The 42,376-nt window shown below is 74.1% G+C and carries 38 protein-coding genes, 2 pseudogenes and 1 riboswitch; of the genes and pseudogenes, 21 read left to right on the forward strand and 19 right to left on the reverse strand.

The genetic code is table 11. The features are described 5' to 3' along the window. Positions 1 to 346, reverse strand: a pseudogene (locus tag ACFWH7_RS01125) (hypothetical protein); the annotation flags it as partial. A 72-nt stretch (positions 347 to 418) separates the two neighbouring features. After that, positions 419 to 3,172, reverse strand: coding sequence for a hypothetical protein (locus ACFWH7_RS01130; RefSeq protein WP_378214634.1), 2,754 nt, complete (start codon positions 3,170 to 3,172; stop codon positions 419 to 421). 197 nt (positions 3,173 to 3,369) lie between these two features. Here ACFWH7_RS01130 and ACFWH7_RS01135 point away from each other — a divergent pair, with 197 nt between their 5' ends. Genes ACFWH7_RS01135 through ACFWH7_RS01150 form a run of 4 tightly spaced genes read left to right on the forward strand, consistent with a single transcriptional unit; the run spans position 3,370 to position 7,045 of the window. After that, entirely contained in the window at positions 3,370 to 5,667 is a 2,298-nt protein-coding gene (locus tag ACFWH7_RS01135) for a carbon starvation CstA family protein (protein ID WP_378214635.1), read from the forward strand. Further along, on the forward strand, positions 5,664 to 5,897 hold the full coding sequence (locus tag ACFWH7_RS01140) for a YbdD/YjiX family protein (RefSeq protein WP_378214636.1): 234 nt from the start codon (positions 5,664 to 5,666) through the stop codon (positions 5,895 to 5,897). Before ACFWH7_RS01135 ends, ACFWH7_RS01140 begins: the two co-directional genes overlap by 4 nt. A gap of 18 nt (positions 5,898 to 5,915) precedes the next feature. After that, the gene (locus ACFWH7_RS01145) at positions 5,916 to 6,377 is read left to right on the forward strand and encodes a hypothetical protein (protein ID WP_378214637.1); all 462 of its coding nucleotides are present in this window, start codon (positions 5,916 to 5,918) and stop codon (positions 6,375 to 6,377) included. Between the two features lie 5 nt (positions 6,378 to 6,382). After that, positions 6,383 to 7,045, forward strand: a complete 663-nt coding sequence (locus tag ACFWH7_RS01150; protein ID WP_378214638.1) for a hypothetical protein — start codon at positions 6,383 to 6,385, stop codon at positions 7,043 to 7,045. 39 nt (positions 7,046 to 7,084) lie between these two features. Here ACFWH7_RS01150 and ACFWH7_RS01155 read toward each other — a convergent pair whose 3' ends face one another. Together ACFWH7_RS01155 and ACFWH7_RS01160 are read right to left on the reverse strand one after the other, a co-directional pair. After that, positions 7,085 to 7,903, reverse strand: a complete 819-nt coding sequence (locus ACFWH7_RS01155; protein WP_378214639.1) for a siderophore-interacting protein — start codon at positions 7,901 to 7,903, stop codon at positions 7,085 to 7,087. A gap of 94 nt (positions 7,904 to 7,997) precedes the next feature. Further along, on the reverse strand, positions 7,998 to 8,963 hold the full coding sequence (locus ACFWH7_RS01160; protein ID WP_378214640.1) for an ABC transporter substrate-binding protein: 966 nt from the start codon (positions 8,961 to 8,963) through the stop codon (positions 7,998 to 8,000). An 86-nt stretch (positions 8,964 to 9,049) separates the two neighbouring features. On the opposite strand from ACFWH7_RS01160, the gene ACFWH7_RS01165 reads away from it, so the two are divergent. The 4 genes from ACFWH7_RS01165 (at position 9,050) to ACFWH7_RS01180 (ending at position 13,198) form a co-directional block, all read left to right on the forward strand. Further along, on the forward strand, positions 9,050 to 10,243 hold the full coding sequence (locus ACFWH7_RS01165) for a sensor histidine kinase (RefSeq protein WP_378214641.1): 1,194 nt from the start codon (positions 9,050 to 9,052) through the stop codon (positions 10,241 to 10,243). Beyond that, positions 10,240 to 11,106 (forward strand): LytR/AlgR family response regulator transcription factor, encoded by an 867-nt coding sequence (locus tag ACFWH7_RS01170; RefSeq protein ID WP_378214642.1) that lies wholly within the window; start codon positions 10,240 to 10,242, stop codon positions 11,104 to 11,106. Before ACFWH7_RS01165 ends, ACFWH7_RS01170 begins: the two co-directional genes overlap by 4 nt. Positions 11,107 to 11,354: 248 nt before the next feature. Beyond that, complete coding sequence (locus ACFWH7_RS01175) at positions 11,355 to 11,678, forward strand: heavy metal transporter (protein WP_378214643.1); 324 nt, start codon at positions 11,355 to 11,357, stop codon at positions 11,676 to 11,678. Further along, positions 11,675 to 13,198: a sodium/solute symporter gene (locus ACFWH7_RS01180; RefSeq protein WP_378214644.1), complete on the forward strand. Its 1,524-nt coding sequence runs from the start codon at positions 11,675 to 11,677 to the stop codon at positions 13,196 to 13,198. Before ACFWH7_RS01175 ends, ACFWH7_RS01180 begins: the two co-directional genes overlap by 4 nt. 9 nt (positions 13,199 to 13,207) lie before the next feature. Here ACFWH7_RS01180 and ACFWH7_RS01185 read toward each other — a convergent pair whose 3' ends face one another. Beyond that, on the reverse strand, positions 13,208 to 13,471 hold the full coding sequence (locus tag ACFWH7_RS01185; protein WP_378214645.1) for a hypothetical protein: 264 nt from the start codon (positions 13,469 to 13,471) through the stop codon (positions 13,208 to 13,210). A gap of 135 nt (positions 13,472 to 13,606) precedes the next feature. Further along, a riboswitch (SAM riboswitch) is annotated at positions 13,607 to 13,709 on the forward strand. A 163-nt stretch (positions 13,710 to 13,872) separates the two neighbouring features. Between ACFWH7_RS01185 and ACFWH7_RS01190 the strand changes: the two genes are divergently transcribed. After that, entirely contained in the window at positions 13,873 to 14,868 is a 996-nt protein-coding gene (locus ACFWH7_RS01190) for a methylenetetrahydrofolate reductase (protein ID WP_378214680.1), read from the forward strand. 32 nt (positions 14,869 to 14,900) lie between these two features. After that, entirely contained in the window at positions 14,901 to 17,399 is a 2,499-nt protein-coding gene (metE, locus tag ACFWH7_RS01195) for a 5-methyltetrahydropteroyltriglutamate--homocysteine S-methyltransferase (protein WP_378214646.1), read from the forward strand. A gap of 57 nt (positions 17,400 to 17,456) precedes the next feature. On the opposite strand, the gene ACFWH7_RS01200 is transcribed toward metE, so the two are convergent. Both ACFWH7_RS01200 and ACFWH7_RS01205 read right to left on the reverse strand, forming a co-directional pair. Beyond that, positions 17,457 to 17,708 carry a hypothetical protein gene (locus ACFWH7_RS01200; RefSeq protein WP_378214647.1) on the reverse strand — a complete coding sequence of 84 codons (252 nt, stop codon included), beginning with the start codon at positions 17,706 to 17,708 and terminating at the stop codon, positions 17,457 to 17,459. A 54-nt stretch (positions 17,709 to 17,762) separates the two neighbouring features. Further along, positions 17,763 to 18,011, reverse strand: coding sequence for a DUF2630 family protein (locus ACFWH7_RS01205; protein ID WP_378214648.1), 249 nt, complete (start codon positions 18,009 to 18,011; stop codon positions 17,763 to 17,765). Between the two features lie 103 nt (positions 18,012 to 18,114). Between ACFWH7_RS01205 and ACFWH7_RS01210 the strand changes: the two genes are divergently transcribed. Further along, positions 18,115 to 18,513: a VOC family protein gene (locus ACFWH7_RS01210; RefSeq protein WP_378214649.1), complete on the forward strand. Its 399-nt coding sequence runs from the start codon at positions 18,115 to 18,117 to the stop codon at positions 18,511 to 18,513. A gap of 3 nt (positions 18,514 to 18,516) precedes the next feature. On the opposite strand, the gene atpC is transcribed toward ACFWH7_RS01210, so the two are convergent. After that, entirely contained in the window at positions 18,517 to 18,831 is a 315-nt protein-coding gene (gene atpC, locus ACFWH7_RS01215) for an ATP synthase F1 subunit epsilon (RefSeq protein WP_378214650.1), read from the reverse strand. A gap of 686 nt (positions 18,832 to 19,517) precedes the next feature. Between atpC and ACFWH7_RS01220 the strand changes: the two genes are divergently transcribed. Then, the gene (locus ACFWH7_RS01220) at positions 19,518 to 20,024 is read left to right on the forward strand and encodes an FBP domain-containing protein (protein ID WP_378214651.1); all 507 of its coding nucleotides are present in this window, start codon (positions 19,518 to 19,520) and stop codon (positions 20,022 to 20,024) included. 54 nt (positions 20,025 to 20,078) lie between these two features. Here ACFWH7_RS01220 and ACFWH7_RS01225 read toward each other — a convergent pair whose 3' ends face one another. Both ACFWH7_RS01225 and ACFWH7_RS01230 read right to left on the reverse strand, forming a co-directional pair. Next, positions 20,079 to 22,367, reverse strand: a complete 2,289-nt coding sequence (locus ACFWH7_RS01225) for an MMPL family transporter (protein WP_378214652.1) — start codon at positions 22,365 to 22,367, stop codon at positions 20,079 to 20,081. Positions 22,368 to 22,632: 265 nt separating this feature from the next. Beyond that, entirely contained in the window at positions 22,633 to 25,956 is a 3,324-nt protein-coding gene (locus tag ACFWH7_RS01230; protein ID WP_378214653.1) for a 3-keto-alpha-glucoside-1,2-lyase-like domain-containing protein, read from the reverse strand. A 169-nt stretch (positions 25,957 to 26,125) separates the two neighbouring features. On the opposite strand from ACFWH7_RS01230, the gene ACFWH7_RS01235 reads away from it, so the two are divergent. Together ACFWH7_RS01235 and ACFWH7_RS01240 are read left to right on the forward strand one after the other, a co-directional pair. Next, the gene (locus ACFWH7_RS01235) at positions 26,126 to 27,076 is read left to right on the forward strand and encodes a PhzF family phenazine biosynthesis protein (protein WP_378214654.1); all 951 of its coding nucleotides are present in this window, start codon (positions 26,126 to 26,128) and stop codon (positions 27,074 to 27,076) included. A gap of 120 nt (positions 27,077 to 27,196) precedes the next feature. Further along, positions 27,197 to 28,564, forward strand: coding sequence for an MFS transporter (locus tag ACFWH7_RS01240; protein WP_378214655.1), 1,368 nt, complete (start codon positions 27,197 to 27,199; stop codon positions 28,562 to 28,564). Positions 28,565 to 28,699: 135 nt separating this feature from the next. On the opposite strand, the gene ACFWH7_RS01245 is transcribed toward ACFWH7_RS01240, so the two are convergent. From ACFWH7_RS01245 to ACFWH7_RS01265, 5 genes are all read right to left on the reverse strand, one after another. After that, positions 28,700 to 29,686, reverse strand: coding sequence for a sugar phosphate isomerase/epimerase family protein (locus ACFWH7_RS01245; protein WP_378214656.1), 987 nt, complete (start codon positions 29,684 to 29,686; stop codon positions 28,700 to 28,702). Positions 29,687 to 30,066: 380 nt separating this feature from the next. Then, a complete protein-coding gene (locus ACFWH7_RS01250; protein ID WP_378214657.1) occupies positions 30,067 to 30,459 on the reverse strand; it encodes a nuclear transport factor 2 family protein in 393 nt (130 codons plus the stop codon). Positions 30,460 to 30,489: 30 nt separating this feature from the next. Then, on the reverse strand, positions 30,490 to 31,185 hold the full coding sequence (locus ACFWH7_RS01255; protein ID WP_378214658.1) for a DNA alkylation repair protein: 696 nt from the start codon (positions 31,183 to 31,185) through the stop codon (positions 30,490 to 30,492). A gap of 75 nt (positions 31,186 to 31,260) precedes the next feature. Then, positions 31,261 to 32,055, reverse strand: a complete 795-nt coding sequence (locus ACFWH7_RS01260; RefSeq protein ID WP_378214659.1) for an SDR family NAD(P)-dependent oxidoreductase — start codon at positions 32,053 to 32,055, stop codon at positions 31,261 to 31,263. 139 nt (positions 32,056 to 32,194) lie between these two features. Next, the gene (locus ACFWH7_RS01265) at positions 32,195 to 32,761 is read right to left on the reverse strand and encodes a DUF6993 domain-containing protein (RefSeq protein ID WP_378214660.1); all 567 of its coding nucleotides are present in this window, start codon (positions 32,759 to 32,761) and stop codon (positions 32,195 to 32,197) included. Between the two features lie 135 nt (positions 32,762 to 32,896). Here ACFWH7_RS01265 and ACFWH7_RS01270 point away from each other — a divergent pair, with 135 nt between their 5' ends. After that, complete coding sequence (locus ACFWH7_RS01270) at positions 32,897 to 33,379, forward strand: glutathione peroxidase (protein ID WP_053370425.1); 483 nt, start codon at positions 32,897 to 32,899, stop codon at positions 33,377 to 33,379. A 51-nt stretch (positions 33,380 to 33,430) separates the two neighbouring features. On the opposite strand, the gene ACFWH7_RS01275 is transcribed toward ACFWH7_RS01270, so the two are convergent. Together ACFWH7_RS01275 and ACFWH7_RS01280 are read right to left on the reverse strand one after the other, a co-directional pair. After that, positions 33,431 to 34,078 carry a nucleoside/nucleotide kinase family protein gene (locus tag ACFWH7_RS01275; RefSeq protein ID WP_378214661.1) on the reverse strand — a complete coding sequence of 216 codons (648 nt, stop codon included), beginning with the start codon at positions 34,076 to 34,078 and terminating at the stop codon, positions 33,431 to 33,433. 5 nt (positions 34,079 to 34,083) lie between these two features. Beyond that, entirely contained in the window at positions 34,084 to 34,689 is a 606-nt protein-coding gene (locus ACFWH7_RS01280; protein ID WP_378214662.1) for a TetR/AcrR family transcriptional regulator, read from the reverse strand. 114 nt (positions 34,690 to 34,803) lie between these two features. On the opposite strand from ACFWH7_RS01280, the gene ACFWH7_RS01285 reads away from it, so the two are divergent. The 5 genes and pseudogenes from ACFWH7_RS01285 (at position 34,804) to ACFWH7_RS01305 (ending at position 38,430) form a co-directional block, all read left to right on the forward strand. Further along, complete coding sequence (locus tag ACFWH7_RS01285) at positions 34,804 to 35,661, forward strand: SDR family NAD(P)-dependent oxidoreductase (protein ID WP_378214663.1); 858 nt, start codon at positions 34,804 to 34,806, stop codon at positions 35,659 to 35,661. Between the two features lie 101 nt (positions 35,662 to 35,762). Further along, entirely contained in the window at positions 35,763 to 36,599 is an 837-nt protein-coding gene (locus tag ACFWH7_RS01290; protein ID WP_378214664.1) for an alpha/beta fold hydrolase, read from the forward strand. Positions 36,600 to 36,737: 138 nt separating this feature from the next. Continuing rightward, positions 36,738 to 37,490, forward strand: a pseudogene (locus ACFWH7_RS01295) (MFS transporter); the annotation flags it as partial. Between the two features lie 70 nt (positions 37,491 to 37,560). Next, the gene (locus tag ACFWH7_RS01300; RefSeq protein ID WP_378214665.1) at positions 37,561 to 37,983 is read left to right on the forward strand and encodes an MFS transporter; all 423 of its coding nucleotides are present in this window, start codon (positions 37,561 to 37,563) and stop codon (positions 37,981 to 37,983) included. A gap of 9 nt (positions 37,984 to 37,992) precedes the next feature. Further along, entirely contained in the window at positions 37,993 to 38,430 is a 438-nt protein-coding gene (locus ACFWH7_RS01305) for a VOC family protein (RefSeq protein ID WP_378214666.1), read from the forward strand. Positions 38,431 to 38,457: 27 nt separating this feature from the next. On the opposite strand, the gene ACFWH7_RS01310 is transcribed toward ACFWH7_RS01305, so the two are convergent. After that, entirely contained in the window at positions 38,458 to 39,138 is a 681-nt protein-coding gene (locus ACFWH7_RS01310) for a FadR/GntR family transcriptional regulator (RefSeq protein WP_378214667.1), read from the reverse strand. 42 nt (positions 39,139 to 39,180) lie between these two features. Here ACFWH7_RS01310 and ACFWH7_RS01315 point away from each other — a divergent pair, with 42 nt between their 5' ends. Continuing rightward, positions 39,181 to 40,431 (forward strand): MFS transporter, encoded by a 1,251-nt coding sequence (locus ACFWH7_RS01315; protein ID WP_170227157.1) that lies wholly within the window; start codon positions 39,181 to 39,183, stop codon positions 40,429 to 40,431. A 52-nt stretch (positions 40,432 to 40,483) separates the two neighbouring features. Here the strand turns inward: ACFWH7_RS01315 and ACFWH7_RS01320 are convergent, their stop codons facing one another. Further along, a complete protein-coding gene (locus ACFWH7_RS01320; RefSeq protein ID WP_378214668.1) occupies positions 40,484 to 42,193 on the reverse strand; it encodes an alpha/beta hydrolase in 1,710 nt (569 codons plus the stop codon). Positions 42,194 to 42,376: the final 183 nt, after the last annotated feature.

A 42,376-nucleotide genomic window follows, 5' to 3' on the forward strand; every position in this document is an offset into this window, starting at 1 on the left:
GCCACCGCGCGTCCCGCCCGCGCGCGCCCCCCCCCCCACTCTTCCCCCCCGCGCGCCGGCGGCGGGGGCCGGCGCGGGGGCGCCCCCCCCCCCCCCCCCAGGCCTCGATCCGCTGCGTCGAGGCGCGCGAGAAGGCGATCGACATCTCGCCGCCCCACTTGCTCGACTCGAACCCGCTCCACGCCGTGAGCACCGCGGTCACGGCGAGCAGGACCACGGTGACGGTCTCGCGCCACGACCGTCCCGCGTGCTCGTCGCGCTCGGCCGTCTCACCCGGCTCGGTCCTCTCGACCGGCCCGGTCTCGGTCTGCTCCGTCTGCTCGACCCGCTCGCCCTCGTCGGCCACGGCAGGACAGTAGCCCGGAGGCACGCGCACCGCGCGGCGAGCCTCGGCCGCGCCGGCGCCGCGCCGACCCGTTCACCCGCGTCGGCGCCGGACGCCGAGCAGCGTCCCGCCGACGGCGAGCGCCACCGCGGCCAGGGCGAGCAGCACGACGACGTCGGTCCCGGTCGCGGCGAGGTCGTCGCCGGGCGTCGCTCCTGGTGTCGCCGTGCCGTCCGGCTCCGGGACGTCCGACGTCGGCCCGTCGGTGGGCGGTGCCGTCGGCTCGGTCGGGGTCGGGCTCGGGCCCGGGGTGGGCGGGTCGAGCACCGCGTTCACGACCGTGCACTCGACGTCGGCGCCGTCCTGCACCCGCACGGTGTCCGCGTCGACCAGCTCGCCGCCGTCGCACGTCCACTCCTCCTGGGTGTAGTCCCAGTCGCTGCCCGACTCGGTGAGGTCGTACGTCCCGGCGGCCACCGGGACGTCCGTGACGTCCCCGCTCCCGTCGAAGCCCGACAGCGGCGTGGGCCCCGCGGCGGTGAGCTGCCAGTCGTCGGCGGGCGCGACGTCGTCGACGACCTCCTTGTGGAGCGTCAGCGTGCCCGCGAGCCAGTGGTTGGTCACCGTGCACGTCACGTCGTCGCCCGTCTCGACGACGACCGTCGACACGAGCGCGTCACCGAGCCCGCGCGTCTGCACGACGCGCGCGCCGTCGCAGACCCAGCGCAAGGCGGTCCAGCCGTCGGGACCGCCGGTCTCGCCGAGCGCGTACCGCCCCGGCCCGACGGCGACGTGCGAGACGTCGGCGGAGCCCGTGACGCCCGCGATCTCCTGCCCCTCGCCCGTGGCGGTCAGGGTCCAGTCGGTCGCGACGGCGTCGCCCGTGTAGCCGCGGTCGTCGAGCTCCTTGACGAGCGTGAGGTGGGGCAGCCGCGCACGGTTCGTCACCACGCACGTGGCCTCGTCGCCGGGACCGAGCGTGACCGTCGAGCCCGCGAGCGTCCCGGCGTCGCACGTCCAGCCCTCGGAGTCGTAACCGCCGTACCCCCCGGACTCCGCCAGCTCGTAGGCTCCGGGCGGGAGCGGCACCGCGGTGACCTCCTCGCTCCCCACCGGCCCGCTCGCGACGTTCTGGCCGCCCACGTCGGTCGCCGTGAGGGTCCAGGCCTCCGGGTCGCCCGACCCGCCGACGACGACCTTCACGAGGGTCAGCATCGACCCGACGTACGTGTTCGTCACGGTGCAGACGACGTCGTCGTCCGGACCGACGAGCACGCTCGACGAGCCGAGCTGGACCCCACCGACGCAGACCCACGCCCCCGGCTCGTACCCCGCGGGCCCGCCGGACTCGGACAGCTCGTGGATCCCCTCGCCCACGTCGACGTGGCTCACGGCCGCGCCGCCCGAGGGCCCGGAGATCGTCCCGGTCGTCCCGTCGGCCTGTGGACCCGACGCGGACAGCGTCCAGTCCTCCGGGGCCGCCGGGCCGCCGTCGACCACCTTGACGAGCGTGAGCCGCGAGGGCAGCGGCGTGTTGACGATCGTGCACGTGACGTCCGCGCCCGGGTCGACCGTCACGACGGCCCCGGTCACCGTGCCGCCGTCGCACGCCCAGTCCCCCGCGGTGAACCCGGACCAGCCGTCCTCCGCGAGCGTGTAGTCGCCCGCGGGCACCGGGACGTCCGTGACCTCCGCGGTCCCGGACCGGCCCACGACCTCGGCGTCGGACCCCGTCGCGCTCAGCGTCCAGTCGACGGGGCGGGCGAGGGTCTCGCCCGCGAGCTCCTTGACGAGCGTGAGGGTGCCGCCGGCCCACGTGTTCGTGGCCGTGCAGACGACGTCGTCGCCCTCCGCGACCGTCACGGCGCCGTCCGAGCCGTCGCCCGACGTGGCGCCCGTGCACGACCACGCGCCGTCGTACCCGGCCGGGCCGTCCTCGCTGAGGGTGTACCTCCCGGGACTCACCTCGGCCGCGGTGATCGCCGCGTCCCCCGTGGTCCCGGTGAGCGTCGTCGCGCCGTTCTCCGCCGTGAGCGTCCAGTCCCCGGCCGCGGCCGGACCGCCGACGACCTCCTTGACGAGCGTCAGGGTCGGCACGGTCGGCACCACCGGCGCGACGTTGGTGACGACGCACGTCACCGAGTCGGCGAGGTCGATCGTCACGGTGCTGCCGACGACCTCCGCGCCCTCGCACACCCACCCCTCGGCGCGGTAGCCGTCGGGGCCGCCCTCCTCGGAGAGGGTGTACTGCCCGATGCGGACCGTCTGGTTCGTCACCGCGTCGGACCCGGACGGCCCGCCGATCGACGACGGTCCCTGCGCGCGCAGCGTCCAGTCCTCGGGCGACGCCGTGCCCCCGACCACCGCCTTGACGAGCGTGAGCGTCGGGGAGATCGCCTCGTTGTCCACCGTGCACGTGAGCGTCCCGCCGGGCGGGACGACGACGTCGGGCGTGGGGTCGAGGATGTCCTCCCCGCCGCAGTTCCAGTTCTGGAACCGGAAGCCCGCGACGCCGCCCGTCTCCCAGATCCGGTACGTACCCGCGGGGACCTCGAGGGACTGGACGCCGTTGAGCCCGTCGCCCTCGATGACCGCGCCGGTCTCGACGTTGCGCGCGTGCATCGTCCACAGCTCGCGCCGCCCTTCCGACGAGCCCGTGTCCAGGTTCTCGATGCGCTTGAAGAGCGAGAGCCGCCCGGTCTCGACCTGCGCGGAGGCGGGCAGGGCACCGGCGGCACCGAGCGCGAGCACGGTGCCGAGGGCGAGCACGAGCGCGACGACCGCCGCGAGCGCCGCGGCGGGCCTGGAGATACGCAGCGACGTGCGGGGTGACGAGGGGGACGGCATCGGCACAGGCACCTCCGGTAGGGACGGATCGAACGTAACGCCCGGCTCCCGGGGGCGCGCGGGGACCGCCGTTCGTCGCACGCGGGCCACCGTTCGTCGCACACCACGACCGCCCGTCGACGTGACCTGGATCACCCCCTCGCGGCCTCCCTAGCCTTCCGTGGTCGGACGCAACGACGCGACCCTGGAGAGGCTCGATGACGACAGACACCCGCGCGGCGCGGAACGCCGCCCCCGACGAGCCGGAGATCGTGCCGGACCCGTCGCTGCCCCCCACCGCAGTGCCCGACTCCGTCCCCGGAGCGCAGACGCGGACCCGCTGGACGCCGCAGAAGATCGCCCTCTGGGTCGCGATCTCGCTGCTCGGTGGCGTCGCGTGGGTCGTGCTCGCGGTGGTCCGCGGCGAGACGGTCAACGCGATCTGGTTCGTGTTCGCAGCCGTCTGCACCTACCTCATCGGGTACCGCTTCTACTCCAAGGTCATCGAGCGCTTCATCACGCGCCCCGACGACCGGCGGGCGACCCCCGCCGAGGTGCGCGAGGACGGCAAGGACTACGTCCCGACCGACCGCCACGTGCTGTTCGGCCACCACTTCGCCGCGATCGCCGGCGCGGGCCCGCTCGTCGGCCCGGTGCTCGCCGCGCAGATGGGCTACCTGCCCGGCACCATCTGGATCATCGTCGGCGTCGTGCTCGCCGGCGCGGTGCAGGACTACCTCGTCCTGTTCTTCTCGATGCGCCGCGGCGGGCGGACCATCGGCCAGATGGCGCGCCAGGAGCTGGGCCGCGTGGGGGGCACCGCCGCGATCGTCGCGTCGCTGCTCATCATGATCATCATCGTCGCGATCCTCGCCCTGGTGGTCGTCAACGCGCTCGGCGAGAGCCCGTGGGGCGTCTTCTCCGTCTCGATGACGATCCCCATCGCGCTCTTCATGGGCGTGTACCTGCGCTACCTCCGCCCGGGCAAGATCACCGAGGTCTCGGTCATCGGCTTCGTCCTGCTGCTCGCCGCGATCATCGGCGGCGGCTGGATCGCCGACACCGCCTGGGGCGCCGACCTCTTCACCCTCGACCGCACGACCATCGCCGTGGGCGTGATCGTCTACGGCTTCGTCGCCGCCGTCCTGCCCGTGTGGCTCCTGCTCGCCCCGCGCGACTACCTGTCGACGTTCATGAAGGTCGGCGTCATCGTCGTCCTCGCCGTCGCGGTGATCGTCGTGCGGCCGGAGATCACCGTCCCCGCGATCAGCGAGTTCGCGAGCGGCGAGACCGGCCCGGTCGTGTCCGGAGCCCTCTGGCCCTTCCTGTTCGTGACGATCGCGTGCGGTGCCTTGTCCGGGTTCCACGCCCTCATCGCGTCGGGCACGACGCCCAAGCTCGTCGAGAAGGAGCGCCAGACGCGATTCATCGGCTACGGCGGCATGCTCATGGAGTCGTTCGTGGCGATCATGGCGCTCGTCGCCGCGATCTCGATCGACCGCGGGATCTACTTCGCGATGAACTCCTCGGCGGCCGCCACGGGCGGCACCGTCGAGGGCGCGGTCGCGTTCGTCAACGGGCTCGGCCTCATGGGCGTGAACCTCACGCCGGACATGCTCACCTGGACGGCGGAGGCGGTGGGTGAGCCGTCGATCGTGTCCCGCACGGGTGGCGCCCCGACGCTCGCCCTGGGCCTCGCGCACATCATGCAGCAGCTCGTGGGCGGCACCGCGATGATGGGCTTCTGGTACCACTTCGCGATCATGTTCGAGGCGCTGTTCATCCTCACCGCCGTGGACGCCGGCACGCGCGTCGCGCGGTTCATGCTCCAGGACACGATCGGCAACGTGGCGCCGAAGTTCCGGGACGTGACGTGGCGGCCGGGCGTGTGGTTGTGCACCGCGATCATGGTCGCCGGGTGGGGCAGCATCCTCTACCTCGGCGTCACCGACCCGCTCGGTGGCATCAACACGTTCTTCCCGCTGTTCGGCATCGCGAACCAGCTCCTCGCGGCCATCGCGCTCGCCGTCGTGCTGGCGATCGTCGCCAAGCGCGGACGCAGCTACCAGCGCTGGCTGTGGATCGTCGCGGTGCCGCTCGCGTTCACCGCGGTCATCACCATCTGGGCGTCGATCGAGAAGATCTTCTCCCCGGTCCCCGCGGTCGGGTACTGGGCCAACCACAACGCCTTCAAGGACGCGCTCGCCGCCGGCGAGACGTCGTTCGGCACGGCCGGCTCGGTCGAGGCCATGGAGGCGGTCGTCCGCAACACGTTCGTCCAGGGCACGCTCTCGATCGTGTTCGTCGTGCTCGCGATCGTCGTCATCGTCGCCTCGGTCCTCGTGACCGCGAAGGCGCTGCGCGTCGGCGGCGGCACGAACCACGAGGACCCGCCCGTGGCGTCGCGCCGCTTCGCGCCGGCCGACCTGTTCGCGACGAAGGCCGAGAAGGAGATCCAGAAGAAGTGGGCGGCGCTGCCGCCCGAGAAGCGTCCTGCCGCGACGGGGCACCGGTGACGGTGCGGCAGGGCTCGCAGGGTCCCGCCACGACGGTCCGCGCGACCGTCGTGGCGGGGCTCCGCGCCGTCCGCTGGTACGTGCGGCAGGTCATGGGCGACGACGCGTACGCGACCTACGCCGCGCACCAGCGCGCGGTGCACCCGGGCGGTGTCGTGATGACCGAGCGCGAGTTCTGGCGCATGCGCCACGCCGAGCAGGACGCCAACCCGGGCTCGCGCTGCTGCTGACGGCCTAGGCTCGGCGCCGTGCTGCGCGTCCCCCTCGACCTGCTCCTGCCGCGCGTCTCGACCGCTGACGTCCGGCGCCGCGTCGCGGAGCTGCCCCGCCGCGGGCAGGAGGTCCGGGTCCGCGTGCGCGGCGACGTGCTGGTCGCGCGCCGCTGGGCCAGCGGTGCGCACGCGAGCGGTCACAGCGTGCTGCGGGCCCGTCTCACGGAGGAGCGCGACGGCGTCCGGGTGCGCGGGGCGGTCGCGCCGAGCGGGCTGGACCTCCTCCTGGTCGCGATCTGGCTCGCCGCGGCGGTCGGGCTCGGGACGCTCGGCGCCGTCTTCCAGAGCGGGGTCGCGTGGTGCGTCGCGCTCCTCCCGCTCGCGTTCGGGGCCGTCTTCGCCGCCTGGCTCCCCGGAGCCGCGCGGGCCGGTCACGACGTCCTCCTCCCGACGCTCGCCGGCCTCGGCGAGAGACCCGTCCCGGAAGGGCTACGGTGACGGGCGTGGCTGACGCGACGACGACCGGACGTGGGACGTTCCCGCCCATGATCGAGCTGGCCATGAGCGACGCCGCGAAGCGTCAGGTGCTGCGCTCCAACATGACGCTGATCTCGATCCTCGCGCCGCTCGTGGGCCTCGCTCAGCTCCCCGCGGCGATCACGGGCGGGAACCTGGCGCTCGCCGTCGGGTTCCTCGTCTTCGCGCTGTCCATGATCCCGCTGACGTACGCGATCGGACGACGCATGGTCGACCGCGCGCGGATCGTCCTGGGTGACGGGACGTACACCGTGCACGGGTGGGGCAGAGCCAAGCGCTTCACGGTCGCGGACGTCGACCGCGTCGTCACCGTGGACCGCATGGCGTTCGGGATGACCGGGGCGACGCACCACCTCATCGTCCTCGGCCCGACGAAGCGGCTGCTCCTGCTCGTCGGGCAGATGTGGGACCGCGACCAGCTCTCGGCCGTCGCGCTCGACCTCGCGCGCCGCGGCGTCCCGCTCACGCCCTGGCACCAGCCGGTCACTCCAGCCCAGCTCCGCGCGTTCGACCGGCGGCTCGTGCCCTGGCCGCAGGCGCACCCGGTCGCCCTCGGCCTGCTCGTCGGGCTCGGCACGCTCCTCGTCCTCATGGTGCTGTTCGTCGTCCTGGTCGCGATCCTCGTCTGAGCGTCGCGAGGGCGCGCCCCCGGAGGAGACGAGCGGTCCTCAGGCTCGCGCCGCGCCGCCGTCCGGCTCCGGCCGACGCCGGGCCCGGTCGTGCCAGTAGCCCTGCGCGTGCACGCGCGACCTCTCGATCCCCGCCGCGACGAGCTCGGCGCGCACCCGCGCGACGGTGGCGCTCTCCGTCGCGCACCACGCGTAGAAGCCGTGGCCCGCCTCGGCCGCGGACCGGCCGTGCTCCGCGGCCCAGGCCCGGACCGCGCCCATCACGGCCCGCTCGCCCCCACGGCGACGCCGGGGCACGTGCTCGACACGCACGGTCCCGCGCACGTCCCCCACCGGGGCGTCCGCGGGGTCGTCCGCCTCGACGAGCGCGTGCACCCGCACGCCCGGGCGCAGGCTCGCGAGGATGCCGCGCACCGCGGGCGCCGAGGTCTCGTCACCGACGAGCAGCACGTGCACGACGTCGGGCCCCGGGTCCCACTGGGTGCCGTGGTCGGTCACGCCGAACCGCGCGTGCGGGGCCGACAGCAGCACGCGGTCGCCGGGAGCCGCGCGGCGAGCCCACGCGCTCGCCGGTCCCGCGGGCTCGTGCAGGTACAGGTCGAGGTCCACCTCGGCGTCCTGCGGCCGCACGGCCACGGGCGTGTACGAGCGCATCACCGGTCGCACGTCGTCGTCGAGCGCGGACCACTCGCGCCGCCACGCGCTCTCGTCCGCGAGCCCCGCACGCCGGGCGAGCTCGTCCGCCCCCGGCCCGGGGAGCAGGATCTTCACGCGCTGGTCGAGGCCGACGTCGGCGCACCCGGCCAGGTCGGGCCCGGCGAGGGTCACGCGCACGAGGCGCGGACCGACGTCGTGCACGCACGCGACCGTCGCCCGGAAGAGCACGTTCGGCGACCGGTGGAACCGGCACCCCGTCGTGCCCACGGCCGGGGACGCGGGCCCGGCCGGCCGGTCAGGACCCGGCACGGTCCTGCAGGAACTGCTCGACGTCGTCGAGGACGGCCTGGCCACCGAGCGGGCCGACGCCGCTGATCCAGTACGACTGGTCGACGACGCGCACGTCAGGGAACGACCCCGCGTTGAGCGGGATCTCGGCCGGGACCGCGGCCGGGTCGGCCGGGTCGGCGGCCGAGACGAGGACGAGGTCGGCGGCGGCCTCGGTCACGCGCTCGGGCGACAGGTCGACGGAGATGTCCTCGCCCCAGTCCTGCTCCGGCGTCGTGAACCCGACGCACTCGAGCGTGCTCCCCGCGAACGACCGCGGGCCGTAGGCGGACACGATGCCGTCGCGCGGGCGCAGGAGCTGCGCGGTCCCGGAGACGTCGTAGTCCTCCTGGAGCTGCGCGCACCGCTCGTCGTAGGCGGTCAGCAGGGCCTGGGCGTCGGTCTCGCGGCCCAGCGCGCGGCCCACGAGCAGCACGTTCTCCTGCCACGGGTCGGTCTGCGTCGCCATGAACACCGTCGGCGCGATGCCCGCGAGCTGGTCGTAGAGGTCTGCGTGGCGCGACTCCGTGCCGAGGATGAGGTCCGGCTCGAGCGCGGCGATGGCCTCGAGGCTCGGCTCGGGCACCGTGCCCACGACCTCGATCGCCTGCGCGTCCTCTCCGAGGTAGCCCGGCACGCCGGCCTCGACGCTCAGCACGGCGGCGCCGACCGGCACGACGCCGAGCGCGACCGCGGTGTCCGTCTCCACGGGCTCGAGCGTCACGACGCGCTGCGGCGCCGCCGCGAGCTCGGCGGTCCCGCGCGCGTGCTCGACGGCGTACCCGGCAGCGGGAGCGTCCTCCGTCACGGTCGGCGCGGGCTCCGCCGGGCCGGACGAGCAGGCGGCGAGCAGGGCGGAGGCGAGCACGAGCGCACCGGCGAGGGCGCCGCGGCGCACGCGGAGGCTGGACGATGCGGTCCGGAAGATCGGCACAGGGGTTCCTTCAACGTGAGTAGGTTTGCCTCACCTTACCCGTCGGTGGAGGCGGGAGACGACGTGACGCTGGTTACGATCGCTGCATGTCCGGGCCCGTGTTCGCCGGCGCCGTCGCCGGTCTCGTCGTCGGCGCCCTGCTCACCCTCGGGCTCGTGCTCGCGTGGCGGCTCGCGCGGGGGTCGCGCGAGCTCGGGAGCGACTCGGACCGCGCCACGTTCCGCACCCTGCACCTCGCGTCGCGCGCCGCGACGCACCTGCGCGGCGGGCTCGACGGCGACGACGTCGGCCGCGCGGCCCGCTCGCTGCGCCAGCTCCTCGGCGCGGACGCGCTCGCCGTGGTCACCGCCGAGGGCGCGGTCGCGCTCGACGGCAGCACGACCCTTGAGCCCGACGCGCGGCGTGTCGCCGAGCGCGTGCTCGCCACCGGTCGGCGGCACGTCGAGAGCGGGGCCGCCGGGCACGAGGGCGGCGACGTCGCGGACGCCGTCGGGGCCCCGGTCGTCGCGGGCGGGCGCGTCGCGGGCGTCGTCGTCGCGTTCGCGGGCACGGTCCGCCCGCCGCTCGTGCGCGCGACGGGCGAGGTCGCGCAGTGGTGCTCGGCCCAGCTCGAGCTCGGTGAGCTGGAGGCGTCGCGCACCGCGCTCGCGCAGGCCGAGCTGCGCGCGCTGCGCGCCCAGATCAGCCCGCACTTCGTCTACAACGCGCTCGGCGCCATCGCGTCGTTCATCAGCACGGACCCGGAGCGGGCGCGCGACCTCGTGCTCGACTTCGCCGACTTCACGCGCTACTCGTTCCGCGGCCGCGGCGACTTCACGACCCTCGCGGACGAGCTGCGCTCCATCCACTCCTACGTCGAGCTCGAGCGCGCCCGGTTCGGCGAGCGCCTCGCCGTGACCCTGCAGATCGCGCCCGAGTCGCTGACGACCGTCATCCCCTTCCTGTCGGTGCAGCCGCTCGTCGAGAACGCGGTCCGGCACGGGCTGGAGCCCAGGGAGCGCGGCGGCACGATCGTCATCACCGCGCGCGACGAGGGCACCCAGACGGAGATCACGGTCGAGGACGACGGCGTCGGCATGGACCCCGCCGTCGTGCGCGAGCTCCTCACGTCCCGCGGGAGCGAGCACGTGGGCCTGCGCAACGTCGACCGACGTGTGCGCCAGCTCTACGGCGACGACCACGCGCTCGACATCGAGACCGCGCCCGGCTCCGGCACGCTCGTGCGCCTGCGCGTGCCGCGGTCCCAGCCCTTGCACGAGACGGAGGTGAGCGTGCCGTGACCGGCACCGACCCGGCCCCCGGCCCGGCGCCCGAGGACCCGGCCGCCGTCGGGCTCGACGTGCTCGTCGCCGACGACGAGCGGCCCGTGCTCGACGAGCTCGTCGCCCTGCTGCGGCGCGACCCGCGCGTACGGACCGTGCTCGGCGTCGCGACGGGATCGGAGGCGCTGCGCGAGCTCTCCTCGCGCACGGTCGACGCGGCGTTCCTCGACATCCACATGCCCGGGCTGACCGGCCTCGACCTCGCCCGCGCGCTGTCGCGGTTCACCGACCGCCCCGCGGTCGTGTTCGTCACCGCCGACGAGGCCCGCGCGCTCGAGGCGTTCGACGTCGAGGCGGTCGACTACGTGCTCAAGCCCGTGCGCCGCGAGCGCCTGACGCGCGCCGTCGACCGGGTCGTGGAGCGTGTCGCGGACCGCGCGGGCCGCGTCGGCGGGCTGGGCGTCGTGCCCGACGCCGGATCGCCGCCCGCGAGCGCCGCTCCCCCTGCCGCAGGGTCCGGCGCGCCGCGCGAGGCGCCGGAGGACGAGACGCTCGTCGTGACGGTCGGGACGACGACGCGCCTCGTCCGCCGCGGCGCGGTGCGGTGGGTCCAGGCGCAGGGCGACTACTCGCGGCTCGTGACGGACACCGAGCAGTTCCTCGTGCGCGAGCCCTTGTCCGACCTGGAGGAGCGGTGGGCCCCGGCCGGGTTCCTGCGCGTCCACCGGTCGTACCTCGTGGACCGCGCGGCCGTGACCGCGGCGCGGTTCGGGGGCGCACAGCCCGCGCTCGTCGTCGCGGGCCACGAGGTCCCGGTGAGCCGCCGGATGGTCCCGGCGGTGCGGGAGGCGCTGCTCGGCCCGCACCGGGGGCCGTCGTGAGCGGCCCCGACCCGTCGTCGGACCCGTTCTCGACCGCCGACGGGCGCGCTCCCGGTCGAGAGCCGCACCCCGAGGTGCGCTCCCCGGCCCGGGGTGCAGCACCCGGCGGACGCAGACCCGAGCGCGTGCGCGTCCGGTCGACCGATCACCCGCCTGTCGCCGGACCCGCGCCCGGCGTCCCGGCGGGCGGACCGCCGTCGGGCACGTCCGCGGCCACCCCGCGTCGTCCCGAGGATCCGGACGACGACGTGGCCCACTACACGCGCGGTCTCGTCCGGGCGCAGCTCCGGCTCGGGCTCGCCTGCGTGGTCTCGTTCCTCGCGGTCGTCGCGCTGCTCACGGTGACGATGAGCGCGGTGCCCGCGCTGGACGCCGTGGTGATCCTCGGCGTCCCGCTCCCCTGGCTCGTGCACGCGTACGGCTTCTACCCCGTGATCGTCGCGTTCGCGGTCGTGTTCGCCGTCGCGGCGGCGCGCAACGAGCGCCGGTACCGCGCCCTCGCCGAGGGATCGGCCGGGCCCGCCGAGGCCAGCCCGGACGAGGCGGTCCCCGACGAGGCGGGCGCCCCGTGAGCGCGCTGCCCCTCGTCGCGATCGGGCTGCTCCTGCTCGCGACCGGCCTCATCGGGTTCTACGGCCTGCGCATCTCCCGCACCACGAGCGACTTCTTCGTCGCGTCGCGCACGGTGCGGCCCGTGTGGAACGCGTCGGCGATCAGCGGCGAGTACCTCTCCGCGGGCACGTTCCTCGGCCTCTCGGGGCTCGTGCTGCTCTCCGGCGCCGAGGCGTTCTGGTTCCCCGTCGGGTACGCCGCGGGCTACCTGCTCGTCCTGCTGTTCGTCGCCGGCCCGCTGCGCCGCAGCGGCGCCTACACGATCCCCGACTTCGTCCACGCCCGGCTCGACTCCGTCGTCGCGCGCCGCGTCACGAGCGTCCTCGTGCTCGTCATCGGGTGGCTCTACGTGGTGCCGCAGCTCCACGGCGCGGCGCTCGTCATCACGAGCGTCGCGCCCGTCCCGCCGTGGGTCGGGTCGGTGGGGATCGCGGTCGTCGTGAGCGCGGTCGTCGCGGCGGGCGGCATGCGCTCCATCACGTTCGTCCAGGCGTTCCAGTTCTGGGTCAAGCTCACGGCCCTCGCGCTGCCCCTCGTGTTCGTGCTCATGGCGCTCGGCGGGGCGTTCGAGCCCGGCGGCGCGATCGTCACGTTCGACCCCGCCTCCGTGTTCCCCCACGACGCCGGGCCTGGCGGGCTCGACGCGTACGCGACCGTCTCGCTCCTGCTCGCGCTCCTGCTCGGCACGACCGGCCTGCCGCACGTCCTCGTGCGCTTCTACACCTCGCCCGACGGCGGCTCGGCCCGTCGCACGACCGTCGTCGTGCTCGTGATGATCAGCGTGTTCTACATGGTGTCGAGCACGCTCGGGCTCGTCGCGCGGGTCGTCGCGCCCGACCTCGCGGCGCCCGGCGTCGCGGACACCGTGGTCCTCACCCTGCCGACCCGCCTCGTGCCCGGGCTCGGGGGCGAGCTGCTCGCGGCCCTCGTCGTCGCCGGGGCGTTCGCCGCGTTCCTCGGCACGTCGTCGGGGCTCGTCGTGGCGCTCGCGGGCGTCGTGAGCCAGGACCTGTTCGGCGGGACCGTGCGGTCGTTCCGGTGGTCTGCGGTCGCGTGCACGCTCATCCCGCTCGCCTTCGCGCTCGTCACGATCCCCCAGGGCCTCGTGACGAGCGTCGGGACGGTGTTCGTGTTCGCCGCCTCCGCGCTGTCCCCCGTGATCCTGCTCGGCGTGTGGTGGCGCCGCCTCACCGCGCGCGGCGCGGTGGCGGGGATGGTCGTGGGGTCCGTCCTGTGCGCGACGGCGCTGCTCGCCTCGGCCGCGCTCGCCGCCGCGGGGTACGGGAGCGGTCCGTCCGAGGAGACGGCCGACGGCGTCCCCGGCGTGGTGCGTGCCCTGCTCGCCCAGCCCGCGGCCTGGACCATCCCGCTCGCGACCGCGACCGTCGTCGTCGTGTCGCTGCGCGACCGCCACGGCCCGCCGCTGCGCACCGACCGGTTCCTGCGGCGCCTGCACGTCCCGGAGCTCCGGCGCCGGTGAGGACCCCGGTCAGATCCAGCGCGCGCCGATCTCGTCGTGGAGCTGCTGCGTCTTCTGGACGCGCAGGATGCCGTCCTCGACCCCGGCCACCAGGCCGACCTCCCGCGCGATCGCGACGATCGCGTCGCGCTCCTCGGGGTGGTCGTCGGCGTCGCCGCCGTCCCAGAGCTCGAGCCACTGGTCGGTGGGGTCGTCGCTGCCGCAGTCGGCCCACACCCGGCAGATCCGGTCGAGCTCGTCCTGCGTCATCGGGCGGGTCGGGGTCGCGTACACGGTGGGCTCCTGTGCTCGGGTCGGTCGACGGGTCGCGACTCACCCTAGAGGGGGTCACGCGAGATCACCCCCGGTCGGGACGTCTCACCTGGCGGGCGCCCTCGACCGCATGCCGGATGGGCCGTAGGATCGTGTCAACCATCCAGAGCGGTCGAGAGTCCTGGCTCGACGACACCGCAGCAACCCGCCGACGGAAGCCTCCCGAGGACAAAGGTGCTAACGCCAGGGTCGATGGAGCGACTAATGGTCTCAGAGGCATCCTTCGCGCACCGTCCGGGCAGCACGTGCCCGACGGCGGTCGCGCCCGCACGCACCGCCGGTGAGGCGACGTCGTGAGCGTCGCGGACGCCGTCGGGCAGGCCCACGGCGGGGCGGCACGGCCGACGGTCTCGTTCGAGCTCATGCCCCCGCGGCGGCCGGACGCGGCGCCCAAGTTCTGGGAGACGGCGCGCCGTCTCGTCGCGACGCACCCCGACTTCGTCTCCGTGACGTACGGCGCGGCGGGCACCGACCGCGCGACCGCGCGCCAGGTCGTCGGCCGCCTGCTCCAGGGCACGCCCGTCCTGCCGATCGCCCACCTCACGTGCGTCGGGGCGTCGCGCGAGGACGTCGAGGAGGTCATCTCCGACTTCCTCGACGAGGGCGTGCGGAGCTTCCTCGCGCTGCGGGGCGACCCGCCGCGCGACCAGCCGGACTGGCAGCCCGCGCCCGACGGCGTCCGGTCGTCGACCGAGCTCGTCGCGCTCCTGCGCGAGGTCGAGGCGTCGCGCTGCGCGTCCGACCCCGCCGCGGCGCTGCGCGGCGCGGCCCGCCCGCTGACCATCGCCGTCGCGACGTTCTGCGACGGCAACCCCGCGGCGGGCACGACGCGCACCCAGGAGGTGCGTCGCCTGTGGCAGAAGCAGCAGGCCGGCGCGAGCTTCGCCATCACGCAGCTCTTCTACGACGCGTCGTCGTACACCGACTTCGTCGCCGAGGCCCGCGCGGCCGGCGTGACGATCCCCATCCTCGCCGGGCTGCTGCCCACGACGGAGCCCGCGCGGCTCCGCCGCGTCGAGGAGCTCACGGGCGTGCGCGCGCCCCAGCACCTGCTGGACGCGCTCGACGCCCTGCCCGACCCGGAGGCGCAGCACGCCTACGGGATCGCGTACACGGTGGACGTCGCGCAGCGCGTCCTCGACGCGGGTGCGCCCGGTCTGCACGTGTACACGTTCAACAAGCACCGCGCCGCTCTTGACCTGCTCGAGGGTGTCCACCTCGGCGGCGGGTCGGCCGGGACGGGAGGCAGCACCAGCGCTGCCGCCGCCCCGCTCGTCCCGGACCTGGCCAGCGGGCCGTGGGTCACCGGCACCTCCCTGCCCACGACGAGCGCCGCCACGTACGGCACGCCCGTCTGACCGGTCCTCCGGACCAGCAAGAGGTTTCGATCATGGCCACTTCCGTACCCTCCCCTACCCAGAACCCGGTCGCTCCTCCCGTCGACACCGCATTTCCCGCGGGGACCGTGCTCGGCTACCCGCGCATCGGGCGCCGCCGCGAGCTCAAGAAGGCCGTCGAGGCGTTCTGGGCCGGCACGACGTCGGCCGACGAGCTCGAGGCCACGGCCCGCGAGCTGCGCCTCGCGACCGTGCGCCGCCTCGTCGACCTCGGGCTCGGCGCCGACGACGCGTCCGTCCCCGGCTCGTTCTCCTACTACGACCAGGTGCTCGACGTCGCCGCCTCGCTCGGGGCTGTCCCGTCGCGGTTCGCGTCGCTCACCGACGACGCCGGCCGCCTCGACCTCGCGGGCTACTTCACCGTGGCGCGCGGCAAGGGCGACGACGCCCCGCTCGAGATGACCAAGTGGTTCGACACGAACTACCACTACCTCGTGCCCGAGATCGGCCCGGACACCCCGATCCGGTTCGTCGACGACCGCGTCGTGCGCGAGTTCGTCGAGGCCAAGGAGGCGGGCGTCGTGACGCGGCCCGTCGTCGTCGGGCCGGTGACGTTCCTCGCGCTGTCCAAGGCCGCGGACGACGCCCCTGCCGGGTACTCGCCGCTCGACCGCCTCGACGACGTCGTCGCCGCCTACGCCGACCTGCTGCGCGCGCTCGCCGCCGCAGGGGCACCGTGGGTCCAGCTCGACGAGCCGATCCTCGTCACCGACCCTGCGAACTCCGAGGAGCTCACCGAAGCGGTCGAGAGGGCGTACCGCGCGCTCGCGACGGACCTCGACACCGTGCCGAACCCGGGTCTGGACGTCAGCCAGACCTCGGGATCGCGTGAAACCCGGGTTTCAGCATCGGACGTGCGGCCCGCGATCCTCGTCGCCGCGCCGTACGGTCGGCTCGAGACCTCGCCCGGACCCGACGGCCGGTACCACGACTTCCTGGCCGTTCTCTCGCACACCGACGTCGAAGCGATCGCGCTCGACGGCGTCGCGGCCGACCTCCCCGACGGGTTGCCCCTGGGGCTCGAGACCAAGACGCTCGTCCTCGGCGTCATCGACGGGCACAACGTGTGGCGGGCCGACCTGGCCGCGAAGCTCGACCTGGTCGAGGCGTACCGGCCCGGGACGGATCTCGGCGCGGTCGCCGTCGGCACGTCGACGTCGCTGCTGCACGTGCCGCACGACGTGGAGGACGAGACGTTCGCCGAGCCCGGCACGGCATCGGGCACGACGCTCGACCCGCGCCTGCGCGACTGGCTCGCGTTCGCGGACCAGAAGGTCGGCGAGGTCGCGACGCTCGCCCGCGCGCTCACCGAGGGGCGTGAGGCCGTCGCGGCGGAGGTCGAGGCGTCCCGCGCGGCGGTGGCGTCGCGTGCGGCGGCGAGCGGCGTCGTCGTGCCCGCGGTGCGCGAGCGGGCCGCGGCGCTGACCGACGCGGACTTCGCGCGCGGCGACTACGCCGAGCGCGCGGCCGCGCAGCTGGAGCGCCTGAACCTGCCGCCGCTGCCCACGACGACGATCGGCTCGTTCCCGCAGACGCCGGAGATCCGCCGCGCCCGCGCGCTGTGGACCAAGGGCGAGCTCTCGGACGCGGACTACACGACCGCGATGCGCGAGGAGATCGCGCGCGTCGTCGCGCTCCAGGAGGAGCTCGGCCTCGACGTGCTCGTCCACGGCGAGCCGGAGCGCAACGACATGGTGCAGTACTTCGCGGAGCACCTCGACGGCTTCGCGGTCACCGCGAACGGCTGGGTGCAGTCGTACGGGTCGCGCTGCGTGCGCCCGCCGATCCTGTGGGGCGACGTCACGCGGCCCGCGCCGATCACGGTCGAGTGGTCCGCGTACACGGCGTCGCTCACCGAGAAGCCGGTCAAGGGCATGCTCACCGGGCCGGTGACGATCCTCGCGTGGTCGTTCGTGCGCGACGACCAGCCGCTCGGCGACACGGCGAACCAGGTGGGCCTCGCGCTGCGCGACGAGATCGCGGACCTGGAGGCCGCGGGCATCGGGATCGTGCAGGTCGACGAGCCTGCGCTGCGCGAGCTCCTGCCGCTGCGCAAGGCCGACCAGCCCGCGTACCTCGACTGGTCGGTCGGCTCGTTCCGCCTCGCGACGTCGGGCGTGGAGGCGGCGACGCAGATCCACACGCACCTGTGCTACTCGGAGTTCGGCGAGGTCATCGGCGCGATCGACGGCCTCGACGCCGACGTGACGTCGGTCGAGGCGGCGCGCTCGCGCATGGAGATCGTCCCGGAGCTGCGCGACGCCGGGTACGCGCGCGGCATCGGGCCGGGCGTCTACGACATCCACAGCCCGCGCGTGCCCTCGACTGAGGAGGTCACCGAGCTGCTGGAGCTCGCCGTGAAGTCGATCGACCCGCGCGTCGTCTGGGTCAACCCGGACTGCGGGCTGAAGACCCGCCGCTACGAGGAGACCGTGCCGTCGCTCGAGCACCTCGTCACGGCGGCGAAGGCCGTGCGGGCCACGCTCGGCTGACCCCCGGACACGCCGGAGGCCGGGTCCCGTCGGGACCCGGCCACCCCGTCGCGCGGGTCAGCGCGCCGGCGGTAGCGCCACCCCCACAGGGGGGGGGGCCGCGAGGGGGGTGGGGGGGCGGGGCCCGCCCGAGAGCCACACGCCGCCGTCGACGCCGGACATGCCCGACCCCATGAGAACGAGGCCGCCGACGAACAGGGCGAACGAGACGACGAACCGCGCCAGCGCGCCAGCGTGCCCGGGGATGTCGCGGCCTTCCGTCCCGGTGGGGAGGGGGCTGTCGGCCGCCTGCTCGCTGGTCGTGGTCATGGCGTTCTCCTTCTGAGGTCGGTGCGGGGGCCCGGACGTCGTCGTCGGCGACGATCAGTCCAGGTAGTTCTCCACCGTACCGGGGTCGCGCACGGTCGCCGCATCCGGGTCGCTCCCGAACTCGCGCGCCGCGTCGCGCTGGCGCAGCAGGTCCCAGCACTGGTCGAGCTCGACCTCGATCGCGCGGAGCCGCTCGTGCTCCTGGCCCCCGGTGATCTCCCCCTGCGCGAACTGCTCGCGGAGCTCGCGCTCCTGCGCCACGAGGTCGCTGATCGTCCTGCGGATGCCGCCGTCGGTCGCCATGGATCCCACGGTATGCCCGACGGCGCAGATGCGCCCGGGAGGTCTGGTCGGGCGGGCGGGGGCGGTCGCGCACTGCATCGGCGGCACGGCCTAGGCTCGCCGCATGACGACGACGATCGGCCGCACGGTCCTGCTCTGCCGTGACCTCGACGCGAGCGCCGCGTTCTGGGCGGACGGGTTCGGGTTCGGCACGCTGTTCCGCGGCGAGACCGAGGGGTTCCCGCTGCTGCACGTCGGCCCCGGCCGTGTCGACGAGCCCGGTCTGTGGCTCGTCCCGCTCCCCGACGGCGGCGCGCCCCTCGTGCGCCACGGGCTGCCGAACCTCGTGCTCTACGTCGACGACCTCGATGCGACTCTCGCCCGGCTCGCCGCCGCGGGGGTCGAGCCGTTCGTCGGCCCCGACGCCGACGCCGAGTCCGGGGACCGGTACGCCCACGTCAACGACCCCGACGGGCACCGGATCGTCGTCGTGCAGCTCGGTCCGGTGGCCGACCCCTCCTAAGGGCTACCTGGCCTGCACCCAGATCGCGTCGTCGGCGAGGATCGTCACCTCGTCGTCGTCGACCACGAGGAAACCGCCGGTGATGCGCAGCTCCGCCGTCGGACGGTCGGGCGTGCGCAGCCGCACGCGCCCGGCCTTCAGGGTCGCCGCGACGGGCTGGTGCCGCGCGAGGATGCCCAGGGTGCCGGACACCGACGGCACCGTGACGCTGCGCGCCGGGCCCGACCAGAACACGCCGGACGGCACCACCACCTCCACGGACACCAGGCGCTCCTCCACGGCTGCGGCGGTCTGGGACGGTGACGGCGCGACGGGCACGGAGGATCCTCCTCGACGACGGGTGGCGGAGCCTCCGAGTCTCCCGCCCACGGCAGCTTCGGACCCGCCGCCTTTCGTCCCGTCCCCGTCGCCGGAGGTCACCGGGCACGCCGCTCGTACCGAACCCGGGGTCGCTCCCCGCACGGCGCGCACTCTGGGAAGGAACCCCGGGCTCGACGGTCGGGCGGCACCGAGCGACCGCAATCACGTTGACGACGGCCCTGTGCGAGGCGCACCATCGAGGGTGACGGTTGCCGAGGGCAGCCGTTCGTCGTGCCGGACGGGCACGACCAGGGAACAGGTCGCGCCGGACGGCGCACCGCACGGGACGAGGAGACGCGGATGCACGGCACCGCAGGCTGCGAGGTGGCCATGACGGCCTGCTCGGGCGCCCTCCCCTCCCGCACCGTCGCCCGCTGAGACCACCACGCGGACGCCGACCCGACGGTCGGCGTGCCCCGTGAGTGCTGGACATCCGTCGCCGCACGGACGTCAGCACGACAGATACCCAGCACTCAGCGGGTTCCGAGGACGGTGCGGGCATGTCCTCATCCTCGCCCTCCCCGCCTCGACCGAGCGGCGCCGTCGTGCGCCACGGCGACCGCACGTCGTCGTGAACCGACCGCCTGCGCCTCCGCGCGCCGTCGGGCAGGGTGGGACCGTACCGACACGGAAGCCCTGAACCCATGAACCCCCTGACCGAGAAGCAGATCCGCGCGTCGTTCGTCAACGCCTCCAAGCGCGAGGCCGCCCAGGCGACCCTCCCCGACCTCGACACGCTCGACTGGGACCGCCTCGACTACCTCGGGTGGCGCGACCGCAAGGCGCCGCTGCTCGCGTACGCCGTCGTCGAGGTCGACGGCGAGCCGCGCGGCGTCCTGCTGCGCTCGACCGACGCCAAGACGGGCGGGATGCGCAAGCGCGCCGTCTGCGCGTGGTGCGAGGACGTCGTCGTGACGGAGGACGTGAGCCTCTACGTCGCGCGCCGCGCCGGCGCCGCGGGGCGTCGCGGCAACACCGTCGGCACGCTCATCTGCACCGAGTTCCTGTGCTCGCAGAACGTGCGCCGCGCGCCCACCCGCACCGAGATGGGCGACGACGAGTCGATGCGCGAGGTCTTCGTCGAGCTGCGCGTCGACGGCCTCCGCGAGCGCTCCGCCCGCTTCGTCACCGAGGTCATGCGCGACGCCTGACGGACCACGCCTCGACCTCGGCCTACCAGAGCTCTACCTCGATGGACCGGGGTTCTACCTCGGCGGAGCGGAGGGTGAGCCGGACGCCGAGGGCGAGGGCGGAGCGGGGGTGGGGCGGGTCGTGGCGGGTCTGGCGGGAGCCGCGGGGGACGAGCGGCGGATGGTAGACCCGCCCCGCCCCGGCGTAGCCGTCGCCCGGACGGAACGCTCAGAACCGTCCGCGCCACCGCCCGGCCACCAGTTCCACCGCCCGAGGAGCGTCATCGTCGCGGGGAGCAGGAGCCCACGCACGACGGTCACGTCGAGCAGCACGGCGACGGCCATGCCGACGCCGACCTCCTTCATCGCGACGAGCTCGCCCGCCGCGAAGCCGAGGAACACGATGCCGATGGCGACGGCCGCCGTCGTGACGACCGGGCCGGTCGCGGTGATGCCGCGGAGCACGGCCCGGTCGTTGGCGACGCGCGGGTCCTCGCCGGGCGTGCGGGCGCGCCACTCCTCGGAGGTGCGCGCGAGGAGGAACACCTCGTAGTCGGTCGACAGGCCGAACACGAGCATGCCGATGAGCAGCGGCGTCGTGACGTCGAGCGCACCCCACGGCTCGAACCCGAGCAGCGAGGCGCCGACGCCGTGCTGGAACACGGAGACGAGCACGCCGAGCGTCGCGGCGAGCGTGAGCAGGTTGAGCACGAGCGCCTTGAGCGGCACGACGAGCGAGCCGGTGAGCAGGAAGAGGAGCACGAACGTCGCGAGCACGACGACGCCCGCGGCGAGCGGGAGGCGCTGCGCGAGGTGCTCCTGGGTGTCGACGACCTCGGCGGCCGGCCCGGCGACGTGCACGTCGAGGTCGCCGGTGTCGATCGCGCGGATCACGCGCAGCAGGTCTTGGGCCTCGGCGGCGGTCGCGTCGCCGCCCTCGCCGACGTCGGGGGTGACGTCGACGACGAGGACCTCGGGCGGGTAGTCGGTGTCCTGCATCGCGTCGTCGACGCCGGGCAGGGCCGCGACGCGGTCGAGGTAGGCGGAGGCGGCCTCGTCGCCGCGCGGCGCCTCGACGAGCACGGTGATCGGGGTGACGCCGAGGTCGGCGAAGCGCGAGGTGGACGCGTCGGCGGCGAGCCGCGCCTCGGCGTCGGCGGGCAGGGAGTGGACCTCGGAGCTGCCGAGCGTCATCGAGCCGAGCGGGGCGGCGAGCGCGAGGAGGAGGGCCGTCGCGCCGAGCGTGACGAGCACGGCGTGGCGCTGCGCGGTGCGTGCGAGGCGGCCGAGCGTGCCGGCGCCGCCGCGCCCGGTCCACGGGTGGGACCACGTCCGCGCGCCCGGCGCGGGGATGGCGCGGTGCCACGTGGCGACGAGCGCGGGCACGAGCGTGAGCCCGGCGGCGGTCGCGACGAGCACGACGACGGCACCGCCGACGGCCATGCCGGAGAGCAACGAGTCGCCGAGCAGGAGCAGGCCGGTGAGGGCGATCGCGACGGCGAGGCCGGACGCGAGCACGGCGCGCCCCGCGGTCGCGAGCGTGCGACCGACGAGCTCGTCGAGCGGGAGGCCCGGGTTCTCGGCGCGCTCCTCGCGGAAGCGCGCCAGGACGAGCAAGGAGTAGTCGACGGTGAGCCCGAGGCCGAGCAGCGTCACGACGTTCACGGCGAACTCGTTGACGGGCACGATCCCCAGCAGGCCGCTGAGCACGAGCAGCGCGACCGCGATGGCGGCGAGCGCGGACAGCAGCGGCACCAGGCCCGCGCGCAGGCCACCGAGGACGACGACGAGCACGACCAGCAGGACGGCGATCGCCACGCCCTCGCCCACGGCGGCGTCGGTGATCGCCTGGTCGACGAACGCCTCCTCGGCGAGGAGTGCGCCACCGACGAGGACCTCGGGGGTGTCGACGGTGTGGAGGGCGTCGGCGACCTGGTGCGCGAGGGTCAGCGCCTCGTCGTCGGACAGCGCGGGGTCGAGCTCGACGATCACGAGGGAGCCCTGACCGTCGTCGGCGATGAGGCCACCGCCCGTGTAGGCGTCGAACAGCTCGACGACGCCCGGCATCGCGCGGATGTCGTGCATCACCTCGCTCGCCTGGGCGATCAGCTCCGTGGAGAAGTAGTCGCGCCCGGACAGGACGGCGACGACGGTCTCGCCCTCGGGCTTGAGCTCGTCGAGGCGCTCGGCCGCCAGGGCGGAGGCGCTGCCCGGCGGTGCGGGCTCGACGTCGGTGGTCTTGTCGAAGACGGCGCCGCCGAGCACCGCGCCGACGACGAGGAGGACGGCCCAGACGCCGAGGACGACGGCGCGGCGGCGCGCGGCGAACCGTCCGGTCCGGTGCAGGAGGCGTCCGAGCGCCATGGGCTGTCCTCCTCGTCGAGGGACGTCGTGCGGAGAGAGTCGTGCGGGGTCGTGCTGGCGAGGCCACGAGGCCGTGGGCTGAGGTGAGCACCCTACGCGAGGGTGGGAGCGCCGTCGGACCACGCTCCGCCCGTGCGAGGGGGCGCCTCGGGAGACCGAGGTGGAGAAGGGGTGAGACGGGACGGGCGGGGACGGCTCGTGCTGCCGCCCCCGCCCGGTCCGTCCCGGGGCGGACGGCTCACGCCGCCCGCCCCGGGGTCTCAGCTCAGCCGCAGCTCGCGGCCTCGTAGGCGACGTCCGCCTGGAACGTCAGGTCGCCGCCGGTCGCGGACACCTGGGCGGTACCCGCCTCGACCGAGGTCGAGCGCGACGCGAACGACTGGTACGCGGAGGCACCCGGCTGGACGCCGGTCACCGTCTTCGTGCCGAAGGGCGTCGTCAGCGTGATGTCGGCCGGCACCGTGTCGTCGTTCGTGGCACGGACCGCGACGTAGACCTTGCCCGCCATGCAGCGGGTCTGGACCGTCGTCGAGATCGCGAGCTCCTCGACCGGCTCGTCGGTCAGCTCCTTGAACCGGATGTTCCGGTAGTTGACCATCTCGCCGCTGCCGTGGTTCTGGATGCCGACGAAGCTGTTCACGAGGCGTGCCGGGTCGGTGCTCGTGAAGTCGTTGACGAGCACGTCGTTGAGGTAGATGCGGATGCGGTCTCCCTCGACCCGGATGTCGTACGCGTTCCACTGCCCGACCGGCTTGAGGGCGGCGTCGCGGGCTGCCTCGTCGGCGCCCTGGAACGTGTAGACCGCGCCGGTGGTGCGGTCGTCGGCGTCCGTCGCGTCGATCTGGATCTCGTAGCCCTTGTTGACGGCCACCCACGGGTCGTCGCCCGGGTTCGGGAACCCGACGAACACGCCGCCGTTGTCGTCCTTCGTGAGCTTCCAGTCCAGCTTCAGGCTGTAGTTCTCGCCGAGCTCCTGGTCGTACCAGAGCAGGCCCATGCCACCCGCACCGCGGATCGAGCAGTCCTCCTGGCGGCCGAAGCCACCCGGACCGGCCATGCGCCAGCCCTCCTGGAGGCTGGCGAGGGTGCCGTCGTAGATCGCGGTGTAGCCGTCCTCGACCTCGCCCGGGGAGCAGATGTCCGGGTTCTCGCCGATCGACAGGACGTCGATGTTGATGTTGCCCTCGTCACCGGCCTCGTACGCGAGCGTGATGGTGTTCGTGCCGGCCTGGAGCTGGAGGTCGCGCGTCTGCACGCCCCAGTCCTTCCAGCTTCCCGTGGTGGGGAAGTTCCACTGGCCCAGGTCCTGGCCGTTCACGTGGAGCGAGACGTTCTTCGCCCGCAGCGACGTGTACGGGTGGATGCCGTTGGCGTAGCGCACGTTGACCGGGTAGGTGCCCGCCTCGGGGACGGTCACGGAGAACGTGCGGCCGGCGCCGACGTTCGTCATGCCCGCGGCGAAGCCCGAACCGGAGTAGTTGCTGTGGTCCGAGCCGATGCTCGAGCTGCCGAGCGGCTGCGCGAGCTCCGCCTCGTACCAGCCGCGGTCGGCCGGGGCGACGTAGCCGGGGAGCGAGTTGAGCGTGTACCACGCCTCGGTGCTGAGGAGCTCGGTGCCCTCCGCGGACGCGAACGGGCGCGGCGAGCGGATGTAGACGACGTGGCCGGGCTTGAGACCGTCGATCTTCAGCGTGACGGTCGTGCGGTCCTCGGACACGGTGGCGTCGGTGACGAAGAGGGGCTCCTCGTCGACCTTCGGGCCGCCGTACTGCTGCGTCGGCACGTAGCGCCACTGCTTGACCTGGTACGCGTCGGCCAGCTTCTCGACGACCTCGTCGGACACCGGGTCGGTGTACTCGATCTCGAAGCCGCCCTCGACCACGCGCATCTCCTTCATGTCGAAGGAGTCCTCGTTCACGGGGACGAGCTTCTGGAGGCCGTACCGGAGCTTGCCGGACTCGCCCCAGTTGCCGCCTTCACCGGTGCCGCCGGCGTAGAGCGCGCCGTCGGGGCCGTAGATGACGCGGTTCACGCCGACCTCGAGACCCGCGGTGTGGCGGAAGACCGCACCCTGGAACTCGCCGTCGACCTTCTCGAGGAACGCGCGCTGGATGCCGCCGTACGTCACGTCGCCGAGCAGCATCTGGCCGGCGAACTCGCCGTCCTTGACGAGGATCGGGTTGCCCGGGGAGTTCGCGATCTCGTTCTGCGGGAGCCACACGGCCGGCGGGGCGACGGGGTTCGCGTCGAACGGCCCGGCCGGGTTCGTGTAGTGGTTGTAGAACTTGTCCTGCTGGATGTGGATGAGCTTGTTCGACGGGAGCCAGGCGCCCTGGTTGTCCGTCGCGAAGATCTCGTCCTCGGGGCCGAAGCCGATGCCGTTCGGCGTGCGGAGGCCGCCCGCGACGTACGTGACCTCTCCCGTCTCGCGGTCGATCTTGATCGACGTGCCGCGGTTGGCCGCCGGCTGCGGGTTGGTCGTCGCGCCGCCGTTGTTGATGGCCACGGAGAGGTTGACGTAGAAGTAGTCCTCGTCGTGGATCAGGCCGAACGCGAACTCGTGGAAGTTGCCGCCGTCGGGCCACTCCGCGATCTTCGTGTGCGTGTCGTAGAAGCCGTCGCCGTCAGGGTCGGTGAGCTGCGTGAGCTGGTACCGCTCCGAGACGAAGATGGAGTCCTCGACGACCTCGATGCCCATGGGGTTGAGCAGCTCGTCCGCGACCTTCGTCGCCGTGACGTCCTCGGGGCCGTCCGCGTCCACGACGCCGTCGAGGAAGTACACCTCGCCGGACACCGGGTCGGGTCGCCAGCCGCCGGAGCTGACCTCGCCCGTCGTCACGACGGCGAGCTTCTCGTCCGGCGTGAACGCCAGGCCCGAGACCTTGGGCTCGAAGCCCTCGGGGCGCAGGTCGACGAGGTCGTAGTTGGGGTTGACCGTGTCGAGGCGCAGGCCGTCTCCGGCCGTGTCGGTCGCGCCCTCGCAGTACTTGTAGCCGGGCGCGGTCACGCGCACGACGCCCGCCTCGGTGCTGAGCGCCGACGTCGGGATCACCTCGAACGTCGAGCTGCCCGGCGTCTTCCACGCGAGCGTGAGGCGCTGCTTGTCGCTGCCCTCGTAGTAGTCGACCCGCAGGTCGTGCACGCCCGCGGTGAGCGTCGCGCTGCCCTCGACGGAGGTCGAGTCGTTCGGGCCGTCGTTCTCGACGACGAGCTGGCCGTCGATGTAGACGAGCGCTCCGTCGTCGTTGGTCACGCGGAACTGGTACTGGCCGTCGGCGGGGACGTGCAGGTTCGCGCTCACCTGCGAGATGAAGTTGTCCTCCGCGCCGAACTGCTCGGCCGTCGACCAGTCGATGGTCGGCATGAGCTTGTCGACGTTGGGGGTCTGGCCGGACTTCAGGGTGCAGACCGCCCCGGGGTTCTGCGCGAGCTGGAACGTCCGCAGCGTGACGCCGGGCTCCTGCTCGGGGAGGTCTGCCGCGGCGGGGACGGCCCAGCCCGCGACGACCACGGCGCCAAGGGTCAGGGCGGCCGCGCCGCGTCGGTACCTGATCCGGCGGGACACCGGCAGGCTGGTGCGTTCGAGCATCGTTGCTCCCTCATACTCGGTCGGACTTCGAGTCCACGGAGCGTAACCCCTGCCTGGCTCCGTCGATGACAACGCTGGACAGGCTAGCTCCCGTTCTATCGATGTGTCTACAACTTCCGACTTGTGATCGACAAAAGTGCTCTGGCCTGCCCGGACGTACGCTCGGAGGATGAGTGCACGCCACGGCGACATCGCCGACCGCACCGCGTCCCGGCCGTTCGCGCAGGTCGACGTGTTCACCGACGTCCCGACGCTCGGCAACCCCGTCGCGGTCGTCCTCGACGGCGACGGTCTCACCGACGAGCAGATGGCCGCGTTCGCCCGCTGGACGAACCTCTCGGAGACGACATTCCTCCTGCCGCCCAGCCCCGAGGGGGCCGTCGGCGGCGCCGACTACCGCCTGCGGATTTTCACCCCCGGCGGGGAGCTCCCCTTCGCCGGGCACCCGACGCTCGGCTCGTGCCACGCGTGGCTCGAGGCGGGCGGCGAGCCCCGGGCGGGCGACGTCGTCGTGCAGGAGTGCGGCGTCGGCCTGGTGACGATCCGACGCGAGGCACGCGCCGCCGTCGGGCCGGACGAGGAGCCCGACGGGGACCACCCGGGCAGGCTCGCGTTCGCCGCGCCGGACCTGCTCGCCGACGAACCGGTCCCGGCCGGCGACCTCGCGGCGATCGTCGCCGCCCTCGGCGTCCCGGACGACGCCGTGCTCGACCATCGCGTCCTCGACAACGGGCCGGGGTGGCGCGTCGTGCTGCTCGACTCCGTGGACCGCGTCGCCGGGCTCGCGCCCGACTGGTCGCGCCTGCGCGTCGAGCACCCCGACCTCTCCGTGGGCGTCGCGGGGCTGTACGGGGACGACGGCGGCCCCGACGGCGCCGCGGTCGAGGTCCGCGGGTTCGCGCTCGCCATGGGCATCCCCGAGGACCCCGTCACCGGGAGCCTCAACGCCGTCGTCGGGCAGTGGCTCGTGCGCGACGGGCGCCTCCCGGACCGCTACGTCGCCGCCCAGGGCGCGGCCCTCGGCCGGGCCGGCCGCGTGCACGTCGAGCGCGACGGGTCGGGCACGGTCTGGGTCGGCGGCGCGAGCGTCACGTGCGTCGCGGGGACCGTCCGCCTCTGAGCCGTGCGCCGGTGACGGGCGCGGCCCAGCTGCCGAACCCGGGGACATCGCCGGGCCCGGCGCCCGATCCCGGCGAAATCCACGGGCTCGACGGGTCTCGGGCTCCGTAGACTGGGGCAAGTGTCAAGAACCCCACCAGTTTCCTCCGACCGCGCCCTGACGGACCGCGCGGTCGTCGCGCGCGCCCGTTGGGCGCTCATGGTGCAGTTCGGGCTGTTCGGGGTCATCGGTGCGTCATGGATGAGCCGCCTGCCCTCGGTGCGCGAGGCGCTGGGCATCAGCGCGAGCCAGCTCGGCCTGCTGCTCGTCGTCGGCGGCCTGGGGTCTCTCGTGTCGGTGGTGTCCGCGGGCGCGGTCGTGGCACGGTTCGGCAGCCGCACGACGCTCGTCGTCGCGACCGTGGGGAACGTCGTCGGGTTCGGGCTCGTCGCGCTCGGCACCGGGACGGGCGGCGTCGTCCTCTTCGCGGTCGGCGCGTTCCTCAACGGCGTGTGCGGCGCCCTGACCAACGTGCCGATCAACATCTGCGCGGCGTCCGTCGAGCAGCACGTGGGGCGGGCGATCCTCCCTCACTTCCACGCCGCGTTCTCCATCGGCGCCGCGGGCGGTGCACTCGTCGCGGCCGCGTTCTCCTGGGCGCACGTCGGCATCACCGCGCAGATCCTCGTCGTGACGCTCGCCGTCACGGTCGCGCGCGCCGTGCTCATCGCCCCCGCGACCGCGCTCGCGCCGGACCGGGCAGCGCCGGCCCCGGCCCGAGCGGCCGCGCCGTCGGGCACCACGGACCTGGTCGACGACGGCGCCGCGCCCTCGGCCGCGACCTCGCCCCGCCGCGGGGCCGGGGTGCGCTCCGCGCTCGCCGCGTGGCGCGAGCCGCGCACGCTGCTCATCGGGCTCGTGCTCCTCGCGTCGTCGCTGTCCGAGGGGTCGGCGGGCAACTGGCTCTCCATCGCGGTCGTCGACGGGTTCGAGGTGCGCGAGGCGCTCGGCGCCGTCGCGTACGGGACGTTCGTGGGAGCGATGACGGTGTTCCGGTTCGCCGGGACGGGCCTCATCGACCGGTTCGGGCGCGTGTCGGTGCTGCGCGCGTCGGGCGTCTCGGCGCTCGTCGGCCTGCTCGTCTTCGGCCTCGCGCCGAGCCTGCCGCTCGCCTGGGTCGGCATCGTGCTGTGGGGCTGCGGCGCGGCGCTGGCCAACCCCGTCGCGATCGCCGCAGCGTCCGACGACCCTGCCCACGCCGCACCGCGCGTCGCGGTCGCGACGTCGTTCTCGACCGTCGCCATGCTCACCGCGCCGCCGCTGCTCGGCCTGATGGTCGACCAGGTCGGGGCACGGCACATGCTCCTGGTGATCTGTGCCGCGACCGTCCTGTCGCTGGCCGTGGCCGGCCAGGTGCGCCCGCTCCCCCGCCCGGCACCCCACCCCGCCTCGACGTCCCCGGCCCAGGGCCCCGAGCCCGCGAAGTCGAACCGTGGTCCGCTGAGGTAGAACCCTGGTCTGCGACGCAGGACCGTGGCCGGCTCGCCCCGGTCACGAGGACGGGCGGACGGCGGGTACGGGGACCGCGCACGCGCGAGAGCCCCGCCCGCGCGTGCGCGGACGGGGCTCTCGGGGTCGGGTGGCTCAGCCGCGCAGGCCGAGGATCGACGTGTAGCTGCGCCGGGCGTTGCCGAACGAGTCGACCGGGTTCGGCGGGACGGCCGTCGTGGGGGCGTTGTCCTGCTCCCAGATGCCCCAGCGCGTGCCGCGTGCCTTCGTCGCACGGAGGAACTCGCGGTAGGGCAGGTCGCCCGCGTCGAACTCGATGATGTCGAACCCGTTCGGGTTCGCCTCGTTGCGCGCGCCGTCCTTGAGGTGCAGGAGCGGGTAGCGGTGCGGGTTGTTGCGCACGTAGTCGATGGGCTCGAACCCGGGGAAGCGGTACTGGCCGACGAAGGCCCAGTAGACGTCCATCTCGAGGAACACCGTGTCCGGGTCGGTGTTGTCGAAGAAGACGTCGTAGAGGCGCACCTCGGGCTGGTCGGTCGCGAACGCGAACTCCCCGGCGTGGTTGTGCTGGTAGAGCTTGAGCCCCGCGGCCCTCGCCTGAGCGCCCCACGCGTTGAACTCCTCCGCGGCCGCGCGGTACCCGTCGACCGTGTTGACGTTCGTCGGAGCGTTCGCCGTGCCGACGTGCGGCATGCCGAGGATGTTGGCGATCTCGAGCTGGCGCGGGAGGTCGTTGCGCAGCGCGTTGAGGCTGACGTGGGAGCCGACGGCGCGCAGCCCGTTGTCGTCGAGGAGCTGGCGGATCTCCTCCGGGGTGATCGCGCCGACCTGGCCCTGCGTGTAGCCGGCGAACTCGATCTCGGAGTAGCCGATGTCGGCGAGCTGCTCGAACACCGTGCGGAACCCGAGGCTCGAGACCTTGTCACGGATCGAGTAGAGCTGGATGCCGATCTTTCCCGGGGGGACCAGGCGACCGTTGCCTGCGGCCGCGAGCGGCCCGGCCGCGGTCGGAGCGGGGGCGGCGTTGGCCACCGGGGCGACGGCGGCACCGAGGCCGACGGCCACGGTCGACGTCGCGAGCGCCTTGATCAGGCTGCGGCGCGTCATCTGAGACTTGCTCATCGTCTCTCCTTCGAGGGATGTGACGGTGCGGCTCGGGCGAGTCGCACCGCGGTGGTACAGGTCGGCAGCGAGTCAGCGGCACTCGGCGCTCGTCGTCGACGACGGGTCCTCGGGCGGCCCGCTTCGTCGTCCGTCCTGGTCAGGGCCGAACAGCGCCCTGCGTCTGGCCTCCTCGTCTCGTCCTCGAGCGAGTCCTCCGCACGTCGTCGTGCCGGAGGAGCGCGTCCGACCGTTCCTTCGGGTGGACTCTCACCTACCACCCGGTCGTCATCCTACGAGGCTTCTGTCGGGTGTCAATCAAAAGTCGAAAGTTCATCGATGGGTCCACCTCGACGAACTCGACGACGCCGCCCCCGGGCTGAGCCGTCGGCTCCCGTCGGTCAGGTCCCGCCCGACGTGGCGGGGACGATCGCGGTATGGACGCATCGCCACGCGTCGCCGCGACGGACGAACGTGTCGACCGACCACTCCTCGTCGCGGAACGGCGTCCCCCGCCACGTGCCCGCCGAGACGCCGCGCGCGAGGGTGACCGCGACGTCGTCGTGCACGCCCACCGAGACGAGCTCCGACGACATCTCGGTGTGCACGAGCTCGCCCGACGCGACGACCGCGAGGAAGCCGGCGCGCGGCTGCACGTTCCCGTCCGTCCCCACGACCACCCAGCCCGGCTCGACGAACGCGTCGATCGCGGCGGGGTCGTTCGCGACGAGCGCGTCACCCCACGCACGCAGCAGCGCGGTAAAGGCCGTACGGATCCTCGGGTCCTCCGTCATGACGTCGCTCCCCCGCTCCTCCTCGCCCGGTCAGCGCGCGAGCCACTCCTTGCGCTCCGCGGGCGGCAGCTTCTCCACCGCCGCCCGCAGCACGTCGCGCGGCATGGTCGCGGCGTGGTCCTCGAGGAACGCGCGCAGCCGCTCGGGCTCGACGTCGCCCGCATGGCGCAGCATCCAGCCGACGCCCTTCTGCACGTAGGGCTCGGGGTCGTCGACGAGGACCTCGGAGAGCCGGAACGTGTCGTCGACCTGACCGCGGCGGAGGAAGGCGGCCGTCGCGACGATGGCGGTGCGCCGGCGCGGCCAGTCCGGCGCCCGGGCGAGGCTGTCGAGGACGTCGCGCGGCCGGTCGAGGAGCCACGACCCGAGCACCTGGTACGCGGTGAGGTCCACGAGGTCCCACGTGTCGATCCGGTCGTGGCGGCGCAGGAAGAGCTCGACGAGCTCCGCGTGACGCTCGACGGTGACGCGCCGGGCCGTCGCCGACTTGCCCATGATCGAGCAGCCGCCCGCACGGACCTCGTGGACCCGGTCCTCCAGCAGCAGCTCGATCTGGTCCACCGGCAGGTCCAGCGCGCTCTTCGCGAGCGTGAACACGTCGCCCATCCTGACCCCGGCGAGCGTGTCGTCGCCGGGGAAGTAGCGGGCGTACGCGCGGCGCTGGGCCGCGTTCGCGCGCGCGAGCAGGTCGGCGCGGAAGTCGGTCGCCGTCGTGTACGGCGGCATCGTCCTCCTCCTCTCGTGCGGGCGGTCGCCCGCGATCCTGCGGTCCGCGCCGCGGCGCGCCCGTGGTCCGTGCGCTCAGCGGGGCGCCATGCGGATCGCGCCGTCGAGGCGGATCACCTCGCCGTTGAGCATCGGGTTCTCGACGATCGCGCGCACCAGGTGCGCGTACTCCTCCGGGCGGCCGAGCCGGCTCGGGTGCGGCACCTGCGCGCCGAGGGACTCCTGCGCCGCCTCGGGCAGCGACGCCATCATCGGGGTGCGGAAGATGCCGGGCGCGATCGTCATGACGCGGATGCGGTGCTGCGCGAGGTCGCGCGCGAGCGGCAGCGTGAGGCCCGCGACGCCCGCCTTGGAGGCCGCGTACGCGGCCTGGCCGACCTGCCCGTCGAACGCCGCGACCGACGCCGTCTGCACGACGACGCCGCGCTCCTCCCCCGCTGAGTCCTCCCCCTCAGACCCGCCGGGCCCCAGCGGGTCGAGCGCGAGCATGCGCTCGGCCGCGAGCCGGACGACGTTGAACGTCCCCACGAGGTTGACGTCCACGACCCGCCGGAACGCGTCGAGGGCGTGCACGCCGGACTTCCCGAGCACGCGCTGCGCGAGCACGATCCCGGCACAGCTCACGACGACGCGCGCCCCGCCGAGGGCATCCGCCGCGTCGAGCGCCCGCGCGACGTCGTCCTCGCTCGTCACGTCCGTGGGGACGAACCGCGCCGCGTCGCCCAGCGCGTCGGCGACCGCGACGCCGTCGGACGACGCGAGGTCCGCGAGGACCACCCGCGCCCCCGCCGCGACCAGGCCCTCCGCCGTCGCGCGCCCGAGGCCCGAGGCCCCTCCCGTCACCAGGGCGACCGTGCCCTCGATCCGCATGTCTCACCCTCCGTCAGCCGCGCGGGCGCCGTCGCCCGCCCCGCTGACCGTACCCAGGTCGACCCTTGGGTCGCGAGAACGACCCACCGGAGGTCGATCTCGGACGCGCAGGCCGATCTCGCGTCGCACCTGCGGGACGTCAGTGCGACGGCATCTCCAGGCACCCGCCGTCGGCGATCGGTCCGCCGGCATCGAGCGTGACGGCGTCGGGCGTGACCGCCCCGTACACGCAGCCGCCGGGGACGGACACGCCCACGCCCACGACCGGCGAGATCTCTCCGCTCGCCGTCCGGTCGGAGGTCTGCACGTGCTCGAAGCCCGCGGCGACGAGCGCGTCCCAGACCTCGTCGCCGTCGACCGCGGTCCCGTCCGCGACGGGGTCGAGCGCAGCCTGGACCGCGGGGACCGAGAGCGCGGCCTCGGCGTCGCTCGCGGGCGTTCCGGCCCGCTGCCGGTAGGCCTCGTTGGACGCGTCGAGCCCGGTCTCGTGCTCGACGGCGGTCGTGTCCTCGGCCGTGACCGTGACCTGGGGCTGCGAGGAGTCGTACGAGTCCGCCCACTGCTGCATCGCGTACGACATGAAGAGGAAGTACCCCACGACTCCCACGAACGCGAAGATCGCGATCCCCACGACCACGCCGACGACCGCGCGCCCGAGGCGCGAGGTGCCGTCTGAGGCGAGGTCGTCCGGGTCCGGGGTGGCCATGAGGCGAGTCTTGCGGGCAGGGTGCTCCGCGGCGACCGCGGGCGCGACCTCGACCCGGGATCTTCACATCTCGGGCGCCGTCGGGTGCAGGATGGGAGGCGAACCACCGCCGTCCGACCGTCAGGAGAGTTCCGCATGAGCCTGTACGACATCCCGTTCGACGCCATGGACGGGACGACGCACACCCTGCGCGAGCACGCGGACGACGTCGTGCTCGTCGTGAACGTCGCGTCGCGGTGCGGGCTCGCGCCGCAGTACGCGACGCTCGAGGCGATGCAGGAGAAGTACCGCGACCGTGGGTTCACCGTCATCGGGTTCCCGAGCAACCAGTTCCTCCAAGAGCTCGGCACCAACGAGGCGATCCAGGAGTTCTGCTCGCTGACGTACGGCGTGACGTTCCCCGTGGTCGACCGCGTCCGCGTCAACGGGCGCCACGCCCACCCGCTCTACCAGGAGCTGAAGAAGGCCGAGGACGCCGAGGGCAAGGCCGGCCGGGTCACCTGGAACTTCGAGAAGTTCGTCGTCGTGCCCGGCGGCGAGGTGCACCGCTTCCGCCCGCGCACCCTGCCCGACGACCCGGCGATCGTCGACCTCGTCGAGGCGCACCTGCCGCGCTGAGCGCGCGCCGGCTCGCGGACGGGCACACCGGCGCGCGGTGCCAGCGGGGTGTCAGCGCACGACGAGCGCGGGGTGCCGGGCGTCGTCGACCCGCGCGACGACGTCGGCCACCTCCGCGGGACGCACCTCCCGCTCGTAGCGCCCGTACGCGTCGAGCGTCCAGGCGTCCTCCGCCGCGGTGCGGCGGGCGAGCGTCGGCGCGCGCAGCGCCAGGTGGACGGAGAGGTCGACGGCGAGCCCGCGGCCGAGGGCCAGCGCGCCGTCGAGCACGACGACGAGCCCCGGCTCCGCGGCGACGTACGCCGCGCGCGTGGACCGGCTCGTCGCGGGGTCGCGCAGGCTCGGCAGGTAGCGACCCGTCCCGCCCGGGCCGACGGCGTCGAGCACCTCGCGGTTGAGGCCCGCCACGTCGATCCACGCGCCGAGCAGCGCGTCCGGGTCCTCGCGGCCGTGCTCGAGCCGCAGCGACGCGGGGCGCCAGAAGTCCTGCACGCGCACCCGCGCGACCGGTCGGCCGGCAGCCCGCAGGGGTGCGACCAGCAGGTCCGCGAGCGCCTCGGGCCGTGTGGACGGGTGGCCGTCGACGAGGAGCCGCACCGCGCCGTCGGGCTCCGCCCCCCGGTCGCGGCGCCGGAACCCGAGGACGAGGTCCACGACCCGGTCCACGAGGACGCCCTCGGTCACCGGTTCGACGTGCACGGCCGTCAGGAGGCCTCGGCGCGCCGCAGCATCCCGCGGAGCGCGGTGCCGAGGAGCGCGTCGACGTACTCGTCGGTCAGGGGACCGCTGCGCTGGAGCCACCGGTTCAGCACGGGACCCCAGATGATGTCGGCCGCGACGTCGAGGTCGAGGTCGTCGGCCAGCTCCCCGGCCTCCTGCGCGCTGCGCAACCTGGCTCGCTTGGCCTCGCGGAGCGGCGCGTCGAGGCGCTCGTGGTACGCCGCGGCCAGTGCCTCGTCGTGCGCGACCTCGGTGGCCAGCGCGCGCATCGGCTCGGCGAGACGAGGGTCGTTCAGCTCGGCGACGGTCGCCCGGAGCACGAGGGTGAGGTCGGCCCGGAGGTCCCCCGTGTCGGGGAGCTGCGGCGCCTCGCCCTCGCCCGCCTCGCTGAGGAGGAGGAACGCGTCGAAGAGGACGGCGGCCTTCGAGGGCCACCAGCGGTAGATCGTCTGCTTCCCGACGCCGGCGCGCGCGGCGATCCCCTCGATGCTCAGGCGTGCGTACGGCACCTCCTGGAGCAGCTCGAGCGTGGCCGTGAGGACGGCACGGCGGGAGCTCTCGTTACGACGTGCGGGATCGGGATGCGGCATGCCTTCAGGGTAGTCGAGATAAGACGAGACGTTCCGTCTTGTCAAACCGGGCGACAAGGTCTACGGTCGCTCTCACAACGAGACGCAACGTCTCGTCTTATCTCAGGAGCAGCCTTGCGTCAGACCGCCCCCTCTCCCCGCACCTGGTTCATCACCGGAGCAAGCCGCGGCCTGGGGCGCGCGCTCGCCGTCGCCGCGCTCGAGCGCGGCGACCAGGTGGTCGCCGCGGCCCGGACCGCGAGCGCCGACGCGTTCGACGCCCGGCACCGCGACCGCTTCCTCGCGCTGAGCCTGGACGTCACCGACAAGAGCGCGGTCGACGCCGCGGTGGCGACCGCCGTCGACCGCTTCGGCCGCCTCGACGTCGTCGTGAACAACGCCGGCACCCTGTCCATGGGCATGGTCGAGGAGTTCACGGAGGCGGAGGCCCGCGCCCAGCTCGAGGTCAACTTCTTCGGCGCCCTGTGGGTCAGCCAGGCGGTGCTGCCGCACCTGCGGGCGCAGGGCTCGGGGCACCTGCTCCAGGTCTCGAGCATCGCCGCGCTCGGCGGCTTCCCGAGCACGGGGCTGTACAGCGCGAGCAAGTTCGCGCTCGAGGGCATGAGCGAGGCCCTCGCGGCGGAGGCCGCGTCGTTCGGCGTGAAGGTCACCGTCGTGCAGCCAGGCGGCTACTGGACCGACCTCTACACGAGCATGGCCTCGACCACCCCGGCCGAGCCGTATGCGCCCCTGCGCGCCGAGCTCGAGCGCCAGTGGGCCGACGGGTCGGTGGACAGCGACCCGCGGCTCGCCGCCGAGGCGATGCTCACGCTCGTCGACAGCGACGACCCGCCGCTGCGCCTGCTCCTGGGCAGCATGGTCTACGACGTCGCGCAGCACGTCACGGCCCAGCGCCTCGAGACCTGGGCCGCGTGGGAGCACGTCAGCCGCGCCGCCGAGCAGGCCGTCGCCCAGCCCGAGGCCGCGCACTGACGGCCCGCCACCCGGCGAGCGCCCGCCCCACGACGCCCGACGCCGCCCCGCACCCCCGGACCCCGTCCGCCCCGCAGCCCCGCCCCCGACAAGGAGACCCCATGTCCCCGGCAGAGTCCCCGGACCCCTCGCCCCGCTCCGCCTGGACCGGCATGGTGCCGGTCGACGACACCGCGCTCGCCGTCCACGACAGCGGCGGCGACGGCCTGCCGCTGCTCTACTGCAACGGCCAGTTCGCGACGCAGCGCTACTGGAAGCGGGTCGTCGCCGGGCTCGGTCCCGGGTACCGGCACCTCACCTTCGACGAGCGCGCCCGCGGCCGGTCGCGCACCTCGGCCGACTACACCTTCGAGGCCGCGGTCCGCGACGTCGCCGCCGTGCTCGACGCGCGCGGCGTCGAGCGCGCGCTCCTGATCGGCTGGTCCTACGGCGCCGTCGTCGCGGCGCACTGGGCCGCCCGTCACCCCGAGCGGACGGTCGGCACCGTCCTGGTGGACGGCGCCTTCCCGCACGACTGGCTCGACGACGCGATGGAGGAGCGCATCCGGATGCTCTTCCGGCGCCTCGCGTTCCTGCGGCCCGTGCTGCGACCGCTCGGCCTGCTCCCGCAGATGACGGCCACCCAGCAGGCGGAGAGCAACATCGAGCTCGGGCGGATCTCCCGGGAGCGTGCGCTCGCCCCGGTGCTGGACCGCATCACCGTGCCGACCCGGTACGTCGTCGCCTCGGGGACGTCGTTCGGCAGCCGCGGCGACGAGCAGGAGGTCATCCGCGCGAGCCTCGACCAGGTGACGCTCCGCAACCCGCACGTCGCGCTCGCGGCCAAGGTGCGGAGCAACCATGGCGCGATCCTCCGCAAGGACGCGCCCGCCGTCGCAGCGGCGGTCGAGGCCGTCGCTGCGCTCGCCGCGGACTCCCCGGGCACGCCGGCCTCCTAGGGTGGGGGGACGACCCGAGGAGGACGACGTGCTCGACCCGAGCGAGAACGACGGCGAGCCCACCGTGCGGCGCGACGTGCGACCGCACGGGCACGGCGCATGACCACGACGTTCCGTCCGGGGACGGTCCGCGAGGCCATGGGCGGCATCGTCGCCCTGGGGCTCGCGACGTTCGTCGCCATCACGACCGAGCTGGTCCCCGTCGGGCTGCTCCCCCTGCTCAGCGCGGACCTGGACGTGACGGAGTCCGTGGCGGGGCTCCTGGTCACGGCGTACGCGGTCATGGTGGCGGCGCTCGCCGTGCCGTTGACGCTGGGGACGGCCCGGCTCCCGCGCAAGGGCCTGCTGCTGACGACGCTCGGGCTCTACACCGTGAGCAACGTGCTCGTCGCCGTCGCGCCGACGTTCGCCGTCATCGCGGCGGCGCGGGCGCTGGGCGGCGCGTCGCACGCGGTGTTCTTCTCGGTGAGCATCGGGTACGCGTCGCGGCTCGTGCTGCCGCACCTCACGGGGCGTGCGCTCTCGCTCGTCACCGCGGGCGCGGCGGTCGGGTTCGTGCTCGGCGTCCCGTTGACGACGACGCTCGGCACCGCGATCGGTTGGCGTCCCGCGTTCGGCGTGCTCGCGGGCGCGTGCGCGCTGGCCACCGTGCTCATCGCGTTCCTGCTGCCGCCCGTGCCGGGGGGCGGGGCTCCGCCGTCGGACGCGTCGAGCGCGAGCCGGCGCTCCGCGCTCGCGGTGGCGACGACCACCAACTCGCTCGCGTACCTAGGCCAGTACACGGTCTACACCTTCGTGTCGCTCCTGCTCCTGGGTGCGGGCCTCCAGGAGTCGGCGCTCGGCCCGGCGCTCCTCGTGCTCGGGGCGCTCGGCCTCGTCGGGACGGCGTTCGCCGCCGCGCGGCTCGACCACCGGCCGCGCCGGACGACGGTCGTGACGCTCGTCGCAGTCGTGGGGGGGCATGCTCGCGGTGGGGCTCGCGTTCCCCGGGACCGTCGGGGTGCTCGTCGCCATCGGGGTGTGGAGCGCGGGGTTCGGCGCCGTCGCGCCGGTGTTCCAGGCGGCGGCGATCCGCGCGCACGGGGCCTCGCCGGACCTCACGGGCGCGCTCGTCAACGCGACGTCGAACGTCGGCATCGGCGGTGGCGCCGCGCTCGGCGCGCTCGTCCTCGCGCGCTCCGGGCTCGACGTCGTCCCGTTCGTCGGGGCGGGGATCGTCGCCGTCGCGCTCGTCGTGGTCCTCGTCGCCCGGCGCACGTTCCCAGCGACGCCGACCGCGCCGGTGACGGACGTGGTGGTGACGGACGCGGTGGTGACGGACGCGGTGGTGACGGACGCGGTGGTGACGGAGATGCCCTCCGACCAGGAGAACCCGCACGCCTAGGGTGGCGGGATGACGACGACGGTCAGGCAGGTCCAGGTCACGTTCGACTGCGCGCAGCCGGAGCGCGTCGCCCGGTTCTGGTGCGAGGTGCTGGGTTACGTCCCGCCGTCGCCCCCGGACGGCTTCGCGACGTGGGACGACGCGAACGCCGCACTCCCGCCCGAGCAGCGCGACACCTGGTTCACGTGCAGCGACCCCAGCGGGGTCGGGCCGCGCCTGTACTTCCAGCGCGTCCCCGAGGGCAAGGTCGTGAAGAACCGGGTGCACCTCGACGTGCGCGTCGGCACCGGGCTCGTGGGCGCCGAGCGCCTCGCCACGCTCGAGTCCGAGCGCGACCGGCTCGTCGCCCTCGGCGCGACGTGCGTGCGCGTGATGGTCGCGGACGAGGAGAACGAGTCGTGCATCGTCATGCAGGACGTCGAGGGCAACGAGTTCTGCCTGGACTGACCGCGGGCTCGGCTGCCGCGCTGCGGCTCAGCGCAGGAACGGGTCCATGATGGCGGCCACCGACGCCGCAGCACGGTCGGCGTCCCCGTCGGCGATCGCCTCGACGAGCTCGTGGTGCCTGCGGTGCGCCGCGTCCTCGTCCCCGCTCTCGTCGTCGCGCATGTGCACGGCGAAGACGTCGAGCATGCTCGAGTACAGGGTCACGTACAGGGGGTTGTGCGTCGCCGCGACGATCGCGCGGTGCAGGTCGAGGTCCGCGCTCGCGCGCGCGTCGGGGTCGTCGGTCGACCACGCCGCCTCCCGCCGGTCGCGCAGCTCGCGCAGCAGCACGACGTCGGCGTCCGTGCGGCTCGCGGCGGCGAGCGACGCCGCGGTGCTGTCGAGGGCGAGGCGCAGCTCCAGGTAGTGGCGTCGGCTGCCGCCCGCGAGCTGACGCTCGAGGGTGCCGGTCAGCTCGGAGCTCGAGATGACGAACGTGCCGCGCCCCTGCTCGCGGCGCAGCAGTCCGGCGTGCACGAGCGACTGGAGCGCCTCACGGACGGTGTTCCGCCCGATGCCGAACTCCGCCACGAGGCCGGCCTCGGTCGGGATGCGCTCGCCGACCGGCCAGCGCCCGGACACCACCTCCTCGCGGAAGCGCGCCGCCGCCTGGTCGATGAGCCCCACTCGACGCATCGGCTCGCGCGTGCCAGACTGCTCGCGATTCATCCCATGATCCCATCATCGGCCGATCTGATACCGGAGTCTAGCGTGGCGACCCTCTCCCCCTCGCGCACCCCCGTGCGTCGTGGCCAGCAGCTCGCGTGGGCCGGGCTGGCCATCGCCCTGACGGCGCTCAACCTGCGGACAGCCGTCACAGGGTTCACCCCGCTCCTGGAGACCATCGGCGCGGACCTCGGCTACGGCGTCGCCGTCGCGGGCCTGCTCGGCACCGTGCCCGCCGTGTCGTTCGGCCTCTTCGGGTTCCTCGCCCCGGTGGTGACGCGCCGGTTCGGGCTCGAGCGCACGGCCACGGTCGCGCTCGCCCTGACCGCGCTCTCGCTCGTCCTGCGCGCCGTCTCCCCCACGACCACCTGGGTCGTCGCGTCGACCGTGCTGGCCCTCGCCGGGATCGGGGCGGCGAACGTCGTGATCGTGCCCCTGGTGAAGGCGTGGTTCCCCGACCGGATCGCCCTGTGGACGTCGCTCTACCTGATCCTCATGCAGACGGGGCAGTTCGTCGCCCCACTCCTGGCCGTCCCGGTCGCCGAGGCGACGAGCTGGCGGTTCTCCGTCGGGATCTGGGCCGGGCCCGCGGCGCTGGCCGCCGCCGTCTGGCTCGTCCTCGCGACCCGGCGGCGCGCCGACCACCACGCGCCTGCGGCGGCCGCCGGGACCGGAGGGAGGCTGCGGATCGGCCGGTCGTCGACGGTCTGGGGCCTCGTGGTCCTGTTCGCGGCGATCTCGTGGTCCAACTACGGGATCATCACGTGGGTCCCGGCCGTGCTCACCGACGCGGGCGGCAGCGCGGCGCTCGGCGGCACCATGGTCGCGCTCTACTCCGCCTGGGGGATGGTCGCCGCACTGATCGTCCCGCACCTGGCCACGCGGATGGCGAACCCGTTCGTCGTGGTCGTCGTGTGCGCCGTCGTCCTCGTGGCCGGGTACCTCGGCCTGCTCCTGTCCCCGCTCGACGGGACGGTCCTGTGGATGTGCGCGCTGGGGATCGGGGTGAGCACCTTCCCCCTGTGCATGACCCTCATCAACCGGCGGACCCGGACGCCGCAGTCCGCCTCGGCCGTCTCGGGCTTCGTCCAGGGCCTCGGGTACGCGCTGGCGTGCTTCGGCCCGATCGGCCTCGGCCTGCTGCGCGAGGCGACCGGGTCGTGGTCGGCCCCCCTCCTCGTGCTCGCCGCGACCGCCGTCCCCGGGGTGGTCGGCGGCTGGTTCGCCTGCCGTCCCCGCTTCGTGGAGGACACGGTGCCCCCGGAGCCCGTCGCCGACCGGCTGCCGCCCCGCTGAGGGCGACCCCTCGACAGCGTCCGACGACGCCGCCGAGGAGTCGCGCGTCAGGTCACGTCACCGGGAGGCGCAACGCCTCGCCGAGCGGCACGGACGGGCCCTGGAACGGCACGACGTCCTGCGCGCACGTCGCGCCGTCGGTCGCGTCGAGGTCCACCAGGTAGCGCGCGACCACGGCGTCGGCGCACGCACTCTTGCCGATGATCGTGTGGCCCCAGCCCTCGACCGTGAGCACGCGCGCGTCCGGCCAGCGGTCGGCGTACGGCTGCGTGAACCCGTAGGGCGTGGCCGGGTCGAACCGGGTGCCGACGACGAGCACGGGCGCGTCCGTCGCCTGGTCCCACGGCCCGGTGAACGCGTCGCGGTCCTCGACGGGGACGAACTCGCACTGCACGCCCACCCACCCACGGAAGCGGCCGAAGTGCGGGTACTGCGCGTCGAGCGCGTCGACCTTGGCGGGGTACTCCCACGGGCGGCCGGGCGTCGTCGTGTCGACGCACAGGCTCGCGAGCGCGCCGCCGACGGAGGGGTAGTCCTCCGCGAACCCGGCGCGCCGCAGCAGCTCGCCGAGCGACGGCGCGGCGCCCCGCGCACGCGGCTGTGCCGGCGCGGGTAGCGGCTCGACCGCGCCGCTCAGCACGGCGAGCGACGCGAGCGTCAGGTCCAGGTCGCCCCACGCGGCGGGCTCGTAGAGGTACTGGAAGACGAGCGCGACGGTGTCCGGGTAGCCGATCGAGACCGACGTGCCGTCCGGCATCGGCACGTCGACCGGCGCCTCGCGCAGCGCGGCGTACGTCGCCTCGACGACCTCGCCCGGGTCACCGAGCGAGGACAACGCGCAGCCCGCCGGCCCGGCCTCCCCGCACAGCCGTGCGAACTCGTCGAACGTCTCCGTCGCCCCCGCGGCCTGGCCGATGCGCGCCCCGACGAGCTCGCGCGACCCGACCCCGGACCACGCGTCGACGTCCATCGTGCCGTCGAGCACCATCGCGCGGACACGGTCGGGGAACAGCACGGCGTACGTCGCGCCGAGCACGGTGCCGTACGAGTAGCCGACGTAGCTGAGCTGCTCGTCCCCCACGGCCTGGCGCAGCAGGTCCATGTCGCGCGCGACGTTCGCCGTCGACGCATGGGCGATGCGGTCGCCCGAGAAGAACGTGCACGACGCCCCGAACGTCGCCATCTGGCCGAGGAAGCGCACCTCCTCGCGACTCGTGACGGGGAAAGCCGGCAGCCCGGCGAGGAACGCGTTCTCGCGCTCGGCGTCGCGGAAGCACGTCGCAGGATCGGAGGTCCCCACGGCGCGCGGGTCGAACCCGACGACGTCGAACCGGGCGAGCACGTCGTCGTCGAACAGCGTGCCGCCGAGCGCGTGCAGCGTCTCGACGCCCGGCCCGCCGGGGCCGCCGAAGTTGGTGAACAGGCTGCCGACCCGCTGGGCCGGGTCGGCGGCCGGCATGCGGGTCAGGCCGATCGTCGTCGTGCGGCCCTGCGGCCGGTCGTAGTCCGTGGGCACCTCGACGCTCGCGCACTCGAACGCGTCGAGGCCGTCGCCCTCGCACGGACCCCACGCGACGTCCGGCACGGGCGCCTCGACCTGGCCTGCCGCCGTCGTCCCCGGGGTCGTGCGGGCCGACGGCGCGGCTGCGCTGGTGCGGGTCGGCTCACCCCCCGGGCCCGCGACGGCGGCGGCAGGGACGCCGCCGAGGAGGAGGACTGCCGCCAGCGACGAGGCTGCGGCGCGGACTGTTCGTGTCGTCATCGATCGCGAAGTCATCGCTCCCCATCCGAACACGGGCCCCCGACGAGCGCACCTCGACCCGTCCGGCGCCGAGCACGGCCCCCCGCCGTCGAGAACGGGGTGGGGGGGGGGCGCGGCCCGGGACCCGGAGGCGGGCCCGCCCCCGCAGTGGCGGGAGGGGGCCCCCGCGCCCCCTGGCGAACC

The sequence above is a fragment of the Cellulosimicrobium cellulans genome (assembly GCF_042723955.1).
Taxonomy (GTDB): Bacteria; Actinomycetota; Actinomycetes; order Actinomycetales; family Cellulomonadaceae; genus Cellulosimicrobium; species Cellulosimicrobium cellulans_H.

Bases quoted from the DNA above. Each gene is read 5' to 3' on its own strand.
- ACFWH7_RS01130 (WP_378214634.1), bottom strand. From the start codon at position 3,172: ATGCCGTCCCCCTCGTCACCCCGCACGTCGCTGCGTATCTCCAGGCCC.
- ACFWH7_RS01135 (WP_378214635.1), top strand. From the start codon at position 3,370: ATGACGACAGACACCCGCGCGGCGCGGAACGCCGCCCCCGACGAGCCG.
- ACFWH7_RS01165 (WP_378214641.1), top strand. From the start codon at position 9,050: ATGTCCGGGCCCGTGTTCGCCGGCGCCGTCGCCGGTCTCGTCGTCGGC.
- ACFWH7_RS01190 (WP_378214680.1), top strand. From the start codon at position 13,873: ATGCCCCCGCGGCGGCCGGACGCGGCGCCCAAGTTCTGGGAGACGGCG.
- metE (WP_378214646.1), top strand. From the start codon at position 14,901: ATGGCCACTTCCGTACCCTCCCCTACCCAGAACCCGGTCGCTCCTCCC.
- ACFWH7_RS01200 (WP_378214647.1), bottom strand. From the start codon at position 17,708: ATGACCACGACCAGCGAGCAGGCGGCCGACAGCCCCCTCCCCACCGGG.
- ACFWH7_RS01205 (WP_378214648.1), bottom strand. From the start codon at position 18,011: ATGGCGACCGACGGCGGCATCCGCAGGACGATCAGCGACCTCGTGGCG.
- ACFWH7_RS01210 (WP_378214649.1), top strand. From the start codon at position 18,115: ATGACGACGACGATCGGCCGCACGGTCCTGCTCTGCCGTGACCTCGAC.
- ACFWH7_RS01220 (WP_378214651.1), top strand. From the start codon at position 19,518: ATGAACCCCCTGACCGAGAAGCAGATCCGCGCGTCGTTCGTCAACGCC.
- ACFWH7_RS01225 (WP_378214652.1), bottom strand. From the start codon at position 22,367: ATGGCGCTCGGACGCCTCCTGCACCGGACCGGACGGTTCGCCGCGCGC.
- ACFWH7_RS01230 (WP_378214653.1), bottom strand. From the start codon at position 25,956: ATGCTCGAACGCACCAGCCTGCCGGTGTCCCGCCGGATCAGGTACCGA.
- ACFWH7_RS01235 (WP_378214654.1), top strand. From the start codon at position 26,126: ATGAGTGCACGCCACGGCGACATCGCCGACCGCACCGCGTCCCGGCCG.
- ACFWH7_RS01245 (WP_378214656.1), bottom strand. From the start codon at position 29,686: ATGAGCAAGTCTCAGATGACGCGCCGCAGCCTGATCAAGGCGCTCGCG.
- ACFWH7_RS01250 (WP_378214657.1), bottom strand. From the start codon at position 30,459: ATGACGGAGGACCCGAGGATCCGTACGGCCTTTACCGCGCTGCTGCGT.
- ACFWH7_RS01255 (WP_378214658.1), bottom strand. From the start codon at position 31,185: ATGCCGCCGTACACGACGGCGACCGACTTCCGCGCCGACCTGCTCGCG.
- ACFWH7_RS01260 (WP_378214659.1), bottom strand. From the start codon at position 32,055: ATGCGGATCGAGGGCACGGTCGCCCTGGTGACGGGAGGGGCCTCGGGC.
- ACFWH7_RS01265 (WP_378214660.1), bottom strand. From the start codon at position 32,761: ATGGCCACCCCGGACCCGGACGACCTCGCCTCAGACGGCACCTCGCGC.
- ACFWH7_RS01270 (WP_053370425.1), top strand. From the start codon at position 32,897: ATGAGCCTGTACGACATCCCGTTCGACGCCATGGACGGGACGACGCAC.
- ACFWH7_RS01280 (WP_378214662.1), bottom strand. From the start codon at position 34,689: ATGCCGCATCCCGATCCCGCACGTCGTAACGAGAGCTCCCGCCGTGCC.
- ACFWH7_RS01290 (WP_378214664.1), top strand. From the start codon at position 35,763: ATGTCCCCGGCAGAGTCCCCGGACCCCTCGCCCCGCTCCGCCTGGACC.
- ACFWH7_RS01300 (WP_378214665.1), top strand. From the start codon at position 37,561: ATGCTCGCGGTGGGGCTCGCGTTCCCCGGGACCGTCGGGGTGCTCGTC.
- ACFWH7_RS01305 (WP_378214666.1), top strand. From the start codon at position 37,993: ATGACGACGACGGTCAGGCAGGTCCAGGTCACGTTCGACTGCGCGCAG.
- ACFWH7_RS01310 (WP_378214667.1), bottom strand. From the start codon at position 39,138: ATGAATCGCGAGCAGTCTGGCACGCGCGAGCCGATGCGTCGAGTGGGG.
- ACFWH7_RS01320 (WP_378214668.1), bottom strand. From the start codon at position 42,193: ATGACGACACGAACAGTCCGCGCCGCAGCCTCGTCGCTGGCGGCAGTC.